General features: G+C 70.2%; 50 protein-coding genes and 1 pseudogene (2 of these 51 cut by a window edge). 30 read left to right on the plus strand and 21 right to left on the minus strand.

All coding sequences use genetic code 11. From position 1 onward, the window contains the following. Together AB0C04_RS26645 and AB0C04_RS26650 are read left to right on the plus strand one after the other, a co-directional pair. A protein-coding gene (locus AB0C04_RS26645; protein WP_357059488.1) for a LamG-like jellyroll fold domain-containing protein crosses the window boundary here: on the plus strand, positions 1–1133 show its 3' end. It extends 3070 nt beyond the left edge of the window; only the last 1133 of its 4203 coding nucleotides appear in the window; its start codon lies beyond the left edge, outside the window; its stop codon occupies positions 1131–1133. Between the two features lie 85 nt (positions 1134–1218). Then, positions 1219–2259, plus strand: a complete 1041-nt coding sequence (locus tag AB0C04_RS26650; RefSeq protein WP_357059490.1) for a serine hydrolase — start codon at positions 1219–1221, stop codon at positions 2257–2259. 231 nt (positions 2260–2490) lie between these two features. Here the strand turns inward: AB0C04_RS26650 and AB0C04_RS26655 are convergent, their stop codons facing one another. From AB0C04_RS26655 to AB0C04_RS26665, 3 genes are all read right to left on the minus strand, one after another. Continuing rightward, on the minus strand, positions 2491–2925 hold the full coding sequence (locus AB0C04_RS26655; RefSeq protein ID WP_357059493.1) for a hypothetical protein: 435 nt from the start codon (positions 2923–2925) through the stop codon (positions 2491–2493). Next, entirely contained in the window at positions 2922–3872 is a 951-nt protein-coding gene (locus AB0C04_RS26660; protein WP_357059495.1) for a hypothetical protein, read from the minus strand. Before AB0C04_RS26660 ends, AB0C04_RS26655 begins: the two co-directional genes overlap by 4 nt. Before the next feature lie 404 nt (positions 3873–4276). Continuing rightward, positions 4277–6412, minus strand: a complete 2136-nt coding sequence (locus AB0C04_RS26665) for an MMPL family transporter (protein ID WP_357059498.1) — start codon at positions 6410–6412, stop codon at positions 4277–4279. A gap of 109 nt (positions 6413–6521) precedes the next feature. Here AB0C04_RS26665 and AB0C04_RS26670 point away from each other — a divergent pair, with 109 nt between their 5' ends. The 4 genes from AB0C04_RS26670 to AB0C04_RS26685 all read left to right on the plus strand — a co-directional run bounded on the left by AB0C04_RS26670 (position 6522) and on the right by AB0C04_RS26685 (position 11340). Continuing rightward, entirely contained in the window at positions 6522–7826 is a 1305-nt protein-coding gene (locus AB0C04_RS26670; RefSeq protein ID WP_357059501.1) for a histidine kinase, read from the plus strand. Then, complete coding sequence (locus AB0C04_RS26675) at positions 7778–8422, plus strand: response regulator transcription factor (RefSeq protein WP_357059503.1); 645 nt, start codon at positions 7778–7780, stop codon at positions 8420–8422. Before AB0C04_RS26670 ends, AB0C04_RS26675 begins: the two co-directional genes overlap by 49 nt. Before the next feature lie 157 nt (positions 8423–8579). Further along, the gene (locus AB0C04_RS26680) at positions 8580–10724 is read left to right on the plus strand and encodes an MMPL family transporter (protein ID WP_357059506.1); all 2145 of its coding nucleotides are present in this window, start codon (positions 8580–8582) and stop codon (positions 10722–10724) included. Positions 10725–10791: 67 nt separating this feature from the next. Further along, positions 10792–11340 (plus strand): hypothetical protein, encoded by a 549-nt coding sequence (locus AB0C04_RS26685; protein ID WP_357059508.1) that lies wholly within the window; start codon positions 10792–10794, stop codon positions 11338–11340. 34 nt (positions 11341–11374) lie between these two features. On the opposite strand, the gene AB0C04_RS26690 is transcribed toward AB0C04_RS26685, so the two are convergent. Then, entirely contained in the window at positions 11375–11710 is a 336-nt protein-coding gene (locus AB0C04_RS26690) for a helix-turn-helix domain-containing protein (protein WP_357059511.1), read from the minus strand. A 190-nt stretch (positions 11711–11900) separates the two neighbouring features. Here AB0C04_RS26690 and AB0C04_RS26695 point away from each other — a divergent pair, with 190 nt between their 5' ends. Then, positions 11901–12602, plus strand: coding sequence for an alpha/beta fold hydrolase (locus AB0C04_RS26695; protein WP_357059514.1), 702 nt, complete (start codon positions 11901–11903; stop codon positions 12600–12602). 246 nt (positions 12603–12848) lie between these two features. Here the strand turns inward: AB0C04_RS26695 and AB0C04_RS26700 are convergent, their stop codons facing one another. Beyond that, positions 12849–13061 (minus strand): hypothetical protein, encoded by a 213-nt coding sequence (locus AB0C04_RS26700; protein ID WP_357059516.1) that lies wholly within the window; start codon positions 13059–13061, stop codon positions 12849–12851. A gap of 96 nt (positions 13062–13157) precedes the next feature. On the opposite strand from AB0C04_RS26700, the gene AB0C04_RS26705 reads away from it, so the two are divergent. The 6 genes from AB0C04_RS26705 to AB0C04_RS26730 all read left to right on the plus strand — a co-directional run bounded on the left by AB0C04_RS26705 (position 13158) and on the right by AB0C04_RS26730 (position 25173). Beyond that, a complete protein-coding gene (locus AB0C04_RS26705; protein WP_357059519.1) occupies positions 13158–13733 on the plus strand; it encodes a hypothetical protein in 576 nt (191 codons plus the stop codon). Beyond that, positions 13730–16786, plus strand: coding sequence for a hypothetical protein (locus AB0C04_RS26710; protein ID WP_357059522.1), 3057 nt, complete (start codon positions 13730–13732; stop codon positions 16784–16786). Before AB0C04_RS26705 ends, AB0C04_RS26710 begins: the two co-directional genes overlap by 4 nt. After that, positions 16787–22141, plus strand: a complete 5355-nt coding sequence (locus tag AB0C04_RS26715; RefSeq protein WP_357059524.1) for a DEAD/DEAH box helicase — start codon at positions 16787–16789, stop codon at positions 22139–22141. Positions 22142–22252: 111 nt separating this feature from the next. Further along, on the plus strand, positions 22253–23500 hold the full coding sequence (locus tag AB0C04_RS26720; RefSeq protein ID WP_357059526.1) for a DNA cytosine methyltransferase: 1248 nt from the start codon (positions 22253–22255) through the stop codon (positions 23498–23500). 69 nt (positions 23501–23569) lie between these two features. Further along, the gene (locus AB0C04_RS26725; RefSeq protein WP_357059529.1) at positions 23570–24040 is read left to right on the plus strand and encodes a DUF4365 domain-containing protein; all 471 of its coding nucleotides are present in this window, start codon (positions 23570–23572) and stop codon (positions 24038–24040) included. Then, the gene (locus AB0C04_RS26730) at positions 24037–25173 is read left to right on the plus strand and encodes a hypothetical protein (protein WP_357059532.1); all 1137 of its coding nucleotides are present in this window, start codon (positions 24037–24039) and stop codon (positions 25171–25173) included. The genes AB0C04_RS26725 and AB0C04_RS26730 overlap by 4 nt, the downstream gene beginning before the upstream one ends. Before the next feature lie 167 nt (positions 25174–25340). Here AB0C04_RS26730 and AB0C04_RS26735 read toward each other — a convergent pair whose 3' ends face one another. The 4 genes from AB0C04_RS26735 to AB0C04_RS26750 form a co-directional block, all read right to left on the minus strand. After that, positions 25341–25883, minus strand: a complete 543-nt coding sequence (locus AB0C04_RS26735) for a fibronectin type III domain-containing protein (RefSeq protein ID WP_357059535.1) — start codon at positions 25881–25883, stop codon at positions 25341–25343. 103 nt (positions 25884–25986) lie between these two features. Then, positions 25987–28203 carry a choice-of-anchor J domain-containing protein gene (locus AB0C04_RS26740; RefSeq protein WP_357059538.1) on the minus strand — a complete coding sequence of 739 codons (2217 nt, stop codon included), beginning with the start codon at positions 28201–28203 and terminating at the stop codon, positions 25987–25989. A 212-nt stretch (positions 28204–28415) separates the two neighbouring features. Next, positions 28416–29642: a hypothetical protein gene (locus tag AB0C04_RS26745; RefSeq protein ID WP_357059540.1), complete on the minus strand. Its 1227-nt coding sequence runs from the start codon at positions 29640–29642 to the stop codon at positions 28416–28418. Next, positions 29629–30168: a SigE family RNA polymerase sigma factor gene (locus tag AB0C04_RS26750; RefSeq protein ID WP_357059542.1), complete on the minus strand. Its 540-nt coding sequence runs from the start codon at positions 30166–30168 to the stop codon at positions 29629–29631. Before AB0C04_RS26750 ends, AB0C04_RS26745 begins: the two co-directional genes overlap by 14 nt. A 161-nt stretch (positions 30169–30329) precedes the next feature. On the opposite strand from AB0C04_RS26750, the gene AB0C04_RS26755 reads away from it, so the two are divergent. Then, positions 30330–31625, plus strand: coding sequence for a phosphodiester glycosidase family protein (locus AB0C04_RS26755; protein WP_357059545.1), 1296 nt, complete (start codon positions 30330–30332; stop codon positions 31623–31625). 196 nt (positions 31626–31821) lie between these two features. On the opposite strand, the gene AB0C04_RS26760 is transcribed toward AB0C04_RS26755, so the two are convergent. Then, the gene (locus AB0C04_RS26760; protein ID WP_357059548.1) at positions 31822–32538 is read right to left on the minus strand and encodes a DUF998 domain-containing protein; all 717 of its coding nucleotides are present in this window, start codon (positions 32536–32538) and stop codon (positions 31822–31824) included. A gap of 165 nt (positions 32539–32703) precedes the next feature. On the opposite strand from AB0C04_RS26760, the pseudogene AB0C04_RS26765 reads away from it, so the two are divergent. Both AB0C04_RS26765 and AB0C04_RS26770 read left to right on the plus strand, forming a co-directional pair. Beyond that, a pseudogene (locus AB0C04_RS26765) lies at positions 32704–33162 on the plus strand (hypothetical protein); the annotation flags it as partial. A gap of 40 nt (positions 33163–33202) precedes the next feature. Beyond that, complete coding sequence (locus AB0C04_RS26770; RefSeq protein ID WP_357059550.1) at positions 33203–33373, plus strand: hypothetical protein; 171 nt, start codon at positions 33203–33205, stop codon at positions 33371–33373. Here the strand turns inward: AB0C04_RS26770 and AB0C04_RS26775 are convergent. The 4 genes from AB0C04_RS26775 to AB0C04_RS26790 form a co-directional block, all read right to left on the minus strand. Next, entirely contained in the window at positions 33352–33672 is a 321-nt protein-coding gene (locus tag AB0C04_RS26775; protein WP_357059553.1) for a GYD domain-containing protein, read from the minus strand. The two genes, AB0C04_RS26770 and AB0C04_RS26775, sit on opposite strands and share 22 nt — an antisense overlap. Before the next feature lie 88 nt (positions 33673–33760). Further along, positions 33761–34015, minus strand: a complete 255-nt coding sequence (locus tag AB0C04_RS26780) for a hypothetical protein (RefSeq protein ID WP_357059557.1) — start codon at positions 34013–34015, stop codon at positions 33761–33763. Positions 34016–34124: 109 nt separating this feature from the next. Beyond that, positions 34125–35393, minus strand: coding sequence for a phosphodiester glycosidase family protein (locus AB0C04_RS26785; RefSeq protein WP_357059560.1), 1269 nt, complete (start codon positions 35391–35393; stop codon positions 34125–34127). A 225-nt stretch (positions 35394–35618) separates the two neighbouring features. Then, positions 35619–36188: a DUF6194 family protein gene (locus tag AB0C04_RS26790; RefSeq protein WP_357059563.1), complete on the minus strand. Its 570-nt coding sequence runs from the start codon at positions 36186–36188 to the stop codon at positions 35619–35621. Positions 36189–36254: 66 nt separating this feature from the next. On the opposite strand from AB0C04_RS26790, the gene AB0C04_RS26795 reads away from it, so the two are divergent. The 6 genes from AB0C04_RS26795 to AB0C04_RS26820 all read left to right on the plus strand — a co-directional run bounded on the left by AB0C04_RS26795 (position 36255) and on the right by AB0C04_RS26820 (position 42808). Beyond that, positions 36255–36968 carry a TioE family transcriptional regulator gene (locus tag AB0C04_RS26795; protein WP_357059777.1) on the plus strand — a complete coding sequence of 238 codons (714 nt, stop codon included), beginning with the start codon at positions 36255–36257 and terminating at the stop codon, positions 36966–36968. A 146-nt stretch (positions 36969–37114) separates the two neighbouring features. Beyond that, the gene (locus tag AB0C04_RS26800) at positions 37115–39598 is read left to right on the plus strand and encodes a choice-of-anchor D domain-containing protein (RefSeq protein ID WP_357059566.1); all 2484 of its coding nucleotides are present in this window, start codon (positions 37115–37117) and stop codon (positions 39596–39598) included. 140 nt (positions 39599–39738) lie between these two features. Then, a complete protein-coding gene (locus AB0C04_RS26805) occupies positions 39739–41064 on the plus strand; it encodes an AAA domain-containing protein (protein ID WP_357059568.1) in 1326 nt (441 codons plus the stop codon). Positions 41065–41230: 166 nt separating this feature from the next. Next, positions 41231–41758, plus strand: a complete 528-nt coding sequence (locus AB0C04_RS26810; protein ID WP_357059571.1) for a DUF6244 family protein — start codon at positions 41231–41233, stop codon at positions 41756–41758. Between the two features lie 209 nt (positions 41759–41967). Beyond that, positions 41968–42348: a hypothetical protein gene (locus AB0C04_RS26815; protein ID WP_357059574.1), complete on the plus strand. Its 381-nt coding sequence runs from the start codon at positions 41968–41970 to the stop codon at positions 42346–42348. 13 nt (positions 42349–42361) lie between these two features. Then, positions 42362–42808 carry a SitI3 family protein gene (locus tag AB0C04_RS26820; RefSeq protein ID WP_357059577.1) on the plus strand — a complete coding sequence of 149 codons (447 nt, stop codon included), beginning with the start codon at positions 42362–42364 and terminating at the stop codon, positions 42806–42808. A 186-nt stretch (positions 42809–42994) separates the two neighbouring features. On the opposite strand, the gene AB0C04_RS26825 is transcribed toward AB0C04_RS26820, so the two are convergent. Further along, a complete protein-coding gene (locus tag AB0C04_RS26825) occupies positions 42995–43846 on the minus strand; it encodes a sigma-70 family RNA polymerase sigma factor (protein WP_357059579.1) in 852 nt (283 codons plus the stop codon). Between the two features lie 102 nt (positions 43847–43948). Between AB0C04_RS26825 and AB0C04_RS26830 the strand changes: the two genes are divergently transcribed. Together AB0C04_RS26830 and AB0C04_RS26835 are read left to right on the plus strand one after the other, a co-directional pair. After that, positions 43949–44272 (plus strand): VOC family protein, encoded by a 324-nt coding sequence (locus AB0C04_RS26830; protein ID WP_357059780.1) that lies wholly within the window; start codon positions 43949–43951, stop codon positions 44270–44272. Positions 44273–44347: 75 nt separating this feature from the next. Then, positions 44348–47890, plus strand: a complete 3543-nt coding sequence (locus AB0C04_RS26835) for an AAA family ATPase (protein ID WP_357059581.1) — start codon at positions 44348–44350, stop codon at positions 47888–47890. A 49-nt stretch (positions 47891–47939) separates the two neighbouring features. On the opposite strand, the gene AB0C04_RS26840 is transcribed toward AB0C04_RS26835, so the two are convergent. Next, entirely contained in the window at positions 47940–48317 is a 378-nt protein-coding gene (locus AB0C04_RS26840; protein WP_357059584.1) for a helix-turn-helix domain-containing protein, read from the minus strand. Between the two features lie 99 nt (positions 48318–48416). Between AB0C04_RS26840 and AB0C04_RS26845 the strand changes: the two genes are divergently transcribed. Next, positions 48417–49052, plus strand: coding sequence for an NAD(P)H-binding protein (locus AB0C04_RS26845; RefSeq protein WP_357059587.1), 636 nt, complete (start codon positions 48417–48419; stop codon positions 49050–49052). A 69-nt stretch (positions 49053–49121) separates the two neighbouring features. On the opposite strand, the gene AB0C04_RS26850 is transcribed toward AB0C04_RS26845, so the two are convergent. Genes AB0C04_RS26850 through AB0C04_RS26860 form a run of 3 tightly spaced genes read right to left on the minus strand, consistent with a single transcriptional unit; the run spans position 49122 to position 51566 of the window. Further along, positions 49122–49976: an ABC transporter permease gene (locus AB0C04_RS26850; protein ID WP_357059589.1), complete on the minus strand. Its 855-nt coding sequence runs from the start codon at positions 49974–49976 to the stop codon at positions 49122–49124. After that, complete coding sequence (locus AB0C04_RS26855) at positions 49973–50986, minus strand: ATP-binding cassette domain-containing protein (RefSeq protein WP_357059592.1); 1014 nt, start codon at positions 50984–50986, stop codon at positions 49973–49975. The genes AB0C04_RS26850 and AB0C04_RS26855 overlap by 4 nt, the downstream gene beginning before the upstream one ends. A 25-nt stretch (positions 50987–51011) precedes the next feature. Next, the gene (locus tag AB0C04_RS26860; protein ID WP_357059596.1) at positions 51012–51566 is read right to left on the minus strand and encodes an NAD(P)H-dependent oxidoreductase; all 555 of its coding nucleotides are present in this window, start codon (positions 51564–51566) and stop codon (positions 51012–51014) included. Between the two features lie 229 nt (positions 51567–51795). Between AB0C04_RS26860 and AB0C04_RS26865 the strand changes: the two genes are divergently transcribed. The 3 genes from AB0C04_RS26865 to AB0C04_RS26875 all read left to right on the plus strand — a co-directional run bounded on the left by AB0C04_RS26865 (position 51796) and on the right by AB0C04_RS26875 (position 54798). Further along, complete coding sequence (locus tag AB0C04_RS26865; protein ID WP_357059598.1) at positions 51796–52302, plus strand: GNAT family N-acetyltransferase; 507 nt, start codon at positions 51796–51798, stop codon at positions 52300–52302. Positions 52303–52516: 214 nt separating this feature from the next. Beyond that, the gene (locus AB0C04_RS26870; RefSeq protein WP_357059600.1) at positions 52517–53167 is read left to right on the plus strand and encodes an ABC transporter ATP-binding protein; all 651 of its coding nucleotides are present in this window, start codon (positions 52517–52519) and stop codon (positions 53165–53167) included. 173 nt (positions 53168–53340) lie between these two features. Next, positions 53341–54798: a DUF6297 family protein gene (locus tag AB0C04_RS26875; RefSeq protein ID WP_357059783.1), complete on the plus strand. Its 1458-nt coding sequence runs from the start codon at positions 53341–53343 to the stop codon at positions 54796–54798. A gap of 33 nt (positions 54799–54831) precedes the next feature. Here the strand turns inward: AB0C04_RS26875 and AB0C04_RS26880 are convergent, their stop codons facing one another. After that, positions 54832–55464, minus strand: a complete 633-nt coding sequence (locus AB0C04_RS26880; RefSeq protein WP_357059603.1) for a PH domain-containing protein — start codon at positions 55462–55464, stop codon at positions 54832–54834. Then, positions 55461–55928, minus strand: a complete 468-nt coding sequence (locus AB0C04_RS26885; RefSeq protein WP_357059606.1) for a MarR family transcriptional regulator — start codon at positions 55926–55928, stop codon at positions 55461–55463. Before AB0C04_RS26885 ends, AB0C04_RS26880 begins: the two co-directional genes overlap by 4 nt. Positions 55929–56289: 361 nt before the next feature. Between AB0C04_RS26885 and AB0C04_RS26890 the strand changes: the two genes are divergently transcribed. Both AB0C04_RS26890 and AB0C04_RS26895 read left to right on the plus strand, forming a co-directional pair. Next, the gene (locus AB0C04_RS26890; RefSeq protein ID WP_357059609.1) at positions 56290–56730 is read left to right on the plus strand and encodes a hypothetical protein; all 441 of its coding nucleotides are present in this window, start codon (positions 56290–56292) and stop codon (positions 56728–56730) included. Next, on the plus strand, positions 56727–57671 hold the 5' portion of the coding sequence (locus tag AB0C04_RS26895; protein WP_357059612.1) for an SMP-30/gluconolactonase/LRE family protein. Its footprint extends 165 nt past the window's final position; the window shows 945 of its 1110 coding nt (coding positions 1–945); the start codon lies at positions 56727–56729; its stop codon lies beyond the right edge, outside the window. The genes AB0C04_RS26890 and AB0C04_RS26895 overlap by 4 nt, the downstream gene beginning before the upstream one ends.

Here is a 57671-nt window from a genome sequence, read left to right on the forward strand (position 1 = left end):
TCGCCGGCCACGAGCACGGCGTCGGCACCAACCTCAAGACCGGGGTCGGCGTGACGGTGGCGCACGACGTGGTCGAGCTGCTCGCCGACTACCAGTTCTACAAGATGACCGCGGGCGAGCTGTGGCCGGAGAAGGTCGACGCCGCAGGCAACCTCGACCTCAACGGCGACGGCACCGTCGACCACAAGAAGGACGACCTGCTCCAGTTCGGCGCCAGCTTCCTGCGGCTGCTGCAGATCGACGTCGACCGGTCCGAGATGAGCATCGACACCTACTCGCCGATGCTGAACAATTTCGGAGCCACCGAGTACGACGATCGCAAGCGTTACAACGGCGCCGAGGACAACATGGTGCTGCCGATCGACCTGTCCAGCCGGACCACCAGCTTCGGCACGGACAGCCTGGTCGTCGTCACCCCCACCGACACCGTGATCGGCGCGGCCACCGCGAAGTCGGGCTGGCCGGCCAGCGTCGAGTGGAAGGGCCTGACCGAGGGCGAGCTCTACGCCTGGACCAGCACCAGCAGCACCGGCGACGGTGAGCAGGTCGGCTCGGCCGACCAGTTCGGCGGCGTCTTCATCGCCACCGCGGCCGGCACGGACGTCACCCCGCCGGTGCTGACCGTCCCGGTCTCGACCACGGTCAAGCAGGGCGAGCCCTTCGACCCGCTCGCCGGGGTCACCGCGGTGGACAACACCAACGGCAACGTCACCGACCGGATCCAGGTGGTCGGCACCGTCGACACCAACACCCCGGCCAGCTACGCGCTCACCTACCTGGTCTCCGACACCAACGGCAACCAGGCGGTCGCCAGCCGCGTGGTCACCGTGACGAAGACCCCGGTCGAGGTACGCATCCCGACGTCGGTCCGCGCCGACGACGTGACGGCGACCTGGCGCAAGACCCTGAAGCTCACCGCCACGGTCAAGCCCAGCTCGGCGACGGGCCCCGTGCAGTTCCTCATCGGTGAGGACGTGCTGTGCGAGGCCAAGCTGAAGAAGGGCGTCGCCACCTGCGAGGTCGACCGGCTGCCCCGGCCCGGCACCCACAAGGTCCGGGTGGTCTACGGCGGTGACCAGAAGTACGCGCCGTCGTACGACGACTTCACCCTGAAGGTGGTCGAGCGCCGCTGATCAAGAGGTTCGCCACGTGAGCGGGGCCGGTCCGATCGGACCGGCCCCGCTTCTCGCCCTGGCCCGCTCGGGTTGCCTGGATCCGGTGGCGGACGGGGTGACAGCCCTCACACCCAGGATGTTCACAGCTGGCGTCCAGGCTGCTACGAGGGTGACCTGGATATTTGCCCACATGGACGACGTCGCGCCGCGTGGCCGGAGGGTTGCCCGCTACCTCGCGGTGGCGCTGGCCGTCGCCCTCTGCTGCGCCCTCTTCGTGTTGGTGGGTGTCCGCGCCGGCCACTCCAACACCACAACCGCCGCACCGAGCGAGCCGTCGCTGACGGCCGCACCGTCCGATCCGGCGCCGGCGGATCCGACACCGCCGGCCGGCCCGCGGCCCAGGGAAGTCGATCCGGGCGACGCAAGCGCCGCGGTCGCCGCCTCGGTCCAGGCCTACCTCAAGGGTCAGGGCGACCGGAGCGCGGTCGCCGTGCTGGACCTCACGACCGGCGCGCAGCTGTCGGTGAACGCGGACGCCGGGTTCCACACGGCCAGCATCGTCAAGGTGGACATCCTCGCCGCCCTGCTGCTCGATCGGCAGACGGCGCAGGGTCTCACCGCGAAGGAACGAAACCTCGCATTCGACATGATCACCAAGAGTGACAACAACGCGGCGACAAGTCTCTGGAAGGAGATCGGCGGCGCCTCCGGGCTGGCCGCCGCCAACCGCACGCTCGGGTTGACCGAGACCATCCCTGCCGACGGCGGCTCCTGGGGTACCACGACCACCACCGCGAACGACCAGATTCGCCTCCTGCAGTCGCTGACCAGCGCCAGCGGCCCGCTCAACGCCACCAGTCGTGGCTACGTGCTGAACCTGATGAGCCAGGTCCAGGACGATCAGGACTGGGGTGTGCCGGCCGGGGCGTCGGCGCAGGCCACCGGCGTGTACGTGAAGAACGGTTGGATGGGCGATTCCCGCGACGACGGGCTGTGGGTCACCAACAGCATCGGCCGGATCGTGGAGCCCGGCCACGACTGGCTGGTCGCCGTGCTCACGAGCGGGAACACGGGCGAGAGCAGCGGCATCAACATCGTCGAGCACGCCGCGACCCTTGCCGTAGGCGGCCTGCGGACGCCGTAGCTATTGGCTGCAACGCGCCACCTGCGCCCGAAGCAACCGGGCCGGCGGATTATGTGGTGGAGCGACGACAGTGGCACGAAACCATCCCTGCCGACTGGTGCACACTGTGCTCTGATGCGGCAGCGCTTGCAGCGCCCCGGACCAGCGGATTAAGAGGCACATACCTGCAGGACGGGTGGCCCTGATCCCGAACCCGCCGCCGTCGGAGATCAGCGGCAACCGGCAGGCTGACTACATCTTCCAGGTGCGATCAGGCTGCTTGAGCTCGTGGACGACGAATTCGACGTTCCCGAGGTCCTTGAAGGGGCTCGACTTGGCGAGCTCCGTGATCGAGTCGAGCAAGCTTGCTGCCGTCGTGGCATCGTCCTTGCGCATCGCGACGTCAAGGTTGTCGAACAGGTGCTGGAAGTTCTCACGGCGCTCGTCGTGGGTCAACTCCAGCCCGCGGAGCAGTACGTCGCGCTGCGCGACGATCCGTTCCCGCTCGGTTGCCTCCCAAGCACGGATCTCTTCGCGCCGCGTCGACTCCTCCTGGATGACCTTCACCCACTGGTCTGCGGTACCGACCATCTGGGAGAGCACCTGGCCCAGGTCAACAGCCTGCGCCGCTCTGCCAACGACAGAAGCCGGCTTGCCCAGAGACGTGATATTCGGGACCTTGCTCATGAATACTTCTCCACGATCTTGATCGACACTTCGGTGAGTTGACCGGTGTCAGGATCGAGAACGGGTGTCTCGATCACCTCACCGATCGCGGTCACGAGTTGCAGCGCCCGAAGGAAGTTCGCGCCGTGAACGTCAGGATCGAAGTCGAGGACCTGAAGCTCGGCGACCGCGTGCTCCGCCCGGACGACCAACCCGGAGAGAACTTCCTGCAGTTCACTGATACGCGCGTCGACGCTCTTCAACAGTGCTTTCGCCGTCTCCATGTTCTCAATGGACACCGCGACCTTTGCCGCGTACTCCCGCGCCTTGGTCTTCTGCTTGGCACCGAGGATGCCGACAGTGATACCCGTGATGAACGCTGCGGGAGCGATCATGATCAAGTTCAGAACGATCGCACCCGCAGCCATGCCGCCGCCGCCCGCCGCAAGCGATCCGCCCCCAAGCCACGCGAGGGTCGCATTCGTGGCAGCCGCACCGCTGAGGCCACTGATGGCACTGCCCGTGCTCGCCGACGCGAAAGCAGACACACCCCACAGGGCGGCGCCCTGTGCGCTGGCCGCCGCACCCAGAGCTCCGAACCCGCCGGTCAGCCCCGTCCGCGCCTGTTCGACGTCGAACTTCAACTCCGGCAATGAGGGCACCGCAACTTCGACACCCGCAACGACCTTGCGGTCGAGCCGCTCAACAAGGTGCTCGTTCTTCTCAAGCCATGCGGCGAATCGGCCGATCGTCTCGGCTTGTGCGCGAAGTTGATCCTTGCCGTAGGCCTCCGCAAACTCGTGCGTACGGCCCTGGCAGACCTCAACAGCGCTGACTGCCAGCTCATGGTCGCGCTGCGCCGCCTTCGCCGTCTTGTTCGCCTGGACCAGATCGGTGACGCCCTTGCCGGCTGCGCCGACCCCGGCGGCAATCAGGGCGGCCAGCGGGATGACAAGTGGTGCGACCAAGATGCCTCCGATCGGCGTGCCGTGACCGTCGCGACCAGCACGCAGGCGTCGTCGCGTCGAACAACAGGTACCTGATGTTCCCATCGAAGGGCGGGGCGCGCGTGCCGCCGATCAGGTTTGGTTGGGCTGCTGTTCGGCTCGCTGCGTCCCTTCGTTCGGGCGACGTCCCGGGTTCTTCGGTCTCGGCCTGGCGGCCCACGCACCCGACCCCCGCCGGGGGAGCCGGGTAGGGCGCACCAACGGCTGCGGTTGGTTGTGGGGACTGTCGATACATGCACTGCATGCACGGTCGGTGTTGCAGGAGGCACCTGGGTGTTCCTTCGACGGCCCAGATCGGGCGACCCCGGGCACCGGCCGTACCGCTGTGGCACGGCCGGTGCCCGTGATCGTCGCGCCTCGGGTTCCTACGGCGCCGCCGACGTCCGCTCGACCGGCGGGGCCGCGACCGGCCGCAGTGATGTCCGGGCCAGCGCGCTCGGCCACCAGGTGCGCCGGCCGAGGTGCAGCGCCAGCGCCGGGACGAGCAGGGTGCGGACGAGGAACGTGTCGAGCAGCACCCCGACGCCGATGATCACGGCTGTCTGCACGGACGGCACCAGCGGCAGCACGCTCAGCGCGCCGAATGTGGCGGCCAGCACCACCCCCGCGCTGGTGATCACCCCGCCGGTGACGGTCAGCGCGTGCAGCACGCCGTTGCGGTGCCCGAGCTGCGCCGCCTCCTCCCGGGCCCGGGTGCTGAGGAAGATGGTGTAGTCCACGCCGAGGGCGACGAGGAACAGGAACGTCTGCAGCGGAATCCCGACGAACAGGTTCGGGTAGCCCATCGCGTCGAGGATCAGCCCGGCCGCGCCCAGCGCGGCGGCGTAGGACAGGACCACGCTGGCCAGCAACAGCAGCGGCGCGACCAGCGCCCACAGCAGCAGCACCAGGATGACGAGGACGACCGCCAGCACCAGCGGCACCACCACCCGGTTGTCCCGGTCGACCGTCCGCTCCTCGTCGATCAGGTACGCGGTGTCGCCGCCGACCAGCGCCTGCGCGCCCGGCACGGCGTGCACCGCCGCACGGAGCCGCTCGACCGTGTCCAGCGCCGCGTCGCTGTCCGGCGTGTCGGCCAGCACCGCCGCGATGCGTACCCACTGGCCGTCCGGTGAGCGTTCCAGCTCGCCCACCTCGGCAACCCCCGGCACGGTACGGGCGGCGGCCACGACCTGCTCGGCCGGGCCGGCGGCGGCCACGATCTCGGCGGGCGCAACCGACCCCCGGGGGTAGTGCGCCTCGATCATCCGCTGGCCGGTGACCGAGCCGACCTCCTTGGTGAACGACTCGTCGTGCGGCATGCCGATGCTGAGGTTGACCATGCCGAAGCTCAGCGCGACCAGCACCGCCGCCGTACCCAGCCAGATCGCGCGGGGCCGCCGACCCACGAACCCGGCGATGCGGCGCCACAGCCCGTGCTCGGCCGCCACGTCGAGCCCGACCGCGTCGGGCGAGTACCGGGGTACGAACGGCCAGAACAGCCACCGCCCGAAGATGACCAGTACGGCCGGCAGCAGCGTGGTCATGGCCAGCAGCGCCGCGACGATTCCGACCGCACCGACCGGCCCGAGCCCTCGGGTGGACGGCAACTGCGCGGCGAGCAGGCACAGCAGACCGAGCGCGACGGTCGCCGCCGAGGCCGCGATCGCGCCGATCGACCGGCGCAGCGCGACGGCCATCGCCGTGTGCCGGTCGGCGTGCCGGCGCAGTTCCTCCCGGTAGCGGGCGATGAGCAGCAGGGCATAGTCCACGCCGACGCCGAAGACCAGTACGGTCAGGATGCTCTGGCTCTGAAAGTCCACGGCCAGGTCGGCGTACCGGGCCAGCAGGTACACCACCGCGCTGGCGAGCTGGTTGGCCAGCGCCACCGTGATCAGCGGGATCAACCACAGCACCGGACTGCGGTAGGTGATGAGCAGCAGCAACGCGACGGTCGCCGCCGTCGCCAGCAGCAGCGCGGTGTCCATGCCGGCGAACGCGTCGAAGACGTCGTCCTCCCCGCCGGCCGGACCGGTGAGCGCGGTCCGCAGACCGTCCGGCACGTCAGCCGTCAGGCGCTCCTTGATGGCCGCCACGGCGTCGGCGCGCTGGTCGGCGTCCCCGGCGACTGGAAAGGAGAGCAGCAGCGCCTGCCCGTCGTCGCTGGGCACCGGCGGGGACACCTGACCGCCGGCGGCGTACACGGTGAATGCCGCGCGGTCGCCGTCCACTCTGGCGCGGTCGGCGTCGGTCAGCCCACCGTCGCGGACGTAGACGGCGACAGCGAGTGGCTCCTGCGAGTCCGGGAACGCCTCCTCCGCCCGCTGGACCGCCCGGCTGGCCTCGGCGCTGGCCGGCAGCGCGCCGAGGGTGTCGTTGTCCTGCACCTCGGTCAGCTTGATCGCCAGCGGCCCGGCCGCGGCGATGAGGACGAGCCAGAAGACGAGCATCATGTACTTGCTGCGGCGGCCGGACGGCAGCCCCGCCAGTCGGTGCCGCGCGGTTTCCTTTTGCCTGGTCATGCCATCGATCCTTCGGCCGGCGCGGCCCGAAGGCAGGGGTGGCAGGTCCCGAAGGCAGGTGGTGGTAGCACCACCGATTTCCGTCGCGTCCAGGGCGGAGAATGACGCCGTGGACACCACCGTACGTTCGACCGTCTGGCAGCAGATCCGGCCCGGCGCGCTCGCCGCCGTGCAGGGCCTGGCCGTGGCCCTGCTGAGCTTGAGCACCAACGTGGCGCTGTTCGCGCTGTCGGTGGTCTCCCTCGCGCTCATCCCCGCGCTCGGCATCGGGTTCGCGCTCTTCCCGGCGGTGACCGTGCTCGTACGGCTGTCGCTGACGGCGCAACGGCGGCTGAGCCGCTGGGCCGGCGTGCCGATCGCCTCGCCGTACCCGCCGGTGCCCGCCGGCGCACGGCTCGGCACCTGGCAGCGGTTCCGGTGGGTGGTCTCGGACCCGGCGACCTGGCGGGACTTCGCCTGGCTGATCCCCGGCACCATCACCGGCGGCGTCTGCCTGCTCGCGTTCGTGCTGCCCGCCTACGGGCTGGAGGGCGTCCTGTTCGTGCCGCTGGTGCTCTACCTGACCATCGGCTGGTACGGCTACGGCGTGTTCTGGCCGATGGACAACTTCGCCAAGGCGTGGCTGGCCGCGCCGCAGGGCTGGCTGCTCCTCGCCGGCGGGCTGGCCGTCGCACCGTGGCTGGTGTGGCTGCACTTCCGCTTCGCCGGCTTCTTCCTCGCCCCCACCCGGGCACAGGAACTGGCCCTGCGGGTCCGCCACCTCGCCGCCACCCGAGCCGACACCGTCGACACGCAGGCCGCCGAGCTGCGGCGGATCGAACGCGACCTGCACGACGGGGCGCAGGCCCGGCTGGTCGCGCTGTCGATGAGCATCGGCCTGGCCGAGAAGCTCATGGCCGACGACCCGGCACGGGCGGCGCGACTGCTCAGCGAGGCGCAGGAGACCAGCGGCCACGCCCTCGCCGACCTGCGCAACCTCGTGCGCGGCATCTACCCGCCGGTGCTCGCCGAACGCGGCCTTCCCGGGGCGGTGGAAGCCCTCGCCCTGACCGCCCCGCTGCCCGTGGACGTCGACGTGCGGCTGCCCGCCAGCCCACCCGCGGCGGTCGAATCCGCGGCCTACTTCGCGGTGGCCGAGGCGCTGACCAACATCGCCAAACATAGCGGCGCGGCACGCTCCTGGATCCAGCTCTCCCACCACGACGGTGTGCTGACGATGGTGGTCGGCGACGACGGCCGGGGCGGCGCGTCACCGGACGCGGGGACCGGCTTGGCGGGCGTACGACGCCGACTGGCAGCCTTCGATGGCACGATGACCGTGCAGAGTCCGCCCGGCGGACCCACCGTCGTGACCATGGAGCTGCCGTGCGAGTTGTCATCGCCGAGGACCTCGCCCTCCTCCGGGACGGGCTGACGCACATCCTCGACGCGTACGGGCACCGGGTGGTCGAGGCCGTCGCCGACGGGCCGTCCGTCCTGTCGGCGCTCACCCGCCACCGCCCCGACATCGCCGTCGTCGACGTACGCCTCCCACCCACCTTCACCGACGAGGGCCTGCAAGCCGCCCTCGCCGCCCGGCTGGAGATGCCCGGGCTGCCGATCCTCGTGCTGTCCCAACACGTCGAGCAGCTGTACGCGCGGGAGCTGCTCGCCGACCGCAGCGGGGGAGTCGGCTACCTGCTCAAGGACCGGGTGTCCAACGTCGGCCAGTTCATCGACGCGCTCCGGCGGGTCGCCGATGGCGGCATGGTGATGGACCCGGAGGTGGTGTCGCAGCTGCTGGCCCGCAACTCGGGTACGCAGCAACTGCGGGACCTCACCGCCCGTGAGCGGGAGGTGCTGGGGCTGATGGCCGAGGGGCGGTCGAACGCGGCGATCGCGGGGCGGCTGTTCGTCACCGAGAAGGCCGTCAGCAAGCACATCAACAACATCTTCAGCAAGCTGGGCATGCCGCCGTCCGACGACGACAACCGGCGGGTGTTGGCGGTGCTCGCGTACCTGAACAGCTAAAACTCACGCAACCCCCGGAGCCCAAGCATCCGAAAAGGAGTGCCAGGCGCAGGTACTCTGCACAACGAGTAGCGAAGTCTGCCGGCAGAGTGACGGGCGGGTGCCCTGGGCGCTCCAGGCCCCAGACGTCGGTGGTGCCGAACACACGGGGGAAACCATGTTCGAGCGGCTGGGCAGATTCGTTGTGCGCCGAGCCTGGTGGGTGATTGCCGGGTGGGTGGTCGCGGCAGCCGCCATCATCGCCACCACACCGTCGCTGAGCGACATCACCTCCGCCGATCAGGAAAGCTTCCTGCCCCGCTCGTACGAGTCTGTGCAGGCCACCGAGATCGGGCAGAAGGCGTTCCCGCAGCAGGCCACCGCGACGGCGATCATCGTGGTCAAGCGCGCCGACGGGCAGAAGCTCACACCGGCGGACGAGGCGAAGGTGGGCCAGCTCGCCCAGTCGCTCAAGGCCAAAAACATCCCGCATACGTCCGGCTATCTGACCGGTCCGCCCGCGGTGGCGCCGGACAAGTCGGTGCAGATCATCAACGTCGGGCTCGATGCCCCCACCCCGGACGACCCGGCGCTGCTCGACGCCGTACGCGATCTGCGGGCGGACATCGGCCCGGAGCTGGCGAACAGTGGGCTGACCGCGGGCGTGGCCGGCGACGTGGCGAGCTTCGTCGACAACGAGGACACCTTCAACAGCGCCTTCGCCGTGGTCGGCATCGCGACGATCATCCTGATCATCGGGCTGATCCTGATCATCTTCCGCAGCCCCATCGCCGCGCTGCTGCCCGTGGTGGTCGTCGGCGTCGTCCTGAGCATCACGACGGGTCTCGTCGCCGCCGCGGGCAAGGCCTTCGACCTCAGCGTCAGCCAGGACCTGCAGACGATCCTGCTGATCGTGCTGTTCGGCATCGGCACCGACTACATCCTGTTCCTGCTCTTCCGCTACCGGGAGCGGCTGCGCGCCGGTGACGACAAGCGCACCGCGATGGTCGTCTCCGTCCAGCGGGTCGGCGAGGTCATCACGTCGGCAGCCGGAGCGGTCATCGTCGCGTTCCTCGTGCTGCTCCTCGCCTCCCTGGGCTTCTTCGGCTCGCTCGGCCCGGCGCTCGCCATCGCGGTCGCCGTCATGCTGGTCACCTCGCTCACCCTCATCCCTGCGGTCGTCTCGCTGCTCGGCCGGTACGTCTTCTGGCCGTCGAAGGCGTGGCAGCGTACGCCCAAGGCCACCCTGTCGCACCGGCTCGGCTCCGCCGTCGGGCGCCGGCCGGCCCTCGTCGCGGCGGCCTCCGGCGTCCTCCTGGTCGCGCTCGCCGCGGGCGCGCTGTTCTACAAGGCCGACTACGACTTCAGCGCCGGCTTCCCCCAGGACACCGAGTCGGCGAAGGCCGCGCAGGACCTGCAGCGCGGGTTCGCCGCCGGTGCGCTCGCCCCCACCGAGGTCTACCTGACCACCGGTAACGGATCGCCGCTGACCGATCAGCAGGTCAGCGACTTCGCGGCGGCCGTGGCGAAAGCCCCGGGAGTGGGCCAGGCGCAGCCCCCGGAGCGCAGCACCGACCCGAGTGTGGCCCGGGTCAACCTGCTGCTCAACGAGAACCCGGTCTCCAACGAGGCGATCAAACTCGTCCGGGAGGACCTGCGCGGTGCCGTACACGCGGCGGCCCCGCCCGGCACCCGGGCGCTGGTCGGCGGCACCACCGCGATCTTCGCGGACATCAACTCGGCGAACAACCGCGACCTGTCGGTCATCCTGCCGGTCGCGGCCGGCCTGATCGCGCTCATCCTCGCGCTGCTGCTGCGCAGCCTCGTCGCGCCGATCTACCTCGTGATCGCGGTGCTGCTCAACTTCGCCGCCACGCTGGGCGCCACGGTCTACCTGTTCCAAGGGCTGCAGGGCGAGCCCGGCGTCACCTTCCAGCTGCCGATCATCCTCTACCTCTTCGTGGTGGCGATCGGGACTGACTACAACATCCTGATGATCGCCCGACTACGAGAGGAAGCACGAGAAGGCAACGAGCCACGTAAGGCTGCCGCCATCGGCGTGGAACACGCCGGCCCGACGGTCGCGGCAGCAGGGCTGATCCTGGCCGGGACGTTCGCGGTGCTGATCCTCGCACCCATCTCGTTCCTGCAGCAGATGGGCTTCGCGGTGGCGATCGGCATCGTGCTGTCGGCGTTCGTCATGTCGATGTTCTTCGTCCCCGCCCTGACCGCGCTGATCGGGCACAAGGCGTGGTGGCCGGGCCACGGCGACGAGCGGCCGACCATTGGGCGGCACGCCCGCGCCGCCGACCAGCCGGGTTAGCCGGTCGAGGCCGCCGGTCCAGCGTGGTCGTCGGCGGCGGCGGCCGCACGGGCGTACGCTCGGTGCCGTGGTGGCGACGGGGCGTCGATACCGGTACGTCGGCCCGGCGGACGTGCGAGCGTCGGTCGGCGACTTCCCCGAGGGTGCGCCCATCCGATCATCGGTCGACCTCGACGCCTACCTGGCGGCCGCAGACCCGCGCGACCGTGACGAGCCGTTCACCTACGTCATCGACCTTGGCGGCACGCTGCGGCTCGCGCCGAGACGCAGCGAACATGTCGCCTGCGCCGGCGGTGGGGAGGTGCTCGGCGCGGGGGAGATCGCCTTCGTCGGCGAGCGGGACGGCTGGGTCGTGACCGAGGTGAGCAACCAGTCCACCGGTTACTGTCCCGATCCCGCCTCATGGGCGGCGGTGGCGGACGCCCTCGATCGGGCGGGTGTCGGCCGGCCGGAAGGCTTCACCGCGGCGGTCGTCTTCCGGCGCTGCCTTGCCTGCGGCGAGCGCAACGTCGTTCGCGACGACGACTACATCTGTGCGCTCTGCGGCGCTGAGTTGCCGGAGGATGTGGAACCCCGGCTGACGGCTCAGCCGCCGGCCGTCGAGCGCTTGCCCTGACGACGGAATCCGCTGACCGGCTCCGCGAGGTTGTTTAACGAGATGAATGGCTCGTTGCGGCCCACTCGCATATCGCCGTGAGAGGGTTCTCCAGCGTGTGCCCGAGGTCCGTGAGCTCGTACTCGACATGTTGCGGCGCGCTCGCCTTGACCACTTGGCGCCGCACGAGCCCGTCGGCTTCCATTGCGCGCAACGTCTCGGTCAGCACCTTCTGGCTGATCCCCGGCAGGCGGCGGCGCAGCTGCGCGTGCCGCTGTGGCCCGGCCAGCAGCGCGTCGATCAGCAGGACCCGCCACTTCGCCGCGAACCGCTCCAACGCCTGCCGCGTCGAGCAGCTTTCCTCGAGTACATCGGGGATGACGAGAACCATCGGATCTCCCGGTCGTTCGGCGCTGCTGTCGATAGCCGGTCGCCGCGTCGCCGCCGTACCGTCCGGGCCCGCACTCTCGCTCAGGTCCCTGCCGTGGCATGGGCACCTCGAAGTGCCTTCTGGTCCGTGCCGGCTGCGCCGCCCTACCGTCGGGCCCACCCTAATTCGCCGAAGCTGATCGGACTTAGTCGTGACCGAGTTCCGGATCCACACCTACACCGCCGCCGAACGCGTCACCTTCACCAGCGACGGCATCGACCTGGTCGGCGAGCTGCGGCCGCCGCCCGGCGACGAGCCGGCGCCGGCGGTCGCCCTCACCGGGCCGTTCACCGGTGTCAAGGACCAGGTCGCGGGGGCGTACGCCGAACGGCTCGCCCAGGCCGGGCTCGTCACCCTCGCCTTCGACCATCGCGGCTTCGGCGAGAGCGGAGGTCGCCGGGGGCACGAGGACAGCCAGGGCAAGCTCGCCGACCTGCGGGCCGCCGTCGAGCTGCTGCGGTCCCGGCCCGAGGTGGATCCAGACCGGATCGGACTGGTCGGCGTCTGTCTCGGCGGCGGCTACGCGGTACGCGCGGCGGCGGAGAACCCGCAAGTGAAGGCGGTCGTCGGCATCGCCGGCGGCTACAACAGCCCGGCCTGGATCGCCGAGCGGATGGGGATCGACGCCTACCGCTCGGCCTTCGCCGGGTTTCTCGACGCTCGATGCCCTGCTGGCTTGTCGGGTCGGCGACACAGCTGCCGCCGGCCCGCACGGCGATCTCTGATCCGCGATTGTCAGATCTCGGACAGGCTGGCGGGCCTCGCTGCACAGTCGAGCGTTGGGACGTGCCCTGCCTCCACTTGTGGCCGTGCCCCTGTCTCACTAGTCCAGGCCTGCGGCCACTGCCGTTGACCAGGGCAGAGGGTATCGGCCTCCATAACTAATCGCCCCGCGGTAATACCAACTTCCGAGCTATTGACAGCGCAGACAGGGCAGCGGGGACCGCCTGAATGGATGAACACTTGGGGTCACGCCGACAGGACTTAGGGCGATAGTGTCCCGGCACCGTCAGTGGGAAGTGGGGTGACGGTGCTTACCGAGCTGGCACTGCCGCCTAAGGTCGAGGCGGAGAGCGCGGTCTCGGCGGTCCGTGCTGATCTACGTTCCGGCATACACCGGGACGGCGTGGTCGACTCGCCGCCAAGGGCCGGGAAATCGACCCTCGTCGTGCGCGCCGCCGTGGACTTCACCGCCAGCGGCGAGCCGCGGAGCGTCGTCGCGCAGACGAACGAGCACATCGACGTAGGACGGCGGTATGCAACTGCCTTCCACCTCGAGCCGGCTTTGGTGCTGACGTCGCGACATCGTCATGCCTGCATCGTGGACGTGCGCCGGTATCGGGAAGCTGCTGGACGTTCGTCCCCCCAGAGGAGCGGGTTTATCCCAACGTCGTGGTCAAGTTCTCAGATGAACCGGCTCGACGCCGCAGGTGTGATGCTGCCCGAGGTACGGGCGCTCAGCCGGCCTGCCCTCGACGAACTCGCCGGGCACCGGCGGGAGGCGCTCACCCTGCCCATCGTCTGCGAGGGCGCCAGGACGGACACGCTCGCCGAGCTGCTGCAGGCCGACCCGAACCGGCGGGCCATGTGGGAGGACCAGGTCGCCGCCTGCCAGCGGGCGCTCGCCGAATTCGCCACGGCGACCCTGGTCGCCGCCGGCCACCGGATGACCGTCCCCGACCGGTACCTCGCCGAACCGCGCTGGCTGCTGGCGCAGCTCGGCGAACTGCGCCAGCGGTTCGCCGCCGGCAAGAGCGTCAACAAGCTCTTTCAGGGCACCCTTGCCGAGCTCGCTGCAGCCTGCCGCATATACGGCGAGATCCTGCGCATCACCGGCGACGTCGACATCGTCGTCGCGTACGTCAACTGCCTCCGGCTGCGTCAGGAACTCGCTACCCGGTGGAGCGCGTGGCGGAAACAGCTCAACCTGCCGCAGGAACCCGACGAGCAGGCCGAACTCCGGGCCGCGCGGGGGTGGGTGTGAACCTGACGGAGTGGAACAGCAAGCTGCTCGACGACGTCCGTTCGCGTGGACGACAGGGGCAGCGGCTGTACCTTTACGTCGATCGGGATCTCCTGGCCAAGCTGTCGGGCATGCCTCCCCAGGCCGCCGTCAACGACTTCAGCCGCGCCTTTCGCGTGTCCATGGGCATCGAGCCGTTCAGGCGCGGGGCTCAGGCGGCGACGGCCTGGCGCCGGTCTGGCTTCATCGGCGATCCGCCGTTCGTTGCGCATTTGGCCATGACGGTCCTCGCGGTGACGGAGGAGCCGATCGGCGGCAGCCACGGCATCTACGCCTGCCAGAACGGGCTCCTCGGTCTGCCAGAGACGCCCTCCGCGCCGCCTGCCTACGGTACCGAAGTTCCCTTGCTCTGGAGCATTTGGAACTCCTGGTTGGACGGACCTGGGAGCGTCTACGGTGTGAAGACCGCACAAGCGCATCCGCACTGGTCGCTGCAGGGGTGGGCGCGTAGCCAAGGGCTTGTGCGCTTCTCCGATCGGCTTCAACTTGACGACTACTTCGCAGCCACTGCCGGCAAGGCTTCGTTCGATGGACTGCTGACCTGGCTGCGGTTGCGCCGGCCGGACCTCTGGCGTCGCTTTCAGGAGGAACCCGCGCTCGACATCCTCCGGGACGTCTTCGACGAGGAGGCTGCGCGCTGGTCTCGGGAGGGTCGCCGGGAGCAGGTTCGGCCCGGTCGCCAGGGCCTGCTGCAGTACGACAATTGGACGCGATCCTTCAACGGAGCCGTGCCAGTGGACGACGCGATGCTGAACCGGACCGTCGACCTCGGCGACGGTGAACAGCGCGTCGTCGAGGAGTCCGACAGCTTGCTGACAGTGGTGCCAAAGGTGCCGGATGAAGCCCTGCTGCGCGATGGTGTCGAGCACCGGCTGGCGGATGCCCTGGTTAAGCGCTTCGGCGGTGAGACGGTCTACGTCATGCGAGAGGATCCGCTCGTCAACGGGCTGTTGCAGGTGCGGACCTGGACCCGTACCGACGTGGCCGACGTCCTGGTTCGCCGGGACTGGCTGCCCCGTGTTCGGTTCGCCCTCCGCGCGGCCGGCATTGAAGCCAGCGAGCATCCCTCGGGAATGGTCGACTGGATTTGGCTCAAGGGGATAGAGCTGAGCCCCATCCAGCGGCCGGTACTCGAGTGCCTGCGCCTCGCGCACCCGGGGACTAGTGACGAACGACAGTCGGTCCTGCAGGGCGGTATGCGCCTGGGGGCGAACACCTATCTCGTCGGCGGCGAGCCGGATGTGCTCTTCGAGGGCGACCAGCCCACTCAGGTGAAGGTCGATGACGCGCCGGTGGCCGTCGAACCGGGCCAGCATCAATTGAGCCTCTCCGATCTCGTCCTCGCGCCGGGCCGCCACAGCGTCGAGTCATTGAGCGGCAAGCTCTCGTTCCAGAGCGTCGAGTACGTACATGAGACGGCGGTGGCCGGTGGGATTTCGGTGCCAGTCGAGCGGCGTCGTGGCGCCTACGCATTTGGGTCCGCGACGCGCAGCTGCGCGTCGCAGGCGTCCCTCGCCGGCGCGTCGCTGCGGGGCGTTGAGGTGACCGAGCCGCTCGTGATCAGACGGACTCCGGTCTCTGAGGTTTTGATCATCACGGAAAGTGGCGAGGTCAGCGAGATTCACCCAGCCGCTCCATGGTGGCTGCGCACCCTCGATCTGCAGCCGGCTGCGATCGACGTGCTGGCGGCGATCCGCATCACTTCTTCACCGGTGGCCTGTCTGGTTATCCGCAATACCCGCAGCGGCAGCACCCAGGCGATCGCCGTGCCGCCCAGCGCCCAACGCATGCAGGGAAAGGTCGAGACCCAGCCGCGCCCGGACGCCATCCCGTCGCTGGCGTTGACTCTCCACTCGTGGTCATGGATCGGACCGCCCCATGCCCGGATCCGCCGGATCCTGGGCCAGGCGATGCAGGCCCGCAACCCCAGCCGCCCCCGGTCGTCATGGTCCCTCAAGCAGAGCCCAGCACCCACGCGAACCGATGTGTCTGATGGACCTCTCGTCAACAACCCATTCGACGATGTGCTGACCTGGCTCTCGGAGCGGGAGCACGGGCGGGCCCCGGTTCAGGCGTTCACCGCCTCCTGGGAGTGGGCCTGCATGCGCCACGGCTTCTCGTCGCTGGCCGCTCGATGGCGTCGTGCGCTGCGCATCCTCGAGGAACTCGGCCACATCGAGCGCGACTACGACACCATGCAGATCGGCGTCGCGCCGGCGACGCTCGTCGCGCTGCCCGCGGCCTCCGGGCTGTACGTCCTGACAGGCTCGCGGCCGCTTCGGCTCCTTGAGCGCCTCAATGACCCGGATGACCGCGATGCGCTCGTGGCAGAGGCAGCGTCGTCGTGGGAGGTGCACGTCCGCACGCCAATGGATCGCGGCGGCTGCCCGGCCGGACCTCAGGCGGTGTACGTCGAGTGGGATCCGGCGCACCGCGACGGAGTCCGCCTCGGTCTTGAGCGCCTGGGTGTCGGTCTGACCGGGTTACTGGCCGACGCGCTGCTCGCCATGCAACCCGGCATCCGACAGCTGGACCTGGTGGGCGAGCAGCTGACCATGTCGCCGGGCCGGGAGATGTGGTTGCGCTACCGCGTCGCCAACGGCTCCTTTGAGTGGGCTCCGGTCTCCTCCGACGCGGCACCGGGCCTGCACTGCTACCGGTTGCGTCATCGAAGAGTCTTCGCCTGGCGAGCGGCCCTCGGCGCCGAGCTGGTGCAGGTGGAGTTCGCGGTCGGTGAGTGGCTTGGGCGCGCGGCGGTCGGCAAAACCAACCTCCTCCTCGCGGATGAGAGCGCCCGCCGGCTCCTAGCGGTCCCGGCAAGCGTTCCGCTGCCGAAGCTGCTAGCTCGCTCGCTCGTTCTGCGCAGCGGCCTGCCACCGCGCGAGGCACTGTCACGAACCGATGGTTCTTCTTACCAGGTCTACGAAAACGTTGACGCGCACACCATCGGGCTCGTTGCTCGTGTCCTGGCGCAGGTACCTCTACACACCGACATCACGACGAAATTGGCATAGGTGAGTCAACAGATGGCCTCTTCCGCGCTGACCCTCGACGGGCTCCAGGAGTACCTCGAGTACGCCTTCCTGCGCTACTACGAAACGGCCTATGAGCTGCGGGACACCGCACTGGAGCAGGAGCGTCGACAGCTTCTCAGCCAGCGTGGCACCGTGTTTATCGATCCCTACGTCGAGTTGATGCCGTCGTACCCGTCGTCCGCCTCGACCATGGCCGAGATCTTCGACAGCCTCGGCCTGCCGGAGGCGGGCGCGCTGGTGAAGGCGGGACTGCTTCCGCATCCGTCGCCCTGGCAGCACCAGGAGGAGGCACTGCGCGCCTCGCTGGCCGGCGACGACGTCATCGTCGGCACGGGAACCGGCTCCGGTAAGACCGAGTCCTTCCTCCTTCCGGTGCTCGCCCGACTGGTGAAGGAGTCGCGTGCCTGGAAGACGCAGCCGTCCGCGCCGAGCGCGGCCTCGTGGTGGCGCGGCAACGGAACCTTCCAACCCCAGCGCGGCGGTGAGATGGGCCGGCTTCCCGGTATCCGCGCGCTTCTTCTCTATCCGATGAACGCGCTCGTCGAGGACCAGATGGTCCGCCTGCGTACCGCTCTGGACTCGCCCGCGGCGCGCGGCTGGCTGGCGCAAAATCGACCGGGTCACCGCTTCTACTTCGGCCGCTACACCGGTAGGACACCCTTGCCCGGAACGCGGCAGACCGCCACCCCGGACAAGGTCAAGCGGCTCGCCAAGCTGATGCGCGAGGCGGAGGCCCGCCACCAGCGCCTCTTGCAGGGCATCACCGACGGCGATATCGAGGAGAGCTGGCGTTACTTCCTGCCCGCGCTAGACGGCGCGGAGATGCGCTCGCGGTGGGACATGCAGGACGCCGTACCGGACATTTTAATCACTAACTACAGCATGCTGTCGATCGCGCTGTCCCGCTCGGACGAGGCTCCGATGATCGAGGCGACCCGTCGGTGGCTGGAGGCCTCGCCGACGCACCAGTTCAGTCTGGTCATCGACGAGTTGCACATGTACCGGGGCACCTCCGGCACCGAGGTGGCCTACCTGCTCCGGCGGCTCACGACCGCGCTTGGCCTAGACAAGCGCCCGGAACAGCTCCGGGTGATCGGAACCTCCGCGAGCATCCAGGACGACGCCGAGGGCCGCGCTTTCCTCAGCGAGTTTTTCGCCCGGCAGAACCGCTCGAGCTTCACCTTCATCAAGGCGGAGCATAGGGTTCCGGACGGTGTGGACGACCTGCAGACCTTGGCGGCGCCCTTGCTCGCGGGCGAGGTGAAAGTCGAACACCTGCCCACCGACGACTCCGTGAATCGGGCTCTCACCCTCGCGATGACCGAGGATGGCGAGTTCCGGCCCCGCTCGATCGCGACGGTCGCCGGCAAGGTCTTCCCAGACAGCGCTCCGGAGCAGGCGCGGAAGGCGCTCGATGCGCTCACTGCGCTGCTGGAACAGCAGCCTTCGCCCGCCGCCCGGCTTCGTGGGCACCTCTTCGTCCGCACGCTGCAGGGTCTGTGGGCATGCGTCGACCCTGGCTGTCCTCAGGTGTCCGAGGAGCTGCGGTCGCCCGACCGTCGCATCGGCGCTCTATACGCGGGGCGGCGGTTCACGTGCGAGTGCGGTTCCCGCGTTCTGGAGCTGCTCTACTGCCAGTCATGCGGCGAGAGCATGCTCGGCGGCTACGTCGCCCGCGCCTCCGGCCGGGAGTTCCTCGTCTCCTCAATCGCCTCTCTCAACGAGCTGCCGGATCGAGCTCCGACCGGCCGCAACGCCCAGAACTACCGGGTCTACTGGCCCACCGGCCGGGAGCAGCCGGTGGGCACCACGCAGTGGCAGCGCAAGGGCACCCCGACGGCCACCGATTCCAAGGCGCCCAAGTATCAAATGAAGTTCGTCAAGGCCAGGCTCTTTCCAGGTAGCGGCATGCTGGAGCGTAACCCGAAGCAGCAGCGGACCGGCTTCGTCTACACCCTGTCCGCCGACGGCGCCGAGGACCGGATGCCGGCCTATCCCACAAGATGTCCCTCCTGCGGAGACGACTGGGAGTGGGTACAGAAGAGCAAGCGGGTAGAGGACCGCCAGCGGTCGCGTTCGTCGATCCGTACACAGGGTGTTGGTTTTGACAGGGCCAACCAGGTGCTAACCGGCGCCCTCAAGCGGCGGCTCCAGTCTCATCTCGTCACGTTCTCCGACAGTCGGCAGGGTGCGGCACGTGTGGCGGCCAATCTTGAACTCGCGCACTACCTGGACCTTATCCGGGCGTTACTCTTCAAGACACTGCGGGAGAAGTCGGAAGACGGTGGTCTGCTGCACAAGGTGCTCGACGGCGATACCAGCCCTGAGACCATGGCATTCCTGGAGCGCCTACAAGCCACCGACTCCAACGCCGCCACGGCTGTTACGAAGAAGTCGGCTGGCTTTCCGCTGAACAGCGCCGATGAGCGCGCGTTGCAGGGCGCGATAGAGACGTTGGGTGGACGGCCGAGCCTCGTCGACCTTGTCAACCAGTTGCAGCCGATGGTGCTGGAACTCGGGGTCAATCCGGGCGGTCCGGCGCCATCGCTTAACCGCCTACGCAACGATCTGTCGTGGACCAGCCTGTTTGACTGGGACGTGCACCCCGTACGAGACCGTGGCGCCTTCCTGGATGCCGAGGGCGCAGGTCTGCTCGACAAGATTAAGCGGACCCTTGCCGAGCAGGTGGTCAAGACTGTGTTCGCAGGTGGGGACCGGGACGCAGAGTCGCTCGGTGTGGCACACGTCGTTCCGGCATCGGCCATCTCCCTCGGCTCGCTCGACCCAGCGTTGGCCCACCAGTTCGCCTGCTCGGCGCTGCGAATCCTTGGTCGTCGCCGTCGTCTCCCGTGGACGACCGATGCCGAGAGCAAATGGCCCAAACAGTTGTTGGAGTACGCCGAGGCAGTGGCGAACATGCACCCGTGTGGTCTCGACGGTGCGGGTCTGACCGACGCGGTGGGCCAGCGGGTCAAGGCGGGCCAGGCGTCCGGCTTTCGCGTGGACCCGAACGAGATGCGTATCGCCCTCATCGACAAGCCACAGGTGTGGCGGTGCACGATCTGTCGCACCAAGCATCTGCACCCCAGCGCCGGCATCTGCATCACCTGCTACCGCCAGCTGCCGGCTGAGCCGGAGCCGTCCGATGCCGCGAAGGAGGATTACTACGCCTGGCTCGCTGATCAGGACGGCGGCGCCTACCGGTTCCACTGTGAAGAACTCACCGGGCAGACGGATCCGCTCGAGGCTCAGGCTCGTCAGGCCCGATTTCAGGGTGTCTTCCTGGCCGGGACGGAGGTGAAGAAGGCCGATGAGATCGACATTCTGTCGGTCACGACGACCATGGAGGCAGGTGTCGACATCGGCGCCCTGCGCGGAGTCGTCATGGCAAACATGCCTCCCCAGCGCTTCAACTATCAGCAACGTGTCGGCCGTGCAGGGCGACGGAGCGAACATCTCGCCATTGCGCTCACGGTGTGCCGCGGCGCTCGCAGCCACGACGAGCACTACTTCGCTAACCCGGCGGCGATCACTGGTGACGAGCCGCCACAGCCATTCCTCGACATGCGGTCCCAGCCGATCCTGACTCGCGCGTTCACGGCCGAGGTCCTGACCCGCGCCTTCCGGGGGGTGGCGGCTCAATTGGCCTTCGACGGTGGCCGCAGTGTGCACGGCGAGTTTGGGTCGGCCGACGACTGGCTGAACTATCCAGGCCTCGGGGACGCCGTTCGCGGTATCCTCGCCGCCGGACGCGACACCTGGGCCGCTATCGCCGAAAGTCTGCTCGCCGCGACTCGAATCGATCCGGCCACGGCCGGTGAGCTGGCCGATTGGGCGACGAACGAGCTGGCCGACCAGATCACCAGGGTTGCCCAACAAGCGCGGGTGCCGGCTCTGTCGGAGGCTCTCGCGCAGGCGGGCCTGCTGCCCATGTTCGGCTTCCCGACGCAGGTGCGAGTCCTGTACACCGACCGGCCGAAGAATTGGGAAGAGCCCAACACCCTGGATCGGGACTCCGGGATCGCCATCTCCGAGTTCGCCCCGGGATCTGAAGTGGTCAAGGACAAATCTGTACACACCGCCGTCGGGGTCGTCGCCTACATGCAGCGGCCGGACGGCTCCTGGCAGGAGAGCCCCGACGACCCCCTCGGGCCGCTGTCAAAGGCCGGGATCTGCCAGTCATGTCTTGGCATTGCCACGACCCCCGCCGACAACTGCCCGCACTGCGGCGCCGGCGCTCCCGACTTCACCCAGGTGACACTGGCGGAGCCACTCGGCTACCGGACGTCCTACTGGCCGCGCGACTATGAGCAGCTCGGCGACCCGACGGCGCGCGCTTCCCAGCCGAGGCTTGCCCTGGACGAGGTGGCCGACGTGAAATACGCCAACGCACTCATCCGGTCGGCGAACGGGGAGATCCTCGCGGTCAACGACAACACCGGCGAACTCTACGAGTTCAACCGCGCCAACATGACCACCAAGAAGGGCTCGTGGGCGGCGAACGGGCTTATCGAACTCGGCCTGCTCACCGACAAGGACCGGCAGGACCGGGCCAAGCTGTGGGGCCATGCCGTCGCGGGGCCGGTACGGGAGCCGGTCGCCCTCGCCGCGCGGCGGCGGACCGACGTTCTCGTCATGGGCCTCGACCAGCTGGAGCCCGGGCTCGTGATCAATCCCCAGGAGCCCGCTGGCCGTGGCGCCTGGGCGTCGCTCGGCTATCTGCTACGCGATGCCGCGGTCAAGTGGCTGGACATCGGCCCAGAGGAGATTCAGGTCGGCGTGCACCCCAGGAAGCGCGGGGAACACGTCGTTGGTGAGCTGTTTATCGCCGACAGCCTCGAAAACGGCGCCGGCTATGCGTCCCGCCTCGCCGAGAAGATCGAGACACTATTTGACGAGGCTGACGCCTACGCCAAGGGCCTCGCTGAGCACGACGGCGGCCGGCCCTGTGACTCAAGCTGCCATAGCTGTCTGCGTGACTACAACAACCGGTCGTGGCATCCACTTCTAGATTGGCGCCTCGCCGTAGACCTGCTGGAACTGCTCCGAGGCCGGCCGCTCGAGATCGACCGGCAGCGTGATCGCGACTTTCATGCCGCTAAGAAGTTCGCGCGCGACTTCGGCCTCACGATCAGCGACGGCGAGGTCCCCGTGATTATCGGCCAGGGGCAGGGCAGCTTGGCGATCATGCATCCCTTCGAGGATCGTTCTCCGACATCTCCCAACCTGCGGACGGCACGCATCCGTGACAGTTACCGGGGAGTGACGTTGGCGACGTCGTACGAACTGATCAGGCGGCCCGGCGCTTTGATTGCGCAGCTGATGTCCGGCTGAGTGGACCATGCGCCACCGCAGCGCTGCTCATTGGCGAGGTCCTCCAACGAACGGCGCTCGTTGCAGAGGGGCAACGCTTGACATCGGTCGCCAGATCAGCTGAGCTCTTGGATGATCCGCGACTTCCCGACGATCGCCGACGGAGAGCATCTCATGCATCGCCCTGATTTACCCAGGATGACCGTCCTGTCGCTTTTCACCGGCGCCGGTGGGCTGGACTGTGGGCTGGAGGCCGCTGGGCTGGAGACCGTCGGCTGCGTCGAACTCGATCATCTCTGTCGCCGCTCGCTTGAAGAGAACCGCCCGAACTGGAAGCTCTTAGACTCTGCGGACGTACTCATGGCGGCCGAGTCCTTGAGCCCGGCTGACCTGGGGCTGGCCAGGCGGGAACTCGACGTGCTTGCCGGCGGGCCTCCCTGCCAGCCGTTCTCTGTGGCTGGACAGTGGACCAGCAGTGGGCGCCGGGGTATGGAGGACGACCGAGCCCGGACCGTTGCCGCGATGCTTGACTTAGTTGAGATTTTCCTGCCGAGGGCGCTGGTGATCGAGAACGTCGCTGGCTTCCTGCGCGGCAGGATATCGGCATTGCCGTTCATGACCAAGCGGCTCGACGAGATAAATGAGCGGCACGGGACTGCTTACCGACTGCACGCCGAGATCGTGGACGCTGCGGACTATGGCGTACCGCAGCACCGCAAGCGTGTCATTGCCATCGCCACCCGACAAGGCGCTCCGTTCGCCATGCCGGAACCGACATTCGCCGATATCCCTATCACTGCATGGGACGCGATCGGCGATCTCAAGGAGGAGGTAGTGCCAGCCTGCAAAGGTGGATGGACCGATCTCCTCCCTTCGATCCCGGAGGGTGGTAATTATCAATACTTGACCGTGCGTGGCGGTGGGAGCGAGCTGTTTGGTTATCGTACCCGGTATTGGTCGTTTCTGCTCAAGCTCGCTAAAGACAAGCCGTCCTGGACTCTGCCTGCAAGCCCTGGTCCATCGACTGGACCATTTCACTGGGCCAATCGGCCATTGTCTGTCCGAGAAAGAATGCGGCTACAGAGCTTTCCGGACGACTGGCAGACGGTTGGGAGCTATGGAGAGCAGGTGAAGCAGATCGGCAATGCCACGCCTCCGCTGCTCGGCGAAGTCATCGGGCGTGCGCTTGTCTCTCAGGTTCTCGCACCAGGCACGACATATCCAAGGAACGCCACGCTGCTCCGCCCGCGTCTCGGCGCTGTACCATTGGCCGCCCCGCCGGCGCCGATTCCGTCCCGGTTCGAATCTATGGTTGGGGAGAAGACGGCCCACCTTGGCGCGGGCAAGGGGCCGGCCCCGCGGCAGACCGTCGCGAGTTAGGGCAGATCGGTGAGACGGCTCGGCTCCTTGGATCGCCGAATCCATCAGGGCAACTACGGAGAAGCTTTCGTGCGGGTCCTGGCCGCCTCAGCGGGCCTCGTGGTATCCCGTCCCGAGGTTGATACTACTGGCGAAGACTTCATCATCGGATGCCCCGGCTCTCGTGGCAGCACTCGGCATCCAAAGATCGAGGTCCAGGTGAAATCCTGGAGTAACCCCGCCGGCAGTGATCAGTCTTGGCGCTACCGTATGAAAGCGACGCACTACAACGAGATCGCGGGAAACGAATTCTACCTGCCTCGGTTCCTCTTCCTGATCATCGTCCCGGCTGATGCGTCGCTATACACCAAGGCCGAGAGCGACGCGCTGCGTCTGTACTACGCGGGGTATTGGGCCTCGTTCCGAGATCAGCAGTGCGTCGTTGGCGTCCAGACGGTAACGGTCGATGTCCCCAAGCGGAATCTGTTGACCGCCGAATCACTGCATAGCCTCTTTCCCGGTGAGCCGGCAACGGGGCCCCTTCAAGGAAGTTCGTCATGACTCTCCAATACTCAGACCTTGATGCGGTTGAACCGACGAAAGTGGCGCAGTATCTGCGCGCCGCCGGTTGGGTAGAGCGCCAGCGTGGCCTGCACGCCGTGGTTTGGACCTTTGGAGAGGGCGACGAGGAACTTGAGGTTTTGTTGCCGCTGGACCCTTCATTCCGGGACTACCGCGCCCGCCTCTTCGACATGTTGCAGGTGCTTTCTCTGGCCGAGGAGCGTGACCCGCAGGCAGTCGTCGCGGATATTGGGGCATTGACAGTCGACACCCAGCATTTCCGGCTGCTACCCAGCCTTCCTTCGGGGAGCATCGCGCTTCTTCATGTCACGGACGCGATCCGTGGCGTGCGAGACCTGATGTACGCGGCGGCCCACTTCGCATTTGACGGCCGGCCCATGCTGGTGCAGCCGCGCAAACGTCCACAAGGCGTTCATCGCTTCGTGCGGGACGTTAGGCTCGTTGCTCCGACCGCGGGTAGCTTTGTACTCACAGCACAGATTCCGTTGGAGCAGGCCCACCGGGAGAGGTTTCCTCGGCAGCACGGGCGTACGGAGCCCGTCGCACGGCAGGATGCCATGTCTAATCGGCAAGTAGCGCTTCAGCTGCACCAGGCAGTGCGCGCGACCCATCGTGCGGCCGGTGAGGCTCTTCGCGATGGATCAGTTGAACCGTTTGCCGCCCGAGCCGGCGAGGGTGTCTCGTCGAACCTCTGTGAGGCGGTTGGCCTGATCGGCCGAATGCAACCCTTCGAACTCCGGTTCTCGTGGGCGCAGTCAGCGCCTCTGACGGTGCAAACGCCGCGGCTTAGATTCGACAATCATTTGGTTGAGGCTATTGACGCTGCTGCCAAGGAACTCCCAGGGTTTGCCGAGGCGGAGCAGGTCGAGTTGGTTGGGCAGGTGGTCCAGCTCAACCGTACCGAGCGGGGCACTGGTCAGGTGACCCTGATGGGAGTCCTACGGGCGGGGGCACGCGAAGAGCATGGGGTGCGCCTGTCAGCGACCTTGTCTCTCGACCAATACGACATCGCCGTCAGGGCCCACCGAACGCAGCAAGAGGTCCTCGCAGCCGGCCAGCTGCTTCACAATCGTCTCTATCCCGTGCAATCATTTACTCTTTCGGGTGATTAGCGGTTTCGCGCTCAGATTTCCTGCCGAAGTCACAGGTTCTCTTAAGCTCCATCGTGTCGCGCGGGCGAAGTCGTCAATAATCAGAGCGCCGCTGGCACTGGGTAGTCGTCCGCCGTAGGCCCGTCGACGATGTTGCTGTCGCCGACGGAACCGTCATCCATGCGTCGTCATCGCCGTCGGTCAACCGCAATCGCAATTTCGCCTACCGCGTCAGCGCTAGCGCGGGCGAAGAGAGTTTCCTCTAAGGCTTCTGAAAGTTCCTTCTCCCAGGTCAGCTCCATCGTGCCCGGGGTGCCAGTGAGCCGCAGGCCGCTCGGTGCGGTCAGCACCGGCAGGGTGGTGGCGCTGGCCTGGGGTGACTGGACGGAGAGCTTGTTCCGGTACTCGGCCTGCACCACGTAGTAGTAGGTGGCGGCTGGGGCGAGCCCGGAGTCGAGGAACTCCAGGCCGCTGCTGCTGCCGAGCTGGGTGTAGGGGCCGCCCGACCCGGTGGAGCGCGAGATCCGGTACGCGGAGGCCTGCCGCGCCGCCTGCCAGCTCACCCGGATCTGGGTGGACGAGACCGCCGTCGCGCTGGTCGTCGGCGGCGGGTTGATCGCCGGCCCGGCCTGGGCCGGTGCCGCGGTCAGTTGGGTCACCGCGACGAGCGCCGCCACCAGTGCGATGCCGAACAGTCGTAAGCGGACAATGTTGGCGACGGCCGAGGACATCGCCGGCTGACTGGGCCGGCGCGAGGTCCGCTGGCAGGAAAGGGCCAGGGCACCTGCCCCCCCGGTGCGGTGACAGGTGCCCTGGCGGTCGGAGGGGTTCAGGTCAGGAGACGCCGCCCGGCTGGACGACGCCGTTGACCTTCAGCGTGTACGGCGCGTACTGGCTGACCTGCTCGGTCGGCTCGTCGTAGGCGACCACGGCGACGACCTTCGGGAAGACGCTCAGCAGGGCCAGCTGCGCCCGGTTGAGGGTCAGGCTCGACTTGCCGTCGAACTCGAACTGCCAGGCGAGCGAGTGCTTTTCGTCCAGGCCGATCAGGCGGACGTTCCAGTTGTGGACGCTGACCGGCTTGATCTCGGTGGGCGAGTCGAACGGGGTGAGGCTGCTGCCGTCGCTGACCGTGGTGCCCCCGACGGTGATGTCGTCGATGAGCCAGCCGCCCTCGTTGACGCCGCCGTCGCTGACGTAGCGGAAGCCGAGCAGGACGGACTTGCCGGCGTACGCGGACAGGTCGTAGCTGTGCGCCTCGAACCCGTTGGTGGTGCCGTTGACCGCCGGGCCGAGCGGCCCGTCGGTCGTCTTGTCGCCCGGGATGGCGGTGTAGGTCGCGCCGCCGTCGGTGGACACGGTGACGTAGCCGTAGTCGAAGCCGAGTTCCGCGCCGTACTTGGCGACGAAGCGCAGCGTCGGGTCGGTCGTCGGCACGGTGAGCGTGGTGACGGCACCCGCGTCGGTGTTGTTGTCGTTGCCGGAGAACAGGACCGGGTTGCCCGCGCGGTCCGGGTCGTTGCTCACTACGGTCCAGGCCAGCGGCAGCGCCGGCAGGGTCTTGCCGCCCTGGAACGACAGCGACCGCAGGTCACGCCCGCGCAGCAGCTGGCCGTCTGCCTTCTGCAGCGGCACGTAGTCGGCGCCGTTTGGGGCGGCGCCCGGAGTGGCGTTGGCGGCCGGGTTGGCCAGGTTGACCGTGGAGCGCAGGCTCTTCGTGGTCACCCGGCTCTTCGGTACGCCGAGCATGACGCCGTGCCGGTTGTCCCCGACGATCTTGTCGACCAGCGTCATCGTCTGGTAGTCGTGGATGACCTGGTACATGTCCTTGGCGCCCTCGGCCTTCAGCGCCGCGCCCAGGCTGGCCAGGCCCTGCAGGTCACCGTCGTTGTGCAGGCGGTGGACGACGTCGGTGCCGTACCGGTCGTAGAGGAACTGGATGAACGAGTACGCGTTGCCGTAGTCGGCGAGCACCGCGTTCGCGTTGGGGCTCTCGTCCCAGAGGTTGAGTGAGTTCTCCGGGCCGCCGCAGTCGCGCGGGTTGGCGTTGTACGGCGTCTGCACGGTGCCGAAGCCCTGGTAGCAGTAGAGGTGGCCGTCGGCGCCCCGGTCGAAGACGGTCGCCGTGGTGTCGACGTAGCCGGTCAGCGTCTGGGCGAAGTCGGAGAGACCCTCGTTGAGCCAGGTTCCCTCGAACGGGTCGGTGTAGTAGTGCGCCAGGTGCTGCCACTCGTGGGCGAAGGTGCCCTCGTAGCTGAACGGGCGGGCCGGGCGGCTGGTGCACAGGTCGTCGGTCGGCTCGTTCGGCGGGTTCGCCCCGGTGCGGTGCAGCCAGTCGAACGCGTCGACGGTCATCACGTTACGGTCGAACAGCTCGTTGAGCTGCGCCGAGAAGAAGCCTGCGATGTAGGTCGGCGCGGCCGGGAACTGGAAGTAGTTGTCGTCCCGGACGTTGTCGATCAGGGTGACCGTCTTGTTGCCGCCGCCGGTGTAGACCCCGCCGTTGCCGTCGGCGTCCGGGCCGATCAGGGTGTTGCTGCCGTCGCGGTCCGGCGGCCGGCTGAACGCCGCCGTCTCCTTCGGGTACATGTTGGTGTCGAACTCGTGCACGAAGTTCTGCACCTGCGCGTCGGTGATCTGCGTCGACGAGGCCACCTGGTTGCGGCAGTCGTTCGCCGGGAACCCGAGGTCGTTGGCGACCCACACCTCGATGTTGTCGCCGACACCGCGCAGCGTGTAGTCCTTGCGGTAGTAGCTGCCCTGGGTGTCGTCGAGCCCGAGCCACTGCCGGACGGTGCCGACCGCCGGGGTTTCCGCCGCCTGGGCCTTGAAACGCGCCTGTGCGCGCGGCTGGTAGCGGGCCGGCGTCTCGACCTTGCGGCCGTCCAGGGTGAAGTCCTTGCGGGTGAGCTCGCGGGTGTCGTCGCTGGGTCGGTCGTTCGTCGCGGCCGGCTGGGCGGGAGCGGCCGCCGCGGCGGTCGCGGGCAGGACACTCAGGAGCGGTAGGACGAGTGAGATGGCTGCGGCACCGGCGATCCGGCTGCGTGCCATTGGCCCCCCTTGGGTCTGTTGAGTCCGGTGGACGGGGTCTGCGTCGCGAGCCACCGGGGTTCCATTCACGTTCGTACTGCTAATGGTTGCCTTTGGCAATCATCTGGCCGCATGATCCACCGCACTGGGCCCGCCGTCAATGGCAGCGGGCCGGGCCCGGCGACATCGCCGAGCCCGGCCCAGGGGAGGGGGAGTGGAGCAGTACAGCCTGGTCAGCCGGCCCGCAGCGCGGCGGCGGCCGTCGGCCAGGTGCGCTCGTCGGTGACGTCGGCGAGCTTGATGCCCTTCAGGATCCTGGTCATTTCCGCGTCGGAGAGCCGGCCGCCGCTGGCCACCTGGATGGTGGTCCTGCCGTCCGGGCTCCAGGCGTTGCAGAAGCCGTTACCGCACGTCGGTTCGGCCGGCGGCTTCTCGCCGTCCGTCAGCGCCTGGTTCGAGTTGGCGTTGGGGCTGACGAAGATCTGGAAGCTGCCGGGCGGGTCCTCGCCCTCGGGGCCGCCGTACGGCTCGATGAGCCCGGTGGTGGGCAGGGCCGGAGCGGCGAAGACGGCGCCGCCGTAGTTGCCGTCGCCGGCCGCGGCGATGCCGTTCAGGCCGGCGTAGGCGTGCTGGCCGAGTTCGGCGGCGTGGTAGCCGGCGGGCAGGTAGCCGACGGTGAACGGCACCCGGGCCGGCGCGGGGACGCTGGGCCGCAGCCCCGCCACCAGGGCGCGCAGGTCGGTGGCGGCGACGTCGGACGGCTCCGCGAAGCTCTCCGCCACCGCCCAGGCGTTGTCGGTGTACTCCCAGGCGAGCGCGCGGTGCAGGTTCGCGCCGTAGGTCGGTCCGTCCTGCTCGATCGCCTGGTGCCCGTCGACGGTGACCCGGTTGCCGGTGAACTTCTCCGCGTCGAAGGCGCCCGGGCGGTAGACGGTCAGGTAGGCGTAGAGCTGCCGCGCGTCGTCCCCGGGCTTCGAGGCACCCTTGGGGCCGACGGAACCCTTGGAGCCCGCGCCGTCCCGGGGCTCGACGACGTTGTCGGGGTCGACGGCGCGATCGTTGGTGACCAGGCCGTCCATGTGCAGCGGGGCGATCTGGTAGGCGGTCGACACGACGATCGGGTCCTTCACGTGCAGCTTGCCGGCGTCGAACCGCTGGAAGACGTACTGGAACGGGTCGTCCGGGAACTCCCAGCCGTTGGCCGGGGTGAGCGGCGACGCCGTCACCAGGGACGTGCCGGCGGCGGCCTGCTCCCCGGCGCTCGGGCGCACCGTGGCGTCGGGCAGGCCGATGCTGACCGCCGCGACCACGCCGGTGACGGCGAACGCGGCGGAGGCCACCGTCCACCCTGCCCGGCGGCGCCGCTGCACCTTCCGTCCGGCGGTCACGATGTCGTCGACCGTGTACCGCGGCGACGGCGCGTCGGAGGTCACCTTCTCCACCAGTTCATCTGCGCGCACTGGTTATCTCCCTTTCTGGATCGATGGTGTGGTCAAGGTCGATCTGGTCGTGGGCCAGAACCTCGCGCAGCCGGGCGAGGCCGCGGGAGGTCTGGCTCTTGGCGGTGCCGATGTGCCAGCCGAGCACGCTGGCCGTCTCCTCGAGGCTCATGCCGAGGTAGTGCCGGCAGACCACGGCGGCCCGCTGCCGGGGCGGGATCTCCCGCAGGGCCGCCCGGACCCGCAGCCGTTCGTCGACCGCCGTCGTCGGGTCGCGCTGCGCCGCCTCGGGCAGCGCGTCGCCGGCTGAGCGCTCCCGCCGCCACGGGCGGCGTTTCTCGTCGATGGCGGCGCGGACCACCATCGTCTTCGCGTACAGGTCGGGTCGCTCCAGCCGCGGCCACCGCGGGTACAGCTTGGCCAGAGCGGTCGCCGCCGCGTCCTCCGCCGTGTGCCAGTCACCGCAGGTGACGTACGCCAGTTTCCGCAGCACCGGCAGCTGGGCGGCGACGAACTCCCGGAAGCGTTCCTCGTCCTCGGCTTTCACGCGGGTAGAACGGAGCGGGGGCCGGCAAATGTTGCCGCATGCGGGCATCTTTTTCCTCGGCTTCACCGGGCCCGCCCCGGATCCCCCTTCTTGCAGCACAATTCGCCGAAGTGTCAGCTGGAGTCGGGTATGCGGTTCCCCAGCGTCGCCAGGGTCACTGCATGACTGTTTCCACTCCTGGCCTGTCCGGCTTCCGCCGTGCCGGCGCGCTCACCGCCGCCGCGCTGGCTGCCGTGGCGCTCGGTGTCGTGCCCGGGGCCCGCGCCGAGGCCGCCGGCGGCACCCTGCCGATCGGCGACGCCGACCTGACCGAGGTACGCACCAGCAGCACCCTGGCCGCCGGCGTCACCCTGACCCGCATCGTGCGGGGCACCGAGTCGGCGCCGGCCGACCAGATCAACACGACCACCCGGGGCCCGTGGGTGGTCAACGTGCTCACCATCGACCCGCGCCGCGCGCGGGGCCACCTGAAGGCGACGTACGGCCCGAACCTCAGCCAGGTCGAGAAGACCACCGAACTCGTACGCTCCGCCGGCGCGCTGGCCGGCGTCAACGCCTCGTTCTTCACCTTCACCGCCAGCCAGCAGTACCCGGGCGACCCGGTGGGGCTGGGGATCTTCGGCGGGAAGCTGCTCAGCGAGCCGACCACCGACCCGGCCGAGGTCAACTTCGTGGTCGACGCCAACACCAACCGGGCGCTGACCGGGAAGCTCAGCTGGTCGGGCAGCGTCCGGAACCGCCTGACCGACGCCACCCTGCCGCTGGAGTTCATCAACCACCCGCCGGTGGTCCCCGCTGGCTGCGCCGCCCTCGCCGACCAGACCCAGTGCACCGAGCCGGGCGACGTCGTGCAGTTCACCCCCGAGTTCGCCTCGGCCACCCCGGCCGGCGCCGGCGCGGAGGTCGTACTCAACCGGCTCGGCTGCGTGGTGCGCACCGCGACCACCCGGGGCACCGCCCTGGCCGCCGGTCAGACCTCGTTGCAGGCGACCGGACGCGACGTCGTCGCCCTGCTCGACGTGGCCGGGCGCGGCTGCGTGGACCGGGACTCGACGCTGACCGACCAGCAGGGCCGCAAGCTTCCGCTGCGGCCCGGCCTGTTCGGGGTGAACGGGCGGTACCCGTTGACGGCGGACGGGCAGATCGTCGTGCCCGACGGCGCCCCCGGCGACAGCTTCTTCGCCCGCAACCCGCGCACCATCGCCGGCACTACGCGGGACGGCAAGATCGTGCTCGCCACCATCGACGGCCGGCAGACCACCAGCGTCGGCACCACCCTGGACGAGACGGCCGCCGTCGCCCAGGCGCTCGGCCTGTCCGACGCGATCAACCTCGACGGCGGCGGCTCCACCGCGATGGCCGCCGAGGGCGCGCTGGTCAGCCACCCGAGCGGCGCCGAGCGGGCCGTCGGCGACGCGCTCGTGTACGTGGATGGCCGGTACCGCAGCGGGAACTGACCGACGGCGTCGCGGCAGCGGCGTGGACGTTGCTCGACGAAGGGTGCGGCTGGCCACTGCGGCCGGCCGCACCATCCGTTTGGACCGGCGCGGAGCCAGTGGCTACGGCGGCTCGGTCGGATGCCCCTCGACGAGCGTCCGCGCAGTCGTGTGCTCGCCGGTGGGGAACGGTGTGTCGCTCCCCCGAGAGCCCGCGTCAGCGTCGCGCGGAGCCGCGCGCGGCGGTACTGGACAGGTGGTTGCGCAGGTGGACGGCGAGCAGGGTCAGCCAGAGCAGGCCGATGACAATGGTGATCCGCTGGTAGAGCCCGGCGAGGTCGACCAGGCCGGCGGTCTGGGAGAAGCCGGCGCTGGCGAGGATGAAGCCGGCCAGGAAGGCGAGGCCGGTGAGGGCCGAATAGATCGCCCACCCGCGCCGGCGCTGCCCGGCGAACCTGCGGGTGAAGACGAAGAACGCGACGATCAACGCCGGGAACCCGACCCCGTCGTGCAGTGCGCCGCTGGTGGAGTACGCGGTCGGCGCGTCCGGGGTGCCGGCCGGATAGCCGCTGACCGGGTCGGTGGTGAAGGCGCCGGCGACGAGCAGCCCGACCGCCCAGACTCCGATGAGCAGCGGCCCCCAGGTCGCCGCCCGGCCCGGCCGCAGTGCCCGCCGCACGCCGATGGCGAAGGCCAGGGTGAGCAGGCCGCACACGAGGAAATTGACCGTCTGGGTCCAGCCGTGCTCGCCGAGCGCGAGGGAGCTGACCGGGTGCCGCAGCGGGTTGTAGCCGTCACGGGTGGCGCCGTCGATCAGGAACGTCAGGACGAAGAGCGGGCCGGCGACGATCCCGCAGAGGAGGAGTTTCCTCGTCCGGTCGGGTCGAGGGGCGGGGGGTGTGGCGGCGGCGAGGAGGGTGGTGGTCGTGGTCATCGCCGGACTCCTTCCGGTCGTTATGGCCGTCAACCTACATTGACACTGCAAGGGACGTCAACCATAGTTGACATGGCTCGGTGGATACCGCGATATGCCGTTGCCGGTCCGCGCGCCGTCTCTCACGTCGATAGCGTCCGGCCAACGGTTCCGTTCCCGACGGAGATGCCGGTAGACGGACAGGAGGAGGAATCCGTGACCGAGTCGAACGCTTCCGCGCTGGCCGGCGAGCCCGGGCCCGTGACCGTCCATCTCGGCCGGTGGCGCGACGTGCTGCCACCGGACGCGTGGCCGACGGGGTTTCCGGAGACAGGGGTCGTGTGGCGGCGGGACGTCTTCACGGTCGCCGAGGCGTGGCGCGCCGGCGACGCGAGCCCCCGGCAGCTGCTGGCCGCCGCGCTGATGTGGGGTTACGGCCCCATCGGGTACGGCCCGTGGCGCACCGCCCGCTCCCTGGAGGGCGATCCGGACGGCACGCGGCTGGCGCACGCGCTCGACGGGCTGCAGGCTCCCACCCTGAACGAGGACGTCCTGCGGGCTGCGTACCAGCGCCTGCGTGACCCGAAGGAGTCACGCCTACCCCGGCTCGGGCCGGCCTTCTTCACGAAGCTGCTCTACTTCGCCGGCTACCGGCGCGGCGGGTGTGCGCCGGTCGTCCGCGTGGGTGTCCGAGGAGTGGCTCACCTACCTGCGCTGGGCGGCGGCGCAGGCGTACGGCAGGGGCATCGAGCCGGACCGGGTGGAGATGGCGGTCTTCCACGACCGTTGGCCGCTGCCCGAGCCGGAAGCGGCCGACAAGACCGACTCAGGCGTTCACCTGCCCGGCGGCTGGTAGCCGGCGTGCTGCTCGGTCGCCGTGTCGATTTCCTCGGCGGTCAGCAGCGGCTCGACCCGCGTGTCGACGCCGCCGGCCGCGCGGATGGCGATGGCCAGGCCGGCCGCCGTCTTGTGGTCCGGCAGGTCGCAGACCACGTACGTGTCGTGGCCGCCGAACCCGAAGTACATGGACTCCACCCGCCCGCCGGCGTTCTCGACGATCGCGCGGACCACCTCGACGCGCTTCGAGCCGCCGTCGACGGCCAGGCCCTTCACGCCATCGACGGTGTAGGTCGACTTCAGCAGGAATTTCGCCACCGCGACGTCACCTCCCGGGACGGTGCGGCACCCGCGCGGCGAGCGCGGGTGCCGCTGACAGTCATTGCGCGGCGTACCACGATCGTGGTCAGCTGCCTTGGCGTTGCACCCGCTCGCTGCCCTCGACCTTGGCGCGGCCGTGGTCACGTTCGCTGCCGGACGTGCCGGTCGCGGCCCGCAGGTGCCGGCGCTCCGGCGAGCGCTCGACCTCCGAGCCCTGCCGGCCGCGAGCCCCGCTGCCGGGATGCCGCCGTCCGCGCGCCGATTCGCCGCCGGGATCATGCTTGTTCGGCTTCTGGCTACCCATGGCCAGCGCGTACCCGGCCAGCCGGAGGCTAGTCATCGAGCAGCCGGGCCGGCAGGTCGCAGAAACCGGGCATCCGGCTGAGCAGCGCACGTAACGGAGAAGCGCCCCGCACCAGGCGGGGCGCTTCCCTTCACCGATCGGTCGCTCAGCGGCGGCCGATGAAGATGCCGATGCCGTTGGCGACCGCGCGCTCCGTACCGTCGGAGGGGTTGTTGCGGGCGGTGGCCGCTACCTGGCCCGGCTCCCGTACGGCGACCGTGGTCGAGCCGCCGCCGTCCAGGTTCACCGCGGCGTCCGAGCCGAGCGAGCGCATCAGGTCGGCCAGCTCGGCGATGGTGAAGCCCGCGCTGGCGGGGGCGCGGCCGGCCAGCGCGACGAGGTAGACCGTCTGGCCGTCGGGGCTGACCCCGGCCGCGCTGCGTACCGCGGCGGTCTTGGTGTCCAGGCCGGCCAGCGGCTGGCCGTCGCGCAGGATCGGAGCGCCGCCGACCGCGAAGGTCAGCTTCGGCTTGCCGACGGAGACGAGCTTCTCGTCCACCTTCACCCGGTCGCCGACGACGAGGTCGTCGAGCGCGTCGGCACCGGCCTCGCGGCCGACCAACACCTCGGTGTCGAGGGGAATCGCGCCCGCGCCGGGCGTCTGGCTCACCGAGGTCACCACGCCATCGCGCACGGTCACCTCGTAGGTGTAGGTGCTGCACGGGTCGTTGCGGCTGGTGTCGCTGCCGCAGGTCGACCGGACCCGGGAGGCGGTGCCCCAGTCGGCGGTGAAGACGCCGACGCCGCCGACGGGGAGCGCGTACTGGTTGAGGCCGCCGAGGGCGATCGTGCCCTTGTCGCTGCGTACCTCGCCGGCCAGGCTCAGCGTGTCGACGCGCGCCTTGCCGTTCACGCCCACACCGAAGACGTCGCGGGTCGAGGTGCCGGGGGCGAGCCCCGGGCCGAAGCGCTGCGCGTTCGGCACGGCGAACTTCAGCGCCTCACCGTCGGCGATCTCCGGACCCGACGCCGAGTTGGTCGGCGTGACCCCGGCGTGGGTCTCACTGATGTTGAAGAAGTCCCCGTTCACGCCGGCGACGGCACCCTGGGCGTTCGTCATCGCCGAGACGACCTGCCGCTGCGCGACCGCGTCGGGGTGCAGCAGATCCAGGGAGACCTTGTTCTTGCGCAGGTCGGCGGTGAGCAGGTAGCCGACGGTGACGCCGCGCGCGGTCGTCACCTGGAACGAGCCGTACGTCACGCCCGGGGCGAGCTGCTCGGTCGAGGTGACGGTGATCGGGGCGTCCGCTGTGGACGCGGACGTCGTCGCGGGGGCGGTAGCGGCCTGGGCGACGCCGGTCGGCGCCGCGAGGGTGCTCAGCCCGGCGGCGAGCAGCAGCGCCAGACTCGGGCGTACGAGCTTCGATGACCTCATCGTCGCTCCTTTCGTCGTGCGGTACCCGAGCCGGTGCTCGGCGGATCGAGCCGGAACGACAGGTGGCCGGACCAGCGGAAAGCTTCCCGGCCAGCCGATCATGCGGGGGTGAACGGGGGAGATGCTCGACGTGAACCGCCTGTGCCTTTTGATCATCTGCCCCCGCCCTCACCGCGGTTGTCGACGACGCCGCGAGCGCGACCCGGAGCCGCGCGCCGGGTCAGGTCAGGAAGACCGGTCCCGGCGCTCGACCGCACGGCGGTGCCGGTCCAGCGCTCGGCCGTGCGCGTACGCGAGCAGCCGATCCACCTCGGCCAGGCTGCGCGCGCCCGGGTTCAGCACACACGCCCAGCCGGCCGTGCCGTAGACCGGGTGGGGCAGCACGTCGTCCAGGACGGTGAAGTCGATCGCCGAGCGGTTTTCGACGGACCGCGCCGGCGGGTAGCCGAAGAGCCGCTCGAACTCCTGCCGCCCCAGGTCCAGGTTGAGCCGGAAGATCCCCGGCCGGTCGAGCCGCGAGTCGTCGTCGAAGCCGGCCATGTCGTGCTCGCCGAGGGTGGCGAAGGGCAGCCGACGATCCGGCCCGACGAAGAAGAACCGCCAGCCCCACGCCGGTTCCGGGGCGCCGGACGCCTCGTCGGCCAGCACCACGGCCACCTCGGGCAGAGCGGCGATCCGCTCGGCGATCTCGTCGGCGGTCGGGCCGGCGTCGGCGGGCGAGTCCGGAGGGCCGGCCGCGGGTGCCGTCAGGTCGGGGTCGGCGGACCAGCCAGGGGGTACGGGAGAAGAAGCCATGACCTTCACCGTATCGTTGAACCACCCTTTGAGGCTTTTCGTGCACTTCGATGCTTGGAGGCTCGGCTGAACCCTCAAAGCGCGCGACACCGTCCGGTCGACCTGGCGCGTGAGCACGGGATTTCCACGCAGGCGGTGCGCAACTACGAGCGCGACGGCGTGATCCCGGCCGCCGAGCGCACCCCGAGCGGCTACCGCACCTACACCGACCTGCACGCGGTGGCGCTGCGGGCGTATCTCGCCCTCGTGCCGGCGTACGGCTACGCGGCCGCCGCCGAGATCATGCGGGCCGCGACCCGGGGCGACCTCGACGCGGCCCTGCACGCCGTCGACCTCGGCCACGCGCAGCTGCTGCGCGACCGCGAGACGCTCGACGCCGTCGAGGCGACCGTCGGCGTGCTCACCACCGCACCGGCCGGCGAGTCGAGCGGTCGACCGCTGACCGTGGGCGCCCTCGCCCACCGGCTCGGCGTGACCCCGGCGACGCTGCGCAAGTGGGAACGGGCCGGCATCCTCGCCCCGGCCCGCGACCGGGCCAGCCGGCAACGCCTCTACGACCCGGACGACGTCCGCGATGCCGAACTGGCCCACCTGCTGCGCCGCGGCGGCTACCTGCTGGACCACATCGCCACCGTCATGCGGGAGGTCCGCGCCGCCGACGGCCCCGGTCCGCTGGTCGACTCCCTGGCCACCTGGCGGCAGCGGCTGGCCGCCCGCGGCCGCGCCATGCTGGTCGCCGACGGCCGACTCGCCGACTACCTGAAGACCGCCGGACTCTGACGGCCCACGGTCACCGCAGGACCGATGGGCTCGGACGTGCCGACGATCCGTGCGACGACCGTCCGACTCTGGCATCCCTTCGGACAGTTCTCCAGAAGTGATCTTGCCGATCGGCAAATGGAGAACCTACTGTCCCGCTGGCGATCATGCCTTCAACCAACAAGACGGGGGTCTCGTTGCGTTACCTTCGTGGTGTCGCCATCGGCACCATAACCCTGCTGGCAGCGGTGACGGCGGTGGCCACCCCGGCCAGCGCCGCGCCCGCGCCGGCTGCTCCCTACACCGCGCTGTCCGTCGACGGAAACCCGCTCTCCTGGTGGCACCAGGGGTCCCGGGTCTACGACCAGGCCGGCGGTAGCACCTTCACGGTCACTCCGAGCGCCGGTGACGGCCTGGCCTTCCGCGCGGACCAGGCCGGCGACTCCTGGACGTTCCGCCTGGCCCCACCGAGCGGCGAGTCGTGGACCGTCGGGACCACGTACGAGCTGACGGGCGTGGAGCACGCCCCGGACTTCGCCTTCGTCGACGTCGCGCACAACGGCGCCACCTGCGACGAGGTGCCGGGCTACCTCTCCGTCCAGGAGGCCACCCGGGACGCCGGAACCGGCGCGCTCACCGCGTTCGCGGCCTTCTACGTGATCTCGTGCGGCACCAACCGCCACGACCTCTTCGGCGAGATCCGGTGGAACTCGAGCGTCGGGTTCGTCGCCGCCGGCACCGACACGATGTCGCACAACTTCGGCGACCGGGTCGTCGGAGGCCCGGCGACGAGCAAGACCATCACCGTACGGTCGATGGGCTCCGACCCGGTGGAGTACGGCACGGCCTCGTTCGACACCCCGGGCGGCTACTCGATCACGGCCGACACCTGCTCCGGCACGACCCGCGCGGCCGGTGAGATGTGCACCGTCACGGTGAGCGCGAAGCCGACCAAGCTGGGCGGCGACTGGACGTTCCTCCGGCTGCCCGACAACACCGTCCTCGGCGAGCGGCTGGTGCAGCTCGGCGTCAACGGGCTCGACCCGCGTACGGTCAACGTCTCCCCGGCGTCCCTGGCCTTCGGCGACCAGTACATCGCCGAGACGGGCTCGACGCAGTCGGTGACCGTGACCGGCACGGGTAGCACGGCGATCACCTTCGGCGCCGCCACGGTCGGCGGCACCGACGCCTCGTCGTTCACCGTCAAGGCGGACACCTGCAAGGGCGTCACGCTGGCCAAGAACCAGACCTGTCGGGTGGACGTCTCGGCGAAGGCCGGCGGCAAGGGCGCCCGCAGCGCCACCCTGCAACTGCCGAACAACAGCCTCACCAACCCGCGTACGGTGCCGTTGACCCTCAACGGCGTGGTGGGCGCCAGGGGCACCTACTACCCGTTGACCCCCGCGCGGATCATGGACACCCGCACCGGCACCGGCGCCCCGAAGGCGAAGGTGGGCACCAACGGCACGGTCAACCTGCAGGTGACCGGGCGCGGTGGGGTCCCGTCCAGTGGCGTGGGCGCGGTCGTGCTCAACGTGACCGTCACCGAGCCGACGGCGTCGAGCTTCCTGACGGTCTATCCGGCCGGGCAGGCGAAGCCCACGGCGTCGTCGCTGAACTTCCAGCGTGGCTGGATCCGGTCGAACTCGGTGACGGTGGCCGTCGGCGCGGGCGGCAAGGTCGCCATCAACAACCTTTCCGGCTACACCCACGTCATCGTGGACGTGCTGGGCTACTACGCCAGCGACAACACGCCGCTGCTCAGCACGGGTCAACTGGGTGGGCAGTTGCAGCCGGTACCGCCGCTGCGGGTGTTCGACAGCCGCAGCGACTGGGGTAAGAAGCTGCCGGCCGACAACCAGGTGCGGGTCGCGGTGAACTACGGCACCGACGCCAACTGGCGCATGAAGGCCGTCGTCCTCAACATCACCGCGGTCTCGCCGTCGTCCAACGGGTTCCTCACCGCCTGGAACGGCGAGTGGCCGGAACCGAAGACCTCCACCGTCAACTACACCGCCGGGTCCGTCACCCCCAACCTGGCGATCGTGCCGGTCCGGCACTGCTACGACTGCCCGTGGGGATCCGAGTTTCCGACCTTCGGCGTCTACACGCTGAAGGACACCCACGTGATCGTCGACATCGTCGGCTTCCTCGACGACAGCAGCCTCGCCGACGGCCTGCGCTTCAACCCGAAGACGCCGACCCGGATCGTGGACAGCCGCAAGGGACAGGGGCTGCCCAGCAGCCTCGGCGCGGGCCGGACCGGCACTGTCACCACGCCCGGTGCGCTGCTGACCGGCGGCACCCAGGCGCTGGCGCTCAACGTCACCGCCGTGACGCCCACCGCCAGCACGTTCCTGAAGCTGTGGCCGAACGGCATCAGCGGCATCAACCAGCCGGACGTCAGCAACGTGAACGCCACGGCCGGTCAGATCGTCGCCAACGCCGCCATCACCCAGCTCGGCCCGACCAACCAGTTCAACGTCTACAACCACCTGGGCACCACCGCCGTCGTCGCCGACGTCGTCGGCACCTTCTGGCGCTACCCGGGAACCGCCAGCGGAGCCGCCGTCCAGGGCTTCGCCGGCGGAACGCCGCGGTCGCCGTACCCGCCGGGCGACAGGCCGACGCCGGACCGGGTCGCGAGATGACCGGCTGAACCCGCACCACCAGTAGAGGCGGTGGCCGTCGAGCATTCGACGGCCACCGCCTCTGTCATCGGCAGGACCGAGCACGGCCGGCCCTGCTTCGGCCGATACTCTTCCGGAAACGGCGTGCAGGGGTGAGAGCTGTGCTGGCTGGGCTGGAGGTGCCGCCCGCGGTCGAGGCGGACCGGGTCATCGCGGCCGTGCTGGCCGACCTGCGCACCGGCGAGCACCGCGGCGTGGTGGTCGACTCGCCGCCCGGGGCCGGCAAGTCGACCCTGGTGGTACGCGCCGCCGTCGAGCTGGCCGCCGCCGGTGAACCGCTGATCGTCATCGCGCAGACCAACGAGCAGGTCGACGACCTCATCGACCGGCTGGCGCGCAAAGCCCCCGAGCTGCGGATCGGCCGGCTCTCCGCCACCGACTACCAGCCCTCCGAGCGGGTCAAGGGGCACGACACGGTCCGGGTCGGCGCGAAGGTCACCGACCTCGACAGCCCGGCCGTCATCATCGGTACGGCCGCCAAGTGGGCCACCGTCACCGACGGCTCCTGGCCGTGGGCGATCGTCGACGAGGCGTACCAGATGCGCTCGGACGCTCTGCTGCGCGTGGCCGGCAGGTTCCAACGGGCCCTCTTCGTCGGCGACCCCGGGCAGCTCGACCCCTTCTCCACCGTCGAGACCGCGCGCTGGACGGGCCTGGCCTGGGATCCGACGCAGTCCGCCGTGGCGGTCCTGCTGCGACACAACCCGGAGCTGCCCGTCCACCGGCTGCCGGTGTCCTGGCGGCTACCGGCCACGGCCGCGCCCCTGGTGGCGGCGGCCTTCTATCCGTTCACCGGCTTCCGCGCGGGCACCGGCCCCGACGAGCGGACCCTGTCGTTGACCAGGCCGGGGCCGGGTGACCGCGTCGACGACGCGATCGAGTTGGCCGCGACGTCCGGCTGGGGCCTCTACGAGTTGCCGGCGCGGCAGACCCTACGTACCGATCTGGAAGCCGTCGCGGCCTGCGCGGCGCTCGCGGTGCGGCTCGTCCAGCGAGGCCCGGTCGCCGTCTCCGAGCAGACGCCGCAGGGTGCGCCGGTCACCGCGGACCGGATCGCGATCGGCGCCGCGCACCGCGACCAGGTCGCCGCCATCCGCGCGCAGCTCGGCCCGGCCGGCGCGGGCATCACCGTCGACACCGCCAACCGGCTCCAGGGCCGCGAGTACGACGTCACCATCGTGCTGCACCCACTGTCGGGGCGGCGGGACGCCACCGCGTTCCACCTGGAGTCCGGGCGGCTCTGCGTGCTCACCTCCCGCCACCGGCACGCCTGCATCGTGGTGGCTCGGGACGGCATTGGCGAGCTGCTCGACGCCCACCCGTCGACCGAGCCGATGCACCTCGACGTGCCGGTCAAGTTCCCCGACGGCTGGGAGGCGAACCAGTCGATGATCAGCCACCTGCGGCGACACCGCGTCCAGCCCTGATCCTCGAGTCGTTCCTCGCTCAGCCCTGGCACCCAGCGGCCGGCCTTCCGGCGCCCGCCGTGGTGGACGCCGGGCGCAGGGCCGGTGGGGTCGCCGCCCGGGCGGACGGCCCGGTAGTTTCAAGGCCCAGCAGCTCCACCGTCGTCGATTGAGGTGGTCGGGTCACGTGTCGCAGGTCGAGAAGATCGCCGGTGAACTCCACGCGCTGACCGCCGGCGTCGAGCGAGCGCAGGGACTGACCGCCGCCGCCGACAACCAGGCCCAGGAGGTGGCGCTCCGGGCCGCCGGTGCCGGCTTCGCCGCCGTGGCGGCCGGCATGGCCCGGGTACGCAGCGCGATCGGCGACATCCGGGGCGGCCTGACCGCCCTCGCCGTCGCGGTCGACGAGGCCACCAAGGGCACTGCGAGCGTCCCGCGTGAAGCCACCCCGCAGGACACCATCGGTGCGCTGGCCCCCGTCCAGCAGGGCATCATCGGCGCCCGCGAGGCGTCCGCCGCGACCATCGCCCAGGTCGACGCGGCCAAGCAGCTCGCCGCCGCGCTCCTGCAGGGCGGGCAGCCCGGACCGATACTCCAGTCGCTGGAGAGCATCAAACAGGTCCTGGCCCTGATGACGCAGCGAGCCGTCACTGCCCAACAGACCGTCGAAGCGGCGATCGCCGAGGCGCGGCGGCTGGGGTCGGCGGGAAACTGACCGGGGCTGGCGGCTACCCACCGACCAGCCCTTCCACCGCCACCAGTGCCCTGCAAGCGACATCGCCCGGCCCGGAGAAACCTGACTCCGCCGACGCTCTCGGTGTGCCTTGGAGCAGGCGTCCTTCGGGCACACCCGGCGGCACACCGACAGGCAGGCGCACCAGGATCTCTCCAAACGAACTCCCCAAAGAGCACCGGTCGTTCGAGTTGGAGAACCAGTGCGCCGACACGATCGCCGAGCAGGGTTATCTGGTGCATCAGAATCCGACACAGCACGAAATTCTCGACGCCTGGCGGATCACCGGAGACGTCGGCGACCCCAAGCGGTCGCCTGACTATCTGATCGAGGGGCACGTCTTCGATTGCTACTCGCCCATGGGGCCAACTTCACCGCGTGCCGTCTCGAGTGCGGTCTCGAGAAAGGTCACCAGGTCGCAGACCCAACGTGTGGTGCTCAACCTGCACGACTGGCGTGGGGACCTGGGCGCCCTGCGGCAGCAGTTCGAAAAATGGCCGGTACCGGGGCTCAAGGAGTTGGTCGCGGTCACTCAGACCGGCAGAATTGTGCAGATTGTGCGGCGGGATTGAGGAGGGGGCGGAGTTGTCCATCGACTACGAGTTGACGCTTGCGGGCGACGTCCCGCTGGAGCGGGTGGCGGAGCTGATTGCGCCCGGTGCCGTCGAACTGTGGTCGCCAGCCGGTAACCGACTGCTGAGCACCGGCCCGGACGACGAATACGGGTACGGCGTCAGCATCACGTCCGGCAGCGACGGCTACTACGAGGCGGAGGATGGCGGCACCCAGTGGTACTGGGAACCCAAGCGGTATGTCGACATCACCTTCCACATGGACAAGGAGACGCTCGCCGAGCGGGGCCGGCCCAGCATGCTCCGAGCCGTGGCCAAGATCCTCAACAACCGGGACGAGGACGCGGCACTGGTGTTGAACAGCAACTGGTTGCTGCTGACGCGCCTGGGCGGAAGGCTCCGTAAGCACAACGCGGCCGACTGGTACGACGAGGCCTACGACGAGATCCTTCCCGGCTGACCGCGTAAGTCCCGGCTGGTGTTGGTTAGCGCTGAGTGATCCACTCCAAATCGGGGATATGGGGTGTCCGGCTGGGGCGGATACCGCGATGTCGGCGATCTGGAGTGGATCAGCGCGGGCCAGCGGGGCCAGCGCGGGTCGGTGAGGCCGGCGCAGGCCAGTGAGGCCGGCGCCGGCCAGTGCGGGTCAGTCGGTGGCCAGGTCGAGCTGGGTGATCTGGTCGGGGTCGGCGACCAGGTCGATGGCGGTGATCCGGCCGTCGGTGAAAGTGAACCGGACGACCACCCGCGGCTTGCCGCCGACCGCCCACACCGCGCCGGGCACCCCGTCGATGAGTGCCGGTCGCGCCGCCTGGGCCCGGCCCGAGAACGTGTCGGCGACCTTGGCCGCGCCGCGTACCTCTGGCAGGGAGCCGAAGGAGACGGCGGTGGCGTCGGCGCGCAGTACGACGTCCGGGTCGAGGACGGTGAGCAGCGAGGCGAAGTCGCCGCCGCGGGCGGCGGCGAGGAACGCGGCGACCACTTCGCGCTGACGTACCGGATCGGGGACGGCCGAGCCGCCCTGGACCCGGCGGCGGGCGCGGCTGGCCAGCTGCCGGGCGGCCTCCGGGGTCCGGTCGACGATCGGGGCGATCTCGTCGTACGGCAGGGCGAAGAGGTCGTGCAGCACGAACGCCAGCCGTTCGGCGGGGGTCAGCGTGTCGAGCACGACGAGCAGGGCGAGCCCGACCGAGTCGGCCAGCTCCGCCTCCTGTTCGGGGCCGGTGCTAGTGGCGACCTCGGGGAGCTGGTCGGCGACCAGGTCCTCGCGGCGGGTGGACCGGGATTCGAGCATGTTGAGGCTGACCCGGGCCACGATGGTGGTCAGCCAACCGCCGAGGTTCCGCACCCCGTCGGTGCCGGCCCGGCTGGCCCGTAGCCACGCCTCCTGAACGGCGTCCTCGGCGTCGCCGGCCGAGCCGAGCACCCGGTAGGCCACGGCCCGCAGGTGTGGCCGGTACGTCTCGAACTGCTCCGCCAACACAGTCTTCTCGTCCATCCGTCACGTTCTCCCATCGCGGCCGGTCACCTGTTATGACCGGCGCGATCGCTCCGGCGTGACGAGCAGAGGATCAGTTCCCATGACCGTAGGTATGCAGACATCGTCTACCCCGTCCGTGACCTGGCCCAGGCGAGGGGATTCTTCCAGGAGCTGCTGGGCCTGGCGCCGCACACCGACCAGCCGTACTACGTCGGCTTCACGGTGCACGGGCAGGAAGTGGGCCTCGACCCGAACGGCCACCGGAAGGGGATGACCGGGCCGGTCGGCTACTGGCACGTCGACGACCTCCGGGCCCGGGTGAAGCTGCTGCTGGATGCCGGTGCCGAGCAGGTGCAGGACGTCACCGATGTGGGCGGCGGGAAGCTGATCGCGACGGTGCGGGACGTAGACGGCAACGTCATCGGGTTGCTCCAGCCGGCCTGACCGCGCCGGCCCGGCGATCTCGCCGACACCGAGCGTCACGCCGTTGTCGGGGGCGTCCGTTACCGTCGGTAGGTCATGGAGGCGCGGGCCGGCGAGGCGATCATCGGGCGGGATCACCCCGCGGGGCTGCTGCGTGCCGAGCTCGACCGGGCGACCACCAGCCACGGCGGTCTGGTCCTGGTCACCGGCGAGCCGGGCATCGGTAAGACGACGCTGGTCACGGCGGCTGCGCGGGAGGCCCGCCGGCGGGGCGCGCTGGTGCTCGGGGCGGCCTGCTGGGATTCGGAGTCCGCCCCCGGCTACTGGCCGTGGGTGCAGGTGCTGCGCGGCCTGCGGCGCTCCGCCGACGACTGGGCGGTGGCGCGGCAGGCCGCCGAGCCCGCGCTCGCGGCGCTGCTCGGCGAGCCGGCCGGCGCCCCGACCGAGCTGACGAGCCCGACCGGGGTGCCCGGCCCGACCGAGCTGGCCGGCCCGACCGAGCTGGCCGGCCCGACCGAGCTGGCCGGCCCGACCGGTGGCGGCGCGGCCGGCGACGCCGATCAGGAGACGTTCGCCCTCTACGACGCGGTGACCACCGCGCTGGTCGCGGTCTCCCAGCACCGTCCGGTCGTGGTGGTCCTCGACGACCTGCACTGGGCCGACCCGGCCTCGTTGCGGCTGCTGGAGTTCGCCGCGCAGCACACCTGGTTCGAGCGGCTGCTGCTGATCGGCACCTACCGCGACGCCGAGGTCGAGTCGGGCGACCACCCGCTGCGCCCGCTGCTCATGCCGCTGCTGGCCAAGGCGACCACCGTCACCCTGACCGGGCTGTCCCGCGATGAGGTCGGCGCGCTGATGACGCGTACGGCGGGCCGGGAGCCGGACGCCGGGCTGGTCGACGAGGTGCACCGCCGTACCGGTGGCAACCCGTTCTTCGTCGAGCAGACCGCCCGGCTGTGGCGGGCCGACGGCGCGGCCGGCACGATCGCCCCGGGGGTACGCGAGGCGGTGCGCCGCCGTCTCGCCCAGCTTCCCGCGCCGGTGGTCGAGGCGCTGACCGTCGCCGCCGTGCTGGGTCGCGAGTTCCACCGTCAGGTCCTTGCCGCGTCCGCCTCGGCGCCGGTGGCCCAGGTCGACCGGTTCCTCGACCGCGCGGTCACGGCCCGACTCGTGGTGACCCGCGGCGGCGGCCGGTTCGCCTTCGCCCACGACCTGGTGCGGGAGACGCTCTACGACGGCCTCGCCGACGACGAGCGGCGCGTCCGGCACGCCGCCGTGGTGCGGGCGGTCGATGCTTCTACCGATCTGGCTGAGCGGCTGATCCCCGCCGACCTGGCCCGGCACGCCTACCTCGCAGGCAGCGCCCTCGACCCGTCCCGGGCAACCGACCTGCTGGTCGCGGCGGCGCGCTACGCGGGCGGGCGGCTGGCCGTCGACGAGTCGGTGGTGCATTTCCGCCGGGCGCTGGAGGTCGTCCAGGACCGGGCACACCAGGTGAAGATCATGGTGGAGCTGGCGCAGGCCCCGCTAGCCCACTCCGGCGCCTCTGACGAGGCTCGACAGCTTCTCGGCGAGGCGGCGGCGCTCGCCCGCACGGTTGAGGATCCCGTGGTGCTGGTCCGTGTCGCGCTCACCGTGCAACGGCACCGGCACGTCGGCGGCGGGCGCTCCGCCGAAGCGGAGGATCTGCTGCGAGAGGCGTACCGGCGGCTGATCGGTGAACCCGAGGCCGGCCTGCCGGTCAGCACGCTTGTCACCGATCTGATCACCGCGACCGAGACGCTGGCCCGCCGCGGCCAGGACGACGAGGCGCTCACCTTCAGTCTCTGGGCCCGGCACGACACCACCTGGGGGCTGGGCACGGCCGCCGACCGGGCCGCGCTCACCGCCGAGATCCGGGAGGTTGCCCGCCGGACCGGCGATGGGGAGACCGCGCTGTGGGCGACCTCGCTGCGCTGGGTCGCGCTGCTCGAACTCGGCGACCCGCGATACGCCGAGGAGCTCACTACCTTCGTCAGCCAGGGGCGAGCCGGCGACGTGGCCCGAAATCGGATGGCGGCGGCCATCGACGGCGGAATCATCGCCGGTTTCCGGGGCGACTTCGCCGGGGCAGACGAGCAGTTCACCGCCCTCGACGAGATCGGCGAGGTGCCACCGAGCGAACTCGCCTTCATGGTCCACCACCTGCGCTGGGCCCGGCTGGTGCTCCAGGGCCAGTTCGAGCAGATCGACGACCTTCTCGACGGGCTAGACGAGAACGCTTACCCCTACCTCGAGCTGGCTCGAGCGATCACCGCGGCCGAGCGTGGCGACCACGCGACGGCCGTCCGCGTCACCGCCGGCATCGAGGCCGCCGGCATCACGTACACCCGCCCGGTGTCGCCGTTGTGGTTGCGCCTGCGGGCCCAGGCCGCTGCGGCGTCGGGTGACCCGCGGCGCTGCGCCGAGGCGCGGGTGGCCCTGGCCCCGCACCGTGGGCAGTGGATGGTGGCGCTCTTCGGCTGCGACATAGGCGGCCCGGTCGACCACTGGCTGGCGGTGCTCGACGCCGGGCAGGAGCGCTGGGACGACGCTGTCGCCGGCTTCCAGGCGGCCCGGGACGCCGCCGACCGGATGGGATCTCGGCCCTGGTCGGTGATCGCCCGCGCCGGCCTGGCCGATGCGCTGGCCCGCCGCAACCACCCGGGTGACGCGAAGACGGTGCGGGCGCTGTGCGACGCCACTGGGCGTCAGGCGGCCATGCTCGGCATGCGGCACGTGCTCGACCGGCTGCCCGACCCGGCGACCCTCCGACCGGCCGGGCAGGCGGCTGCCGGGCCGCAGTCAGTCGGAGCGACAGCGGGGCCGCAGCCGGGCACGGCGCCGGCTGCGATGACCGGCGGGTTACCGCTGTACGAGGAGCTGCCACCGACGGCCATCAGCCGGCACCAGGACAGCGTGCTCGCCGGGGCTCCCCGCCGCTCCCGGACGGACGGAGCCGCCACCGGCACGGACCCCGTCGGGGCGAACGCCGTAACGGACCGGGCGGAAGCGGCTTTGACGGCGACCGCCGGCCCGAAACCGGGCGCCGCGGCCGTCGCGCCACCGGTCGCGCGCTACGAGTTCCGCCAGGACGGACCGGTCTGGCAGCTCGGCTACGCCGGCGTGGTCGTCCAACTGCCGGACGCCAAGGGCCTGCACGACCTGCACCTGCTGCTCGGCCGGCCGGGCAGCGACGTCCCTGCCGTGGAGCTGCTCGATCCGGCCGCCGGGCCGGAGCTGGTGGCCGCCCGCCGGCTGGGCGGCGATCCGGTGCTGGACGACGAGGCGAAGGCCCGCTACCGGCGGCACCTGGACGGGCTGGACGACGAGATCGACCGGGCCGCAGCGCGCGGTGACAACGCCAGGGTGGCCGCGCTGGACGCCGAGCGGGAGGCGCTCCTCGCCGAGCTGCGCGCCGCGGCCGGGTTGGCCGGTCGGACCCGCCGCCTCGGCGATGAGGCCGAACGCGCCCGCAAGACGGTGACCGCCCGGATCCGGGACACGCTGCGCAAGCTCGACGACCGTCACCCGGCGCTCGCCGCCCACCTGCGTGAGACCGTCTCGACCGGAGGTACCTGCCGCTACCTCCCGCCCGAGCCGATGCCCTGGCGGCTCTGAGGAGCGGGCGGCGTGCCAGCGGGATGGCAGGGCCGGCGTCGGGAAAGTGCTAAACGGTGCGGCCGAGGGCTGACGATGCCTCTCGTGCGTCGAGGAGCTCATTCCAGTGCTGCTGCGCCCAGGAGCACGCGGCAGCCATCGGTTCGAGGATGCTGTGGCCCAGAGGAGTCAGCTCGTACTCGACCCGCTGAGTGCTCCCGGCATGGGCGGTGCGCGTGATCAGGCCGTCGCGCTCGAGCGCCCGCAGCGACTGCGTGAGCACCTTCGCGGTGACGCCGCGAAGGGCGCCCCGAAGCTCCGAGAATCGCCGCGGCCCCGTTTCGAGACAGCGGATGATCATCGCCGCCCATTTGTCGCCGACCCGGATTGGCGAGAGGTCCGAAGGACAGAGCGGGTCGAACATGTCCGGATCGAGCGGCTCAGGCACGCATCCACGTTAGCCGGTATCCAGGTGGTAACCACCTGCCTGGTTAGCGTCCGGAAGGCGGCCGGCAGTCGGGACCGGCCTCGGACGCGAGGTGTGCGGATGAGCAGGATCATTGTCTTCGGTGCCGGTGGCCGGGCCGGTCGGGCGGCCGTGCACGAGGCCCGCCGCCGCGGCCATCAGGTCACCGCGGTGGTGCGTGACCCAGCCAGGTACGGCGACCTGGCGACAGATGACGTAACGGTCAGGGCCGGCGATGTCACGGACCCGGACAGCATCGCCCAACTCGCAAAGGGCCACGATGCCGCGATCAGCGCTGTCTACGACGCCGGCGTCCAGCCCGACGTCTTCTTCGCCGGCGCCGCCCGCGCCCTGCTCGACGGGCTGGCGGGGACAGGCGTGGACCGGCTGCTGGTAGTCGGCCTGGCCTCGGTACTGGAGACCGACTCCGGAACGCTGCTCATGGACACACCCGGCTACCCGCAGGAGTATCGCTTCTTCTACCTGGGACACGCGGCCGGAGTGCAGGTACTGCGCAGCGCCACCACCAGGGTGGACTGGCTGGTCATCAGCCCGGCTGGCGACTTCGACCACGGCGGCGCCAGCACCGGCCGGTACCGCACGGCTGTGGCCGAAGCGACCAGTCGCATCTCCTACGCCGACTTCGCTGTCGCCCTACTCGACGAGATCGAAGCCCCAAGCCAGCACCGGGTGCATATGGGCGTTGAGGAGGGCTGATGGCCTAAGTCGGTCGAGAGCGGACGGGCGCCGCCACGTCGGTGGCGGCGCCCGTCGGTCAGGGTCGGATCAGCGTCGGTTGTAGCGGTACATGGTGAGCGTGCCGAAGACGACCAGGAACCCGGCGCTCCACAGCAGCAGCCACATCATGTTCGTCGCGTCCGACGAGCCGGCCATCGCCGCGCGCACCGAGGCCACCAGGTGGGTGATGGGGTTGGCCTTCACGAACGCCTGCAGCCAACCGGGCATGGTGCTCGGCTCGACGAAGACGTTGCTGAGGAAGGTCAGCGGGAAGAGCACCATCATGCTCACCCCCATCACCGACTTCTCGCTGCGCAGGATCAGGCCGAAGAACGTCCAGACCCAGGAGAACGCGAACGAGAAGATCACCAGCAGGCCGATCCCGACGGTCACGCCGAGCACGCCGCCGTCCGGCCGGAAACCGAGCACCAGACCCACGCCGAGGATGACCAGCGCCGCCAGGATGTAGCGCAGCACGTCGCCGAAGATCATGCCGACCAGGGCGGCCGGCCGCCAGACCGGCAACGTCCGGAAGCGGTCGAAGATGCCCTTCTCGATGTCGGTGTTCAGCCCGACCCCGGTGTACATGGTGATCATCACGACGCTGGTCACCATGATGCCGGGCAGGAAGAACTGCAGGTAGTCCCGCGGGCTGTCGGCGAGCGCGCCACCGAACAGGTAGGTGAACATCAGCACCATGATGATCGGGAACGCGGTCACGTCGAAGAGCTGCTCCGGCACGTGCTTGATCTTCAGCATGGCCCGCCAGCCGAAGGTCAGCGACGCGGCCAGCGCGCTCGGCCTCGGCGGTCGGGCACCGGGCGCGAGGACCGTCGACAGCGCCTCGCTGGAGGGTACGTAGACGGACGGCGCCCGCCCGGTCGTGGTCGTGACGTCGCTCATCGGGCTGCCTCCAGCTGCTCGTCCCGCTCGTCGGCCGGCGTGGCGGGGTGGTCGGTCAGGGCCAGGAAGACCTCGTCCAGGCTGGGCTGGCCGAGGGAGAAGTCGTCGACGAGGATGCCGGCGCGGGCCAGGTCGGCCAGTGCCCGCGCGGCCTGCTCGCTGGCGGCCAGGCCGCTGCCCTCGCCGCCGACCCGCGCGGTCAGCGCGACCGGATCCGGTTCCAGCTGCACCGGTACGCCGAGCGCCGTGTGCAGCACCTTCTCCGCCTCCGGCCGCTGACCCGCGTCGCGCAGTCGCAGGTGGACGGTGCCGGAGCCGACCGACGACTTCAGCTCGCCCGGGGTGCCCTCCGCGATCACCCGGCCGTGGTCGACCACCGCGATCCGGCCGGCGAGCTGGTCGGCCTCGTCCAGGTACTGCGTGGTCAGCAGCACCGTGGTGCCGTGCGCCACCACCGCCCGCACGATCTCCCACACCTGGTTTCGGCTGCGCGGGTCGAGGCCCGTCGTCGGCTCGTCGAGGAAGAGCAGGTCGGGAGTGTTCAGGATGCTCGCGGCGATGTCGATGCGCCGGCGCATGCCGCCCGAGTACTTCTTCACCTGCCGGTCGCCCGCCTCGGTCAGGCCGAATGCGGCGAGCAGTTGGTCGGCGCGTTCCCGGGCGGCGGTCTTGCGCAGCCCGAGCAGTCGGCCGAGCAGCACCAGGTTCTCGATGCCGGTCAGGTCCTCGTCCACCGAGGCGTACTGGCCGGTCAGGCTGACCCGGGCCCGGACGGCGTCGGCCTGGGTGAGCACGTCGTGCCCGAACACGCGGGCCCGACCGCCGTCCGGGCGCAGCAGCGTGGCCAGCACCCGTACCGCGGTGGTCTTGCCGGCCCCGTTCGGGCCGAGCAGGCCGTAGACGGTGCCGGCGGGCACCTGCAGATCCATTCCGGCCAGCGCCCGGGTCTCCCCGAACGACCGGGTCAGGCCCTCGGCCTCGATGGCCAGGCCGGTCGTGCGCTTACTCATGATCGTTGCCTTCCTTCCAGGGAATTCAGGAGACGTACGGGCGCGCCGCGCGGCCCTCGCGCAACGCCAGGCCCCACCAGCAGAGCTGGTCGAGCAGGACGCGCGCGTCCTGGCGGTGCTGGTCGGCGTGCAGCGGCGTCGGCTCGCCACAGAGCAGGTCGACGCCGACGACGTCGCGCACCGTTGTCGCGTGCAGCGCGGTGAAGACCGTGCGGAGCTGGTCCACCGCGTGCAGGCCGGTGGAGCGGCAGCCGTACGCGACGAAGCCGACCGGTTTGGCCTGCCACTCGTCGTACGCGTAGTCGATCGCTTGTTTCAACGAGGCCGGGAAGCTGTGGTTGTACTCGGGGGTGACCACGGCGAACGCGTCCGCCCGGCGCACCTCCCCGACGAACGACCGCACGGCGTCGGTCGGCTCGGCCGGGTAGCTGGCCGGGAAGTCGTAGTCGGCCAGGTCGACGACGGTCACCGCGATGTCGTCCCGGCCGGTGGCCTGGTCGACGAACCAGCCGGCGACCGTGTCGCCCATCCGGCCCTCACGGGTGCTGCCGATGATCACGGCGAGCCGCAGCGGCGTCATGGTTCCCCCTCCCGGCGTCTCGGTCTCACCTCTGAGGCGCGAGAACCGCCAAACGCTCCGCTAGTTCCGATCTAGCGGACCGGGGACTCCTGTTTGATCATGAAGTCGTTGCCGCGACACGCCGCCACGGACGACACCAACTTCATGATCAACGGGGACTCTCGGTGGTGCTGTCGGTGGGGTCCGGTTGACTGGCGGGGACGGCGGGGCGGGGCTAGGAGGGGTGGGCATGGCGGGGGTACGGATCGTGCCGTGGGGTGAGGACGATCTTGAGTTGTTGCGGCAGCTCAATGCGCCGGAGATCCGAGCGCACACCGGCGGGCCCGAGACCGACGAGCAGGTGCTCGCCCGGCACGAGCGCTACGTGCGCTTCGGCGGCACCGGGCAGGGCTGCATGTACACGCTGGTGCTGCCGGACGGGGCGAGCGTGGGCAGCGTCGGTTACTGGGAGCGGGAATGGCACGGCGAGCAGGTCTACGAGCTGGGCTGGGCGGTGCTGCCCGGATACCAGGGGCGGGGGCTGGCCACCGCGGCGGTGCGCGCGGCGCTGGACGTCGCCCGCGCCCGGCGGACCCGCCGGTGGGCACACGCCTACCCGTCGGTCGACAATCCGCCGTCGAACGCGGTCTGCCGCAAAGCCGGCTTCACCCTGCTCGGTGAGACGGAGTTCGAGTACCCACCGGGCCAACTGATGCGCGCCAACGACTGGCGCCTCGACCTGACGGCCGGCGGCTGAGGCACGCCCGGGGGCGGCGACCACGCCCGCGACGAAAAGAGGGCGGCGCACCCCGGGGGCGGCGACCACCCCGGCGACGAAACGGGGCGGCGCGCCCGGGGGCAGCGATGACGCCCGCGACGGAAGCGGGGCGGCGTGCGCGGCGCAGTAGCATCTGAGCAATGCGGCACCTGGAAACCACCACCGGCCGTCGCCGCGCACCGGGCGCCGTGCGATGAGCGTCGACACCGAGACCGACACCGCCGTCAAGGCCACCGGCCTGACCGTCACCTACGGGTCGACCACCGTCCTCGACTCGCTGGACCTGCGGGTGCCCGCCGGCGCCGCGCTCGCCCTGACCGGCGAGAACGGGGTGGGCAAGTCCACCCTGCTGCGCTGTATCACCGGCCTGCAGGAGCCCTCCGGCGGCACGGTGGTCGTCTTCGGCGAGACACCCGGCCGGGGCGTCGCGTTCTGGCGCCAGGTGGCGACCACCGTCGAGTCGCCGTCCTGGTACCACGGCCTGACCGTGCGCGAGCACCTGGACCTGGTGCGGGTGGCCAACGGCGGCGACCCCGGCGACGGGCTGATCGACGAGATCTCCGCCCTGCTCGGCATCGCCGGCCTGGCCGACAGCCTTCCGCTCACGCTCTCCTCCGGCCAGCGGCAGCGCTTCCTGCTGGCGGCGACCTTCGTGCGCCCCAGCCGGCTGCTGGTGCTCGACGAGCCGGAACAACGCCTGGACACCGCCGTCAAGCGTGCCCTCGCCGCGCACCTGCGGGGCTACCTGGCGGCCGGCGGAACCCTGCTGATCGCGAGCCACGACGAGCAGTTCTGGCGCAGCGTCGGGGCGACCGAGGTCCTCCTGAGTCGGCCGGAGGGCTGATCCGGTGACCATGACCCAGGTGCCGGCCGCCACGCCGGCGGGAGGGCTGATGCGGTGACCATGACCCAGGTGCCGGCCGCCGCGCCGGCGGGAGGGCTGATGCGGTGACCACGACCCGGGTGCCGGCCGCCGCGCCGGCCGCACCCGCCGACATCCGGCGCCGGGTCCGGCGCATGCGGATCGCCGCCGTCGGCCGGGTCGACCCGTCCAGCGTCTACTGCGTGCTGCTCGCGATCGGCATGGCCGTGGCCCTGGTCTGGAAGCCGCTGGTCGGCGTGGTCTGGCCGACCGGCACCGGCCAGCCCTCGATCCTGGCGCCGGTCGGCGCGGCCCTGGTGCTGCTGGCGTTCTTCGGTGTGCTGCGCCAGCTCGGCCCGGTGGTGGTCAGCCGAGGGGACGCCACCTGGCTGCTGCCCGCGCCGGTGCCCCGGCGGACGTTGCTGACCCCGGCGCTGCTGCTGACCGCCTGCGCCGCGACCGTCCTCGGCGGCATGGTCGGGCTATCGCTCGCCGGCCGACTCACCGAAGGCCCGGCGACGGCGACCGCGATCCTCGCCGGTCTCGCCGGTGGTGTCGTCGCCGCCCTCCTGGTGGCGCTGCTCGCCCTGCACGGTCAGCGCCACCCGCGCACCGGCCGGACCCTCGACGTGGTCGCCGCTGGCACCGGCGCCGCACTCGTCGCCGCCGCGGCCGCCGCGCAACTGGCCGGCGGGTACGCCCTGCCGGTCGACCCACCGGCCGCGTCGACCGGGCTGCCGCTGGCGGGCGTGGCGCTGGCGCTCGACGTCGCCGCCGTCGGGTGGGCGTGGTGGCGACTGGACGGCTGGCCGACCCACCGGGTCGCGGAGGCCTCGGCGACCACCGGTGCCTACGCCGACGCGGCCTACGCGGTCGAACCGTCGTTCCTGAGCGAGCAGAGCGCCCGCCGGTACTGGCGGGGCCGGACCGGCATCCGCGCTTCCCGGCTGCTGCGCGCTCGCCGGTTGCCGCCGTTGGTGGCCCAGGATCTGCTGCACGTCAGACGTAAGCCGGGGCGGCTGGCGTGGCTGGTCGGCACCGCACTGGCGCCGACCGTCGTCGCCGACGGGCCGACCTGGCTGCTGATCGCTGTGCTCCTGATCGGCGTGCTGGCCGCCGCCAGCCTCACCGGCGAGTCGACGCACGCCGACGCGTCGAACCCGGCCGTGCTGCGGCTGCTCGGGCTCACCACTCTGCAGGTCCGCGCGCAGCGGCTGGTGGTTCCCACCGGGATCGCCGTGCTCTGGCTGCTGGCCGCCCTGGGTGTGTTGCAGGCCGCCGGAGGGCTCGCCGGCCCCTGGTGGGCGCTCGGCGTCGCGGCCGGCCCGTCGGCCGCCGTCGCCGCCCTCTACCGCGCCAAGATGAGCGCCGCCAGCATCGGCAACGTCTTCGTCGACACTCCGCTGGGGGCGTTTCCCAGCGGGATGCTGCTCTGGCTGGCCAACGGGGTGGACGTCGTGGCGGTGCTGACCCTGCCGGTGTCGATCGGCCTGGCCACGGTGCACGCCCCGGAGGCGCTCGGCTGGAACTGGGTGCTGGCGCAGGCGGCGGCGTCGGCCGCCGGCTGCCTCCTGCTGCTGCGCCGGTCCGCCGCCGGTACCGTCGGGGTGTGAGGGCGGGCCGGCCCGAGCCGGCCCACCCACCGGTCACCCGGCGACGGGCCGGTACGCGGCCAGCCGCTCCCGGGCCGCCGCGACCAGCGCCTCCGGGTCGTCGGCGTGGAAGCGCAGCTCGGTGACGGCCGCGCCGCGGGCCTTGCGGACCGGCACCGCGATCGGCTCGCGCAGCAGCACGTCGATGCTGGTCTGGCTACCCAGGCCGAGCATCAGCGTGACACCGGTGGCGTTCGGCTCCACCTGGGTCTGGCCCTCGGGGAGCATCGACCGGCGGTGGACCCGGACCGTCTCCACCGCGGACCACGGGATCGTGTAATCGAGGCTGATGCCGTTGCGGATCCGGATGCCGGCCTCGCCGACCACGTGCGGGTGCACCTTGAGGCTGGCGAGCAGGCCGAACATCCAGAACAGGCCGTAGATGCCGAGACCGAGCGCGATGTTCGAGACGAGCTCCCAGGGCAGGATCAGTTCCAGGATCGGGATCTCGATCGCGGAGACGATGATGAAGACCCACATCAGCGTCATCACCGCGCCGGTGTAGCCGAACGTCCGGTCGCCGGGCCGCAGCTTCTCCGGCCGGCGGAAGATCCACCGGTAGAGGCTGCGCCACAGGGCGATCTCGTAGCGGATTGCCGACCGCAGCAGCCGCAGCACCGTGCTCATCGGTCCTCCTCGCGTAGTTCGGGGGAGAGGCCCTGCTCACGCAGCCGGCACAGGATCTCGTCCAAGCCGGCGACGAAGGCGTCCAGCCGCTCGGCGGGCATCTGCCCGAAGAGCAGCTCGGCGAACTCCCGCTGGCCCTGCTCCAGCCCCACGACGGTGCTCAGACCGTGCGGGGTGAAGGTCACCAAGAAGGCTCGCCGGTCGGTGGGGTGCGGCTCCCGGGTGACGAAACCCGAGGCGACCAGGCCGTCGACCAGGCCGGTGATGGTCCGGGCGCTGACGCCGAGTGCCTCGGCCAGCTCCCGCTGCGGCACGGGGCCGGTGCGGCGCAGCGTCCAGAGCAGGGTGGCCCGGGACTCGGTGAGCCCGTCCCGAGCCAGCCCTCGGCTCATGTCGTCGCCAAGCACCACGACCAGCTCCAGCACACGGTCCAGCGCGGCGGTCCACCGCTCCCGATCCGACACCGTTACCTGCCTTCATAGTGAGCTCGCATCACTATGTTGCCACGTAACGGTCTGTTCTTGCCACCGGCCCCGGGGGCCGCTGTCGACTCCAGGTCGACCGCAGCCAGCGACTCGTCCCGGCTGCGCCACCGAGGAGGCCCCGACCAGCAGATCCACCTTCGCCACGCCCAGCCGCTCCCGGCTGCGCTCCGCCGACTGTGTCAGCGGGCCACACGTTGTTGGCCGGCCGGAGTTGGAGCGTCTCTGATGTTTGGACCAGTTCGTCCGGGGTGCGCACCGTCAGGTGGAGAGACACCCTTCCAATGTAGATCTGGGCTACGTATAGTGTTGAGCAGCACTACTCATTTTAAGGAGATAATCCATGAAGCTTCGTCCGGCCGAAGTGCTCACGCGTGTCGCATTGATCGGGATGGGTGCCTTCACCGCGGTTCCGGTGCTGTCGGTGTTCCAGCCGGCGCAACTGGAGTCCACCTACGGAGTCACGAATCTCGAGCCGATGGTGTTGACCCTGCTGCAGCACCGGGGCGTGTTCCAACTCCTGGCAGGGGTGGCGATGGTGTGGGCCGCTTTCCGGCCGGACGTTCGGGTGCCCGTCGCCGCGGCGGTCATCGTGGCCAAGGGGTCGGCGTTGACCTTGACGGTCACGCGTCCGGAGGCGCAGGCGTTGGCGAGTACCGGTATCCAGGTCGTCGACGCCATCTGCATCGCCCTTCTCGCGGTGATCGCCATCCGATCGGTACGCGACGGCCGTCGGGTCGTGGCCGGCCGGAAGGACGCCGTCGTCGGGGCACCCGCGTCATGACCCGAAGCCGGCGTACCAAGATCGTCCGCGGCGTCCTGGTCGCGGCGGGGTCCCTCCTGGCGGTGTCGGTGTTGGCCGTCGCGGTGTTCCTCGGCGCGGTGCCCGCACCCGTGTCGGACTTCAGCCCGTCACCATGGACGCCGCCAGCGGGATTCGAAATCGAGGCTGGATCTCGCACGGCCGCCAATGCCGCCCCGCTCTCTACCGACTCGCCCTACGGTCCCGAAGACATCGCCATCGATCACAACGGCTCCGCGTACACCGGGGATCGGGACGGCAGGATTCTGCGCATCGGCCCCGACGGCAACTCGACAGTGTTCGCCAACGTCGGCGGGCGTCCCCTCGGCCTGATCTTCGACGCTCAGCAGAACCTGCTCATCGCCAACCACGGCATCGGCCTGCAGTCCGTGTCGCCCGAAGGGGCGGTCACGGTGCTGGCGTCCGAGGCCGCCGGTCGCCCCATCCTGTTCGCGAACGACCTCGTCATCGCCTCCGATGGCCGGGTTTGGTTCACCGACTCCAGCGCCACCTACAACACGACGACCCTCGGCGACTCCCCGTCGTACCTCCTGCCCGACCTAGTGGATGGTCGTCCCACGGGGCGTCTCCTAGTCTTCGACCCGACGTCCGGCATCACCGAGCAGGTGCTGACCGACCTGTACTTCCCCAACGGCATCGCGTTCCCCGCCCACGGACGCACTCTTTGGATCGCCGAGTCGAACCGGTACCGCATCCTCGAGTACGACCTCACCACCAGGGACCGCAGAGTGCTGGTCGACGCGCTGCCCGGAGTGCCCGACGGCATCAACCTCGACCGCGACGGGTCGATGCTCGTCGCGCTCTACGACCGCTCAGCAGCCCTCGACCGGTTCGTCCTCCCCACCACGCTCGGCAGGCAGATCATGATCCGCCTGCCGAACTCGCTCTTCGTCAACGAAGAA

It is taken from the genome of Micromonospora sp. NPDC048909 (assembly GCF_040649635.1).
GTDB lineage: Bacteria > Actinomycetota > Actinomycetes > Mycobacteriales > Micromonosporaceae > Micromonospora.

What these genes read in the sequence shown, in the direction of transcription:
- AB0C04_RS26655 (WP_357059493.1), bottom strand. Translation starts at nt 2,925, where the DNA reads ATGAGCAAGGTCCCGAATATCACGTCTCTGGGCAAGCCGGCTTCTGTC.
- AB0C04_RS26665 (WP_357059498.1), bottom strand. Translation starts at nt 6,412, where the DNA reads ATGACCAGGCAAAAGGAAACCGCGCGGCACCGACTGGCGGGGCTGCCG.
- AB0C04_RS26680 (WP_357059506.1), top strand. Translation starts at nt 8,580, where the DNA reads ATGTTCGAGCGGCTGGGCAGATTCGTTGTGCGCCGAGCCTGGTGGGTG.
- AB0C04_RS26690 (WP_357059511.1), bottom strand. Translation starts at nt 11,710, where the DNA reads ATGGTTCTCGTCATCCCCGATGTACTCGAGGAAAGCTGCTCGACGCGG.
- AB0C04_RS26700 (WP_357059516.1), bottom strand. Translation starts at nt 13,061, where the DNA reads ATGACGATGTCGCGACGTCAGCACCAAAGCCGGCTCGAGGTGGAAGGC.
- AB0C04_RS26705 (WP_357059519.1), top strand. Translation starts at nt 13,158, where the DNA reads ATGAACCGGCTCGACGCCGCAGGTGTGATGCTGCCCGAGGTACGGGCG.
- AB0C04_RS26720 (WP_357059526.1), top strand. Translation starts at nt 22,253, where the DNA reads ATGATCCGCGACTTCCCGACGATCGCCGACGGAGAGCATCTCATGCAT.
- AB0C04_RS26730 (WP_357059532.1), top strand. Translation starts at nt 24,037, where the DNA reads ATGACTCTCCAATACTCAGACCTTGATGCGGTTGAACCGACGAAAGTG.
- AB0C04_RS26735 (WP_357059535.1), bottom strand. Translation starts at nt 25,883, where the DNA reads ATGTCCTCGGCCGTCGCCAACATTGTCCGCTTACGACTGTTCGGCATC.
- AB0C04_RS26740 (WP_357059538.1), bottom strand. Translation starts at nt 28,203, where the DNA reads ATGGCACGCAGCCGGATCGCCGGTGCCGCAGCCATCTCACTCGTCCTA.
- AB0C04_RS26755 (WP_357059545.1), top strand. Translation starts at nt 30,330, where the DNA reads ATGACTGTTTCCACTCCTGGCCTGTCCGGCTTCCGCCGTGCCGGCGCG.
- AB0C04_RS26760 (WP_357059548.1), bottom strand. Translation starts at nt 32,538, where the DNA reads ATGACCACGACCACCACCCTCCTCGCCGCCGCCACACCCCCCGCCCCT.
- AB0C04_RS26780 (WP_357059557.1), bottom strand. Translation starts at nt 34,015, where the DNA reads ATGACTAGCCTCCGGCTGGCCGGGTACGCGCTGGCCATGGGTAGCCAG.
- AB0C04_RS26785 (WP_357059560.1), bottom strand. Translation starts at nt 35,393, where the DNA reads ATGAGGTCATCGAAGCTCGTACGCCCGAGTCTGGCGCTGCTGCTCGCC.
- AB0C04_RS26790 (WP_357059563.1), bottom strand. Translation starts at nt 36,188, where the DNA reads ATGGCTTCTTCTCCCGTACCCCCTGGCTGGTCCGCCGACCCCGACCTG.
- AB0C04_RS26800 (WP_357059566.1), top strand. Translation starts at nt 37,115, where the DNA reads ATGCCTTCAACCAACAAGACGGGGGTCTCGTTGCGTTACCTTCGTGGT.
- AB0C04_RS26825 (WP_357059579.1), bottom strand. Translation starts at nt 43,846, where the DNA reads ATGGACGAGAAGACTGTGTTGGCGGAGCAGTTCGAGACGTACCGGCCA.
- AB0C04_RS26835 (WP_357059581.1), top strand. Translation starts at nt 44,348, where the DNA reads ATGGAGGCGCGGGCCGGCGAGGCGATCATCGGGCGGGATCACCCCGCG.
- AB0C04_RS26845 (WP_357059587.1), top strand. Translation starts at nt 48,417, where the DNA reads ATGAGCAGGATCATTGTCTTCGGTGCCGGTGGCCGGGCCGGTCGGGCG.
- AB0C04_RS26850 (WP_357059589.1), bottom strand. Translation starts at nt 49,976, where the DNA reads ATGAGCGACGTCACGACCACGACCGGGCGGGCGCCGTCCGTCTACGTA.
- AB0C04_RS26855 (WP_357059592.1), bottom strand. Translation starts at nt 50,986, where the DNA reads ATGAGTAAGCGCACGACCGGCCTGGCCATCGAGGCCGAGGGCCTGACC.
- AB0C04_RS26860 (WP_357059596.1), bottom strand. Translation starts at nt 51,566, where the DNA reads ATGACGCCGCTGCGGCTCGCCGTGATCATCGGCAGCACCCGTGAGGGC.
- AB0C04_RS26865 (WP_357059598.1), top strand. Translation starts at nt 51,796, where the DNA reads ATGGCGGGGGTACGGATCGTGCCGTGGGGTGAGGACGATCTTGAGTTG.
- AB0C04_RS26870 (WP_357059600.1), top strand. Translation starts at nt 52,517, where the DNA reads ATGAGCGTCGACACCGAGACCGACACCGCCGTCAAGGCCACCGGCCTG.
- AB0C04_RS26875 (WP_357059783.1), top strand. Translation starts at nt 53,341, where the DNA reads ATGCGGATCGCCGCCGTCGGCCGGGTCGACCCGTCCAGCGTCTACTGC.
- AB0C04_RS26880 (WP_357059603.1), bottom strand. Translation starts at nt 55,464, where the DNA reads ATGAGCACGGTGCTGCGGCTGCTGCGGTCGGCAATCCGCTACGAGATC.
- AB0C04_RS26890 (WP_357059609.1), top strand. Translation starts at nt 56,290, where the DNA reads ATGAAGCTTCGTCCGGCCGAAGTGCTCACGCGTGTCGCATTGATCGGG.